The organism is Micromonospora sp. NPDC053740, from assembly GCF_040677775.1.
In the GTDB taxonomy this organism is placed as follows: Bacteria; Actinomycetota; Actinomycetes; order Mycobacteriales; family Micromonosporaceae; genus Micromonospora; species Micromonospora alfalfae.
Window position 1 is genome coordinate 284,926 of record NZ_JBFASO010000010.1, and the last position, 46,256, is coordinate 331,181.

48 protein-coding genes, 1 tRNA gene and 1 riboswitch (1 of these 50 running past the window's edge) are annotated in these 46,256 nt (G+C 71.6%); of the genes, 9 read left to right on the plus strand and 40 right to left on the minus strand.

The window, feature by feature from the left end:
• The 3 genes from AB0K35_RS25800 to AB0K35_RS25810 all read right to left on the minus strand — a co-directional run.
• Positions 1 to 60, minus strand: the 5' portion of a protein-coding gene (locus AB0K35_RS25800) for a hypothetical protein (RefSeq protein ID WP_363888258.1). The gene continues 3,540 nt to the left of window position 1, outside the view; only the first 60 of its 3,600 coding nucleotides appear in the window; the start codon lies at positions 58 to 60; the stop codon falls past the left edge of the window.
• Between the two features lie 426 nt (positions 61 to 486).
• The gene (locus AB0K35_RS25805; protein ID WP_363888260.1) at positions 487 to 1,248 is read right to left on the minus strand and encodes a hypothetical protein; all 762 of its coding nucleotides are present in this window, start codon (positions 1,246 to 1,248) and stop codon (positions 487 to 489) included.
• Positions 1,245 to 1,796, minus strand: a complete 552-nt coding sequence (locus AB0K35_RS25810) for an AAA family ATPase (RefSeq protein ID WP_363888263.1) — start codon at positions 1,794 to 1,796, stop codon at positions 1,245 to 1,247. The genes AB0K35_RS25805 and AB0K35_RS25810 overlap by 4 nt, the downstream gene beginning before the upstream one ends.
• Before the next feature lie 58 nt (positions 1,797 to 1,854).
• Between AB0K35_RS25810 and AB0K35_RS25815 the strand changes: the two genes are divergently transcribed.
• A complete protein-coding gene (locus AB0K35_RS25815; RefSeq protein ID WP_238669795.1) occupies positions 1,855 to 2,850 on the plus strand; it encodes a tyrosine-type recombinase/integrase in 996 nt (331 codons plus the stop codon).
• Positions 2,851 to 2,856: 6 nt separating this feature from the next.
• Here AB0K35_RS25815 and AB0K35_RS25820 read toward each other — a convergent pair whose 3' ends face one another.
• From AB0K35_RS25820 to AB0K35_RS25835, 4 genes are all read right to left on the minus strand, one after another.
• On the minus strand, positions 2,857 to 3,558 hold the full coding sequence (locus AB0K35_RS25820) for a fasciclin domain-containing protein (protein ID WP_363888267.1): 702 nt from the start codon (positions 3,556 to 3,558) through the stop codon (positions 2,857 to 2,859).
• A gap of 81 nt (positions 3,559 to 3,639) precedes the next feature.
• Positions 3,640 to 5,748, minus strand: a complete 2,109-nt coding sequence (locus AB0K35_RS25825; protein ID WP_363888270.1) for a M14 family zinc carboxypeptidase — start codon at positions 5,746 to 5,748, stop codon at positions 3,640 to 3,642.
• Between the two features lie 216 nt (positions 5,749 to 5,964).
• Positions 5,965 to 6,765 (minus strand): alpha/beta fold hydrolase, encoded by an 801-nt coding sequence (locus AB0K35_RS25830; protein WP_238669792.1) that lies wholly within the window; start codon positions 6,763 to 6,765, stop codon positions 5,965 to 5,967.
• A 108-nt stretch (positions 6,766 to 6,873) separates the two neighbouring features.
• Positions 6,874 to 7,653 (minus strand): endonuclease/exonuclease/phosphatase family protein, encoded by a 780-nt coding sequence (locus AB0K35_RS25835; RefSeq protein ID WP_238669791.1) that lies wholly within the window; start codon positions 7,651 to 7,653, stop codon positions 6,874 to 6,876.
• Between the two features lie 184 nt (positions 7,654 to 7,837).
• Here AB0K35_RS25835 and AB0K35_RS25840 point away from each other — a divergent pair, with 184 nt between their 5' ends.
• Positions 7,838 to 8,608 carry a TSUP family transporter gene (locus AB0K35_RS25840; protein WP_308193508.1) on the plus strand — a complete coding sequence of 257 codons (771 nt, stop codon included), beginning with the start codon at positions 7,838 to 7,840 and terminating at the stop codon, positions 8,606 to 8,608.
• Here AB0K35_RS25840 and AB0K35_RS25845 read toward each other — a convergent pair.
• Positions 8,605 to 9,114, minus strand: coding sequence for a peptide deformylase (locus AB0K35_RS25845; RefSeq protein ID WP_091398002.1), 510 nt, complete (start codon positions 9,112 to 9,114; stop codon positions 8,605 to 8,607). The genes AB0K35_RS25840 and AB0K35_RS25845 overlap by 4 nt on opposite strands.
• A 32-nt stretch (positions 9,115 to 9,146) precedes the next feature.
• Entirely contained in the window at positions 9,147 to 10,394 is a 1,248-nt protein-coding gene (locus AB0K35_RS25850; protein ID WP_363888318.1) for a chorismate-binding protein, read from the minus strand.
• A 96-nt stretch (positions 10,395 to 10,490) separates the two neighbouring features.
• Here AB0K35_RS25850 and AB0K35_RS25855 point away from each other — a divergent pair, with 96 nt between their 5' ends.
• Entirely contained in the window at positions 10,491 to 10,691 is a 201-nt protein-coding gene (locus tag AB0K35_RS25855) for a DUF5999 family protein (protein WP_007460326.1), read from the plus strand.
• Positions 10,692 to 10,840: 149 nt separating this feature from the next.
• Here the strand turns inward: AB0K35_RS25855 and gcvP are convergent, their stop codons facing one another.
• The 3 genes from gcvP to AB0K35_RS25870 form a co-directional block, all read right to left on the minus strand.
• Positions 10,841 to 13,663 carry an aminomethyl-transferring glycine dehydrogenase gene (gene gcvP, locus AB0K35_RS25860; protein WP_363888274.1) on the minus strand — a complete coding sequence of 941 codons (2,823 nt, stop codon included), beginning with the start codon at positions 13,661 to 13,663 and terminating at the stop codon, positions 10,841 to 10,843.
• A gap of 73 nt (positions 13,664 to 13,736) precedes the next feature.
• A riboswitch (glycine riboswitch) is annotated at positions 13,737 to 13,835 on the minus strand.
• 84 nt (positions 13,836 to 13,919) lie between these two features.
• A complete protein-coding gene (locus tag AB0K35_RS25865; RefSeq protein ID WP_363888276.1) occupies positions 13,920 to 14,762 on the minus strand; it encodes an NAD-dependent protein deacetylase in 843 nt (280 codons plus the stop codon).
• 100 nt (positions 14,763 to 14,862) lie between these two features.
• Positions 14,863 to 15,930: a MerR family transcriptional regulator gene (locus AB0K35_RS25870; RefSeq protein ID WP_238669788.1), complete on the minus strand. Its 1,068-nt coding sequence runs from the start codon at positions 15,928 to 15,930 to the stop codon at positions 14,863 to 14,865.
• Between the two features lie 100 nt (positions 15,931 to 16,030).
• On the opposite strand from AB0K35_RS25870, the gene AB0K35_RS25875 reads away from it, so the two are divergent.
• The gene (locus tag AB0K35_RS25875) at positions 16,031 to 16,687 is read left to right on the plus strand and encodes an NAD(P)-binding oxidoreductase (protein WP_238669787.1); all 657 of its coding nucleotides are present in this window, start codon (positions 16,031 to 16,033) and stop codon (positions 16,685 to 16,687) included.
• Positions 16,688 to 16,707: 20 nt separating this feature from the next.
• On the opposite strand, the gene AB0K35_RS25880 is transcribed toward AB0K35_RS25875, so the two are convergent.
• The 16 genes from AB0K35_RS25880 to AB0K35_RS25955 form a co-directional block, all read right to left on the minus strand.
• Positions 16,708 to 17,667 (minus strand): class I SAM-dependent methyltransferase, encoded by a 960-nt coding sequence (locus AB0K35_RS25880; protein ID WP_363888278.1) that lies wholly within the window; start codon positions 17,665 to 17,667, stop codon positions 16,708 to 16,710.
• Positions 17,668 to 17,782: 115 nt separating this feature from the next.
• The gene (locus tag AB0K35_RS25885; RefSeq protein WP_357363349.1) at positions 17,783 to 18,478 is read right to left on the minus strand and encodes a cell division protein DivIVA; all 696 of its coding nucleotides are present in this window, start codon (positions 18,476 to 18,478) and stop codon (positions 17,783 to 17,785) included.
• Positions 18,479 to 18,530: 52 nt separating this feature from the next.
• Positions 18,531 to 19,712, minus strand: a complete 1,182-nt coding sequence (locus AB0K35_RS25890) for a globin domain-containing protein (protein ID WP_238669784.1) — start codon at positions 19,710 to 19,712, stop codon at positions 18,531 to 18,533.
• A gap of 2 nt (positions 19,713 to 19,714) precedes the next feature.
• Positions 19,715 to 20,113, minus strand: a complete 399-nt coding sequence (locus tag AB0K35_RS25895; RefSeq protein WP_091397976.1) for a group 1 truncated hemoglobin — start codon at positions 20,111 to 20,113, stop codon at positions 19,715 to 19,717.
• 258 nt (positions 20,114 to 20,371) lie between these two features.
• Positions 20,372 to 20,968, minus strand: coding sequence for a MerR family transcriptional regulator (locus AB0K35_RS25900; RefSeq protein ID WP_196923083.1), 597 nt, complete (start codon positions 20,966 to 20,968; stop codon positions 20,372 to 20,374).
• 160 nt (positions 20,969 to 21,128) lie between these two features.
• The gene (locus tag AB0K35_RS25905; protein ID WP_030327706.1) at positions 21,129 to 21,593 is read right to left on the minus strand and encodes a bifunctional nuclease family protein; all 465 of its coding nucleotides are present in this window, start codon (positions 21,591 to 21,593) and stop codon (positions 21,129 to 21,131) included.
• 185 nt (positions 21,594 to 21,778) lie between these two features.
• A complete protein-coding gene (locus AB0K35_RS25910; protein WP_363888282.1) occupies positions 21,779 to 22,480 on the minus strand; it encodes a MerR family transcriptional regulator in 702 nt (233 codons plus the stop codon).
• Positions 22,481 to 22,530: 50 nt separating this feature from the next.
• The gene (locus tag AB0K35_RS25915) at positions 22,531 to 22,983 is read right to left on the minus strand and encodes an FHA domain-containing protein (RefSeq protein ID WP_007071101.1); all 453 of its coding nucleotides are present in this window, start codon (positions 22,981 to 22,983) and stop codon (positions 22,531 to 22,533) included.
• Positions 22,984 to 23,197: 214 nt separating this feature from the next.
• Positions 23,198 to 23,578, minus strand: coding sequence for a glycine cleavage system protein GcvH (gene gcvH / locus AB0K35_RS25920; protein WP_091397961.1), 381 nt, complete (start codon positions 23,576 to 23,578; stop codon positions 23,198 to 23,200).
• Between the two features lie 60 nt (positions 23,579 to 23,638).
• Positions 23,639 to 24,667, minus strand: a complete 1,029-nt coding sequence (locus tag AB0K35_RS25925; protein ID WP_238669782.1) for a DUF881 domain-containing protein — start codon at positions 24,665 to 24,667, stop codon at positions 23,639 to 23,641.
• An 11-nt stretch (positions 24,668 to 24,678) separates the two neighbouring features.
• A complete protein-coding gene (locus tag AB0K35_RS25930) occupies positions 24,679 to 25,011 on the minus strand; it encodes a small basic family protein (RefSeq protein WP_030327710.1) in 333 nt (110 codons plus the stop codon).
• Complete coding sequence (locus AB0K35_RS25935) at positions 25,008 to 25,952, minus strand: DUF881 domain-containing protein (protein ID WP_238669781.1); 945 nt, start codon at positions 25,950 to 25,952, stop codon at positions 25,008 to 25,010. The genes AB0K35_RS25930 and AB0K35_RS25935 overlap by 4 nt, the downstream gene beginning before the upstream one ends.
• Positions 25,949 to 26,581, minus strand: coding sequence for a CDP-alcohol phosphatidyltransferase family protein (locus AB0K35_RS25940; RefSeq protein ID WP_238669780.1), 633 nt, complete (start codon positions 26,579 to 26,581; stop codon positions 25,949 to 25,951). The genes AB0K35_RS25935 and AB0K35_RS25940 overlap by 4 nt, the downstream gene beginning before the upstream one ends.
• 312 nt (positions 26,582 to 26,893) lie before the next feature.
• The gene (locus AB0K35_RS25945) at positions 26,894 to 27,355 is read right to left on the minus strand and encodes a MarR family transcriptional regulator (protein WP_238669779.1); all 462 of its coding nucleotides are present in this window, start codon (positions 27,353 to 27,355) and stop codon (positions 26,894 to 26,896) included.
• Between the two features lie 56 nt (positions 27,356 to 27,411).
• Positions 27,412 to 28,584 (minus strand): PP2C family protein-serine/threonine phosphatase, encoded by a 1,173-nt coding sequence (locus tag AB0K35_RS25950; RefSeq protein ID WP_238669778.1) that lies wholly within the window; start codon positions 28,582 to 28,584, stop codon positions 27,412 to 27,414.
• A gap of 71 nt (positions 28,585 to 28,655) precedes the next feature.
• The gene (locus AB0K35_RS25955; RefSeq protein ID WP_363888288.1) at positions 28,656 to 29,402 is read right to left on the minus strand and encodes an SAM-dependent methyltransferase; all 747 of its coding nucleotides are present in this window, start codon (positions 29,400 to 29,402) and stop codon (positions 28,656 to 28,658) included.
• A 112-nt stretch (positions 29,403 to 29,514) separates the two neighbouring features.
• Here AB0K35_RS25955 and AB0K35_RS25960 point away from each other — a divergent pair, with 112 nt between their 5' ends.
• The 3 genes from AB0K35_RS25960 to AB0K35_RS25970 all read left to right on the plus strand — a co-directional run bounded on the left by AB0K35_RS25960 (position 29,515) and on the right by AB0K35_RS25970 (position 31,181).
• Positions 29,515 to 30,396: a universal stress protein gene (locus AB0K35_RS25960; protein WP_238669776.1), complete on the plus strand. Its 882-nt coding sequence runs from the start codon at positions 29,515 to 29,517 to the stop codon at positions 30,394 to 30,396.
• A 99-nt stretch (positions 30,397 to 30,495) separates the two neighbouring features.
• On the plus strand, positions 30,496 to 30,708 hold the full coding sequence (locus AB0K35_RS25965; RefSeq protein ID WP_088948250.1) for a phosphatidylethanolamine-binding protein: 213 nt from the start codon (positions 30,496 to 30,498) through the stop codon (positions 30,706 to 30,708).
• Positions 30,705 to 31,181, plus strand: a complete 477-nt coding sequence (locus AB0K35_RS25970; RefSeq protein ID WP_238669775.1) for a hypothetical protein — start codon at positions 30,705 to 30,707, stop codon at positions 31,179 to 31,181. The genes AB0K35_RS25965 and AB0K35_RS25970 overlap by 4 nt, the downstream gene beginning before the upstream one ends.
• An 8-nt stretch (positions 31,182 to 31,189) precedes the next feature.
• On the opposite strand, the gene AB0K35_RS25975 is transcribed toward AB0K35_RS25970, so the two are convergent.
• Positions 31,190 to 31,393 (minus strand): hypothetical protein, encoded by a 204-nt coding sequence (locus AB0K35_RS25975; protein ID WP_238669774.1) that lies wholly within the window; start codon positions 31,391 to 31,393, stop codon positions 31,190 to 31,192.
• A 133-nt stretch (positions 31,394 to 31,526) separates the two neighbouring features.
• On the opposite strand from AB0K35_RS25975, the gene AB0K35_RS25980 reads away from it, so the two are divergent.
• Positions 31,527 to 32,177: a hypothetical protein gene (locus AB0K35_RS25980; RefSeq protein WP_363888292.1), complete on the plus strand. Its 651-nt coding sequence runs from the start codon at positions 31,527 to 31,529 to the stop codon at positions 32,175 to 32,177.
• Positions 32,178 to 32,182: 5 nt separating this feature from the next.
• Here the strand turns inward: AB0K35_RS25980 and AB0K35_RS25985 are convergent, their stop codons facing one another.
• From AB0K35_RS25985 to AB0K35_RS26005, 5 genes are all read right to left on the minus strand, one after another.
• Entirely contained in the window at positions 32,183 to 32,368 is a 186-nt protein-coding gene (locus AB0K35_RS25985) for a hypothetical protein (RefSeq protein WP_238669772.1), read from the minus strand.
• 73 nt (positions 32,369 to 32,441) lie between these two features.
• Complete coding sequence (locus AB0K35_RS25990; RefSeq protein ID WP_363888295.1) at positions 32,442 to 33,719, minus strand: hemolysin family protein; 1,278 nt, start codon at positions 33,717 to 33,719, stop codon at positions 32,442 to 32,444.
• A 79-nt stretch (positions 33,720 to 33,798) separates the two neighbouring features.
• Positions 33,799 to 33,996: a hypothetical protein gene (locus tag AB0K35_RS25995; protein WP_238669770.1), complete on the minus strand. Its 198-nt coding sequence runs from the start codon at positions 33,994 to 33,996 to the stop codon at positions 33,799 to 33,801.
• 58 nt (positions 33,997 to 34,054) lie between these two features.
• Entirely contained in the window at positions 34,055 to 34,795 is a 741-nt protein-coding gene (locus tag AB0K35_RS26000) for a hypothetical protein (protein ID WP_238669769.1), read from the minus strand.
• A gap of 55 nt (positions 34,796 to 34,850) precedes the next feature.
• Complete coding sequence (locus AB0K35_RS26005) at positions 34,851 to 35,459, minus strand: TetR/AcrR family transcriptional regulator (protein WP_238669768.1); 609 nt, start codon at positions 35,457 to 35,459, stop codon at positions 34,851 to 34,853.
• A gap of 96 nt (positions 35,460 to 35,555) precedes the next feature.
• Here AB0K35_RS26005 and AB0K35_RS26010 point away from each other — a divergent pair, with 96 nt between their 5' ends.
• Complete coding sequence (locus AB0K35_RS26010) at positions 35,556 to 36,596, plus strand: NAD(P)-dependent alcohol dehydrogenase (protein WP_238669767.1); 1,041 nt, start codon at positions 35,556 to 35,558, stop codon at positions 36,594 to 36,596.
• A gap of 24 nt (positions 36,597 to 36,620) precedes the next feature.
• On the opposite strand, the gene selB is transcribed toward AB0K35_RS26010, so the two are convergent.
• The 6 genes from selB to fdh all read right to left on the minus strand — a co-directional run bounded on the left by selB (position 36,621) and on the right by fdh (position 45,364).
• The gene (selB, locus tag AB0K35_RS26015; RefSeq protein ID WP_363888299.1) at positions 36,621 to 38,405 is read right to left on the minus strand and encodes a selenocysteine-specific translation elongation factor; all 1,785 of its coding nucleotides are present in this window, start codon (positions 38,403 to 38,405) and stop codon (positions 36,621 to 36,623) included.
• Between the two features lie 2 nt (positions 38,406 to 38,407).
• Positions 38,408 to 39,712 carry an L-seryl-tRNA(Sec) selenium transferase gene (gene selA / locus AB0K35_RS26020; RefSeq protein ID WP_363888301.1) on the minus strand — a complete coding sequence of 435 codons (1,305 nt, stop codon included), beginning with the start codon at positions 39,710 to 39,712 and terminating at the stop codon, positions 38,408 to 38,410.
• Positions 39,713 to 39,735: 23 nt separating this feature from the next.
• A tRNA-Sec gene (locus tag AB0K35_RS26025) sits at positions 39,736 to 39,831 on the minus strand.
• Positions 39,832 to 39,844: 13 nt separating this feature from the next.
• Complete coding sequence (nrfD, locus tag AB0K35_RS26030) at positions 39,845 to 41,137, minus strand: NrfD/PsrC family molybdoenzyme membrane anchor subunit (RefSeq protein ID WP_238669764.1); 1,293 nt, start codon at positions 41,135 to 41,137, stop codon at positions 39,845 to 39,847.
• Complete coding sequence (locus AB0K35_RS26035) at positions 41,134 to 42,102, minus strand: 4Fe-4S dicluster domain-containing protein (RefSeq protein WP_238669763.1); 969 nt, start codon at positions 42,100 to 42,102, stop codon at positions 41,134 to 41,136. The genes nrfD and AB0K35_RS26035 overlap by 4 nt, the downstream gene beginning before the upstream one ends.
• Complete coding sequence (gene fdh, locus AB0K35_RS26040) at positions 42,092 to 45,364, minus strand: formate dehydrogenase (protein WP_363888321.1); 3,273 nt, start codon at positions 45,362 to 45,364, stop codon at positions 42,092 to 42,094. The genes AB0K35_RS26035 and fdh overlap by 11 nt, the downstream gene beginning before the upstream one ends.
• Positions 45,365 to 46,256 lie beyond the last annotated feature (892 nt).

Below are 46,256 nucleotides of genomic sequence, written 5' to 3' on the forward strand. Positions count from 1 at the left end.
CAGAGCCTGGATGAGTTGCTGGAACTCCCGATCTCCCAGGTCCTCATATCGATAGCGCATGCGCGCGATCTTCGCACATATGTGCCGACAGGCGGTGCCTGCCGCGCCGCCCCAGCCACACACTGGCCCGGGCTGCAGCGCAGCCCAGGGGAGAGGCCCAGCCTCTTACAAAGCATCAAATCGAAGCCGATAGCCCACCCGCACGACCACTACGCAAGCAGACAGCCCAAGCGAACACCGCGTCGACGAACTGCGACGGGGACTGGAGCTACACCAGATCACTTAGGCCCACGCTGGCTCAACTCTGTGAGAACGCTCGGGGAACGGCTCAGGTTATTGAGAATGGCTCAGGTCAGATGAGAAATGACAGCCGTCGAAGAGATCTGATCGGTTGCCCTCTCCACCCGCAGCCGAACCGCGATTCGATAATGCACATTATGTAAAGTAGCGGGTTCTGGGGGTCCCCTCAGCGTCGTCGGACGGAGGTCAGTCGCGCGTCAGGCCGGGCGGACACGCGTCCTCGTCCGGCCCGACGAGGCGCGCGTTGACCAGCGGGTTGCGTCGCAGGGCGGCGAGTACCGCACCGCTGGCGCCGATGTCGGTCCAGGTGTCGTCCCACAGGGCGGAGACGAGCCAGGAGCGATCCTCGGGAAAGAACAGGTCGGGCAGCGCCCCGTCGCCGCGCAGGTGGCCGGCCCGCCAGGTGAGGGCCTGTTCCGGCCCGGCCTGGACCAACACGTAGGGCCAGGCCCAGTAGAGGGACACCTTCGGGGCGTGTGGGAAGACGACGTCGTGGGCGCCGGTGTCGAGAAAGCCCAGCCACCAGGGCTGATCCGGCGTGCACGTCACCAGTTCGTCGATCACCGCGCGTTCGTGGGCGTCGAAGCCGACCCCGGCGGGCGGGTGGAAGGTGCCGTACGCCTCGAACACCGGCGGGATCGCGGTGGTGACCGAGAGGCCCTGCGTGGTGCGCCCGGTGAGCCAGGCGACGTCGCTGGCGGTGCCGATGCGCCAGGTCCGCCCGTCCTTGTCGACAGTGACGGGGCCGGTCCGGGTCGGGGTGTCACTGGGGTCGTGGGGTGCGGTGACGGCGCTGGGCGTCGCCCATGGGTTCCACCCGGGCCGGTCGGTCGCCCGCCACCGGTGCCCCTCGGGACAGACCCAGCTCATGGGATCGTCTGGATCCCGGTACACGGTGGGTGTGCCGGGTTGACCGCACTCGGGGCAGGTGGCACCGGGTGACGTCATGTCGCGAACGATACGTGTTCCTCGATCAGGGTCAGCCGTGTCCGCACCGGTCCGGCTGGCACCTCGACCAGCTGGTGCCCGTGCTCGTCGTACACCTCCCGGTGCAGGCGGGCGAAGGCCAGCGCGTCGGCGTAGCTGATCTGGCGCGCTGCGGTGTGGCGGATGAAGCCCAGCGGGCTGATCAGGAACACCAGGCGTTGGTAGGTGCGCTCGCGCATGATGCGATCCACTTCGGCGGTCAGCGCCGGGCCGACCGGTCTGCCCAGGTGGCGGGCCAGCGCCACTGTGCACAGGGGCGACCGGTCGTAGAACTGGACCGGCTGACGCGCGTCGGCGCCGACCTGCCGGTGGTGTTGCAGCGCGGCGACGGCGTCGACGAAGTCGGTGTCGTGCCACGGCGTGGCGTACCCCTGGGCCTGTCTCTCGGCGATGAGGTCGGTGGCGGCCTCTCGGACGGTGACGTGTCCCCTGCGCCGCAACGCCTCGATCATGGTTGTCTTGCCGGCGCCGGGCGCTCCCGTGAGGACGTACCGCCGGGGTTCTGGCATCTCCTCCCCCTCTCTCGGCCCCTACCCGGAAACCCGAAAATGCTGCATAATATCCCTTATGCATGACAAACAGGACGAATCGCTCGCGGTGCTGATCGAGGAGTTCCTGACCGCGCGGGCCACCCGCAAGCCCTCCCCGCACACCCTTGCCGCGTACCGCAGGGATCTGCACACGGTCGCGGCGCTGGTCGCGGAAGATGCCACCCCTCCCCTGTCCCTGGACGCGCTGTCGATCACCGACCTCTCCCCCCGGGTGATGCGGGCGGCCTTCGCCCGGTTCGCCGCTCCCCGGGCGGCCGCGTCGGTGCACCGGGCCTGGTCCACCTGGAACAACTTCTTCACCTTCCTGGTCGCTGACGGGTTCGTGGCGGGCAACCCGATGCCGGCGGTCGGGCGACCTCGGGCGCTACTCCCCCAGCCGAAGCCGTTGCGCGGCGCGGACACCCCCGAGGTGTTGCTCGCGTCCGCCGCGCGCGACGACGGTCGGCAACGCGACCCGTGGCCGGAGCGGGATGTGGCGGTGTTGGCGGTGGCGCTCTGCGCCGGGCTGCGGTTGTCGGAGCTGCTGGCGTTGCGGGTCGACTCGCTCGGCGGTCGGCCCGGTGAGCGGCGGGTCGAGGTGGCGGGCAAGGGTGGGCGGCCTCGGGTGGTGCCGATCGAGGCGGATCTGGACCGGGTGCTGCGGGACTACCTGGACAGTCGGGTGCGGCGCTTCGGTTCGCGGTCGGTACGCCCCGACTCGCCGTTTCTGGTGGATCGGCGTGGTGAGCCGTTGCGCCGTGGTGGCCTGCAGTATCTCGTCGAGTCGTGTTACCGGCGGGCCGGCATCGGTGACCGGGTGCCGCGTGGTGCGCGGCTGCACGCGCTGCGGCACACCTTCGCGACCCGGTTGGCGGAGGACGGTGCGAGCGCGGCGGAGATCATGCGGTTGTTGGGGCATGCGTCGTTGGCGTCGTCGCAGACGTACATCGAGGTGACGGCCGGGCAGCAGCGTGACGCGGTCCGGGCCAACCGGACCAACCGTGCGCTGGCGGGTCTGGTGCCGCCCGGGTGAGCGTGGTCAGTGTGCGCGGTGGCCGGTGCCGTCGGCGGTGACGGGCAGTGCGCCGAGGACGGCGTTGATGATGTGGATGCGGGCGTTGGTGGCCTGGTAGTCGGCGCAGACCGTGTCGGCGCGGTCGTCGAGTCGGGCGGTGGGCCCGCTGCGGGTGACGGTGACGGTGACGCCGTCGAGGGTGGTGGCGGTGCCGGCGGTGGTGAGGTCGGTGATCGGGTGGCTTCCGGTGATGAGGTGGGCTTTCAGCAGGGCGCGGAGCTGGTCGGTGTGGTGGGTCATGAGGTCGTCCCAGTTGTCCTCGGAGAACGTGGCGGCGAAGGCGTCGTCGGAGGGCGCCAGGACGGTGACGCCGTCGCCGGTGGGCAGGTCGGTGAGGACGCCGCTGGTACGCACTGCCGCTTCGAACGTGGTGAGGGTGGGGATCCAGCGCAGCGCCTGGTCGACGGGTTGCCCGGCGAGGAAGCTCGGGTTGCCGGGGTCGGTGCCGGTGGGCAGGGCGGCGCAGAGTGGCCCGGTGGGCTGGGGTCCGGTGCTCGCTGGCGCGGCGTTCGTGTGGGGAGTTGCGGGGCTGCCGGTGCAGGCGGCCAGCAGCAGGGTCGGCAGGAGCAGGTTGAGCGTCAGTCGATTCCGCCGAGCGCGGTGCGGTCTGCGGAGTCGTCGGGGGTGTCGCGGTGGGGTGGCGGGGTGCGACACGGCGGCCTCCACGGGTGCGGGGGTAGGTGGTGAGGTGCCGGCGGCGCGGGTGTCGGGCCCGCGCCGCCGGCGTGATGGTTCGCTAGTTGTCGGTCAGAGTGCCGCGCACTGGGTGGTGCGGGGGCCGTGGACGGTGTTGGCGATGCCGAGGTTGGTCGGTGCGGGGTTGTTGCCGGTGCAGCTGAGTGGGCCGCGGATGGTGGTGCCGGCCAGCACTGGCGCGTCGGTGCCGGTGGTGTTGCCGGACAGGTCGACGGGGCCGGCGATGGTGGCGTCGATGATGGAGATCGTGTCGGTGGTGGCGATGCGGACCGGGCCGTTGATGGTGCTGTCGGCGAGGAGGATGCCGGCGGCGCGGGTGGCGGTGAGTGGGCCGCTGATGGTCGTTGCTGTCGTGACGAGCGCCGCGCCGGCCCGGACGGTGACCGGGCCGTTGATGGTGGCGTCGTCGGCGCAGGTGAAGCCGGTGACGGTCAGGGGTCCGTTGCGGCGGCCGGTGAGGGTGGGATAGACGCGTTCGCCGTCGGTCAGCTTCTCCACGCCTTTGCCGTCGAGGAGCAGGGGGATGAGGCCGCGTTCGGGTTGGTTGAGGGGGACGTAGTGGTCGTCGCCGATGGTGATGACCTTCCAGCCGTGGGCGGCGATGCGCTGGGCGACGGTGGTGCCGACGCCGCCGGGTCCGTCGGTGCGGGGGCCGTTGTACTGCGCGTCGGTGAGTTTGTAGGCGCAGGGTGGGTTGTCGAGGATCAGGTCGGCGGGGGGCGCGTCGAGTGGTGGTGGGCTGTCGCCGGGGTGCGGTGCGGGGTGGGCGGGGATGGGGCGGGAGCCGCGGAAGACCAGCCGGCCGGTGTTGGCGGCCTGGGTTTGGATGGCTTCGCTGCGGGCTTTCAGGATGTCGGCGCGGTCGGCGCGGTGGTAGTCGAGGAACTGGTGGAACGTCCACAGGGCGGAGTAGGTCTTGCGGCGTCGGTTGTTTGTGGTGTTGCCCTCGTCGGGGCGGGTCTGGCCGCCGGAGCTGCGCAGTTCCAGCAGGGAGTTGGTGACGTTCTTGAGTCCGAGGGTGTTGCGCAGGATGGTTTCTTCGCTGAGGCCGACGTTGCCGCCGCCTTCGCAGCCGTAGGGGCAGGCCCACCAGCCGGCTTCGGCGCCCTTGGCGTACATGTGGCCTTCGATCATGTCCTGGGACTGGTCGAAGATGGGTTGGGCGACGTTCTGGTGCCGTGGGGGCAGCATCGGCAGGTCACCGGCGCGGGAGTTGCCGAACTCGTGGCCGTCGTAGCCGGCGACGGGTCGGTAGTCGCGGACCATTGTGATGTACGCGGTGGTCTCGGGTTGGCGGATCAGGGAGTAGTCGCGGTTGAGGTCCTGGCCGGTGGAGTTGCCGCGGGTGTTGTTGGCGCGGCCGTCTCCGTTGATGGTGGGGACGATCAGGACGGTGGTGTGGCTGAGCAGGTCGGTGATGCGGGGGTCGGTGCTGAAGGCGAGTTGGCGGGCCATGATGAGGCAGGCTTCGCGGTCGCCGGGTTCGTTGCCGTGCACGTTGCAGTTGATGGCCACGGGTGCGGTGGCGGCGACGGCTTCCGGGGTGGCCGCCGGGGTGGGGTAACCGATGACGAGCATGTTGATGGGTCGGTTCTGTACGGTGCGGCCGAGTTCGACGACGCGTACGCGGTCGCTGAGGGCGTCGATGGCGGCGGTGTAGGCGTACTCGTCGGTGTCGCTGGTGTACTGGGCGGCGTGGGTGGTCTCCCAGCCGGTGCGCAGTTGTTCGCCGGGGGTGGTGGGGTTGCCCCAGGGTGCGGTGGTGGTGGCGGTGACCGGGTCGGAGTAGGGCTGTTCGGTGGTGCCGGTGCGGGCGCGTACCCGCCATTGGAAGGTGTCGCCGGGGTTGTAGCCGGCGTCGGCGAAGGTGGGTGCCTGTTGGTTGATCTGGCGGTTGGGTCGCCAGATGCCGACGATGGTGGGTGTGCCGGTGGGGGTGTTGTCGGTGTCGACGGGGGTGCGTTCGATCTGGTAGTCGGTGGCGCCGTTGACGGGTTGCCAGGCGAGTGTGGTGTATCCGTCGGCCTGGTGGGCGGTGAGGGCGGTGACCTGGTCCGGTGGTGCGGCGCGTTGGGCGTTGGCGGGGGTGGGTGCTGCGGTGGTGAGGGTGACGGTGATGAGGGTGGACACGGCGATGAGGGTGGGTCGCTGGCGTCTCATGTGGCCTCCGACGAGGTGATCGTGGCACGTGTCGACCAGCATGATCGTCGAAGTCCGTCGATGCAATGATCTTGAGGGAATCTTGCGGCTCGGTGGTCCGCTCCCCCGCCGACCCTTGTTCGTTCCGGTCTTCCGCAAGGCGCGGTGTCCGGGGCACGTTGTTGCCCCGGATTTCAGTAAGGCGAGGGCCGAACGGTCGGCGCGGTGGGCCCGCGGTCAGCGGGCGTGGCGCAGGGCCCAGTCGAGGGCGACGTCGGCGATGCGCTGCCAGCCCTGCTGTGCGGGCAGCAGGTGGGCGTACCCCTCGAAGAGCTCGACCTCGGTGAGGGTGTCGCTCTTGTAGTGGGCGGCGTTGGCGCGTTGCACGCTGGGCGGCATGATGTGGTCTTCCGAGCCGGAGATGAACAGCAGCGGCGCGCGCTGGTCGTTGTGGTAGTTCACGGCGATGTCCTGGGGGCCGGGCAGCAGGTTGGCCAGGACGCTGTCCCAGAGGATGCCGCCGGCGGCGGGGATGGCATAGCGCTCGTACAGGGCGCGGGCGGTCTGCTCGTCGAAGGTGTTGGTGAACGCGTAGTTCCACTGCTCGAAGGTGAACCCGACGGCGCGGTGGCGGTTGGCGGGGTTGCGCAGCACCGGGAAGGTGGAGCGCAGCTGCGAGAAGGGGGTCACCTTGACGCCTTCGGTGGGTGCCGAGTTGAGCACGACAGCCGAGGCGCCGTAGCCGCGGTCGAGCAGCACCTGGGTGAACGCCCCACCGGCGGAGTGGCCCATGAGGATGGGTGGCGTGGGTAGCGCGTCGACCACCGCGGACAGGTGCGCGATGATCTGTGGCGCGGTCAGCGTCTCCAGTGGGCTGGGGTCGGCGTTGATTGCCTCGACCTCGCCTTCCAGCCCGGGGTACGTGGGGGTGAGCACCCGGAAGCCCTTGTCCTGGTAGTGGGTGACCCAGTGTTCCCAGCTGCGGGGGGTGACCCAGAACCCGTGGATGAGGACGATCGTGTCCGGCGTGTCGCTCACTGTCAGCTCCCTGTGGTGTCGGCTGTGGCGATGGCGCGACACGTGGTGCCGGCGAGCCCAACCCTAGACATTCGTGAGCCGCGATGTCCGGGTTTCGATCGTGGATCTTCAGCCGAGGTCGACCAGCAGGGGGCGGTGGTCGGAGATGGTGGACGAGGGTGCGGTGACAGCGCGCACGGGTGGGAGCTGGTCGAGGGCGTGCCGGTCGGCGAGGATGTGGTCGAGTTGGACGCGGGGCTGCCCGGACGGGTAGGTGGGGCGTCGGCCCAGGGGGTGCCAGCCGGAGATGAGCCGGGCCGCGCCGGCGGGCAGGTTGAGGTCGCCGAGCAGGACGCGGGGCCCCGGTAGCGCGCGCAGGGCGCGGACGGTCTGCCGTAGTTGGCGGGCGTTCCAGCCGGGCACGAAGGACAGGTGGGTGGCGGCGACGGTGAGGGGGCCGTGCGGGGTGTCCAGGACGGCGGCGAGGACCACGCGGGGTTCGTCGTGCAGCAGGATGAGGCCGCCGCGGGGGCCGGGAACGTAGACCGGTGAGCGCACCGGCGCCGGCTTGAGTCGGGTGACCTGCCAGCTGCGGACGGGGTGTCGGCTGATCAGTCCGATGCCGTAGCAGGGTTCCCCGTGGCCGTCGTCGTCGTGGCGCAGAGGGCGGAACTGTTCGCCGGGGGTGCCGACGACGGCGGCGGCGAAGCGGTGGTGGGGTGCGTCGAGGGCGCGGGCGGCGATGGCGGTGAGGTCGAGGTTGCCGCTGCGGCGTTGGTCGCGGTCGACCTCCTGGAGGGCGAGGACGTCGGCGTCGAGGGCGCCGATGGCGGCGGTGAGTCGGTCGGAGTCGACGAGCCCGTCGGTGAGGGACCGTCCGTGCAGCAGGTTGAAGGTGGCCAGGCGCACTCCTGCACCTTACGTGCCCGTGGCATGGTTGCCGGGTGGTGAAGGTCTTGCTGTGTTCGGTGCTGGTGTTCGTGGCGGTTGGAGCGTTGGGGGTGTGGTTGCGGCGTACGCGGGGTCGGTGAGCGGGTGAGGCTGGCCACTCGGGTGCCCGTTGCGGCGTGTCGGGTGGGAAGAATTGCCGCCCGTGGACGCCGTGACGCTGAGTACTCTGCTGGCTGCCGCCGCGATGGCCGGGTGGGTTGATGCAGTGGTCGGTGGTGGCGGGTTGTTGCTGCTGCCGGCGCTGTTGGTGGCTGCCCCGGGGTTGCCGGTGGCCACCGCGTTGGGCACCAACAAGTTGGCTGCGATCTTCGGGACGGCCACGGCGGCGGCGACGTACGCCCGCAGGACCAAGGTCGACTGGCGGGTGGCGGCTCCGGCGGCGGGGGTCGCGGTGCTCAGCGCGGGGGTGGGTGCGGCGTTGGCCGGGGCGGTGCCGGCGTCGGCGTACCGGCCGGTCGTGCTGGTGGTGCTGGTGTCGGTGGCGGTGTTCGTGCTGCTGCGTCCCCGGATGGGGGTGGTGGCGGTGCCGGCGAGGCGGACCCCGGTGCGGGTGGGCGTGGTGATCGCGGTGGCCGGTGTGGGGATCGCCCTGTACGACGGGTTGATCGGTCCCGGGACCGGCACGTTCCTGGTGTTGGCGTTCACCGCTGTGGTGGGCGCGGACTTCGTGCACGGTTCGGCGATGGCGAAGGTCGTCAACGCGGGGACGAACCTGGGCGCGCTGGTGGTGTTCGGGGTGACCGGGCACGTGTGGTGGCTGTTGGGCGCGGGCATGGCGGTGTGCAACATCGCCGGCGCGGTGCTGGGGGCGCGGATGGCGTTGCGCCGCGGCTCCGGGTTCGTGCGGGTGGTGTTGCTGGTGGTGGTGGTGGCGTTGGTCGCGAAGCTGGGCCACGACCAGTGGGTGAGTTAGCCGCGGCGGCTGGGTGAGTCGAAGCGCCCGGCGCGGATCTCGCGCAGGGCCCGGCGGCGGGTGTCGCCGCGCAGGGTGTCGACGTAGAGCTTCCCGCCCAGGTGGTCGGTCTCGTGTTGCAGGGCGCGGGCCAGGAACCCGCTGCCGGCGATGGTCAGCGGCTCGCCGTGCTGGTCGACGCCGTGGGCGGTGGCGTGCAGGGCCCGCACGGTCGGGAAGTACAGCCCGGGGATGGACAGGCAGCCCTCCTCGTCGTCCTGGAGTTCGTCGGACAGCTCCAGGGTGGGGTTGATGAGGTGGCCGCGGTGCCCGTCGGCGTCGTAGACGAACACCTGGGCGCTGACGCCGATCTGCGGTGCGGCGACGCCGGCGCGGCCGGGGGCGCCGAGCAGGGTGTCCATCAGGTCGGTGACGAGGGCGCGTAGCTCCGCGTCGAAGGTGGTGACCGGTTCGCATCCGGTGCGCAGGACAGGGTCGCCGATGATCCGGATGGGCCGCATGGTCATGAGGTTCAGCGTATCGCTGTGCGGTGCCGCGGTCAGTGCCCGGCCAGTGTGGCGCGGATCGGGCTGGTTTTCGCGGCGGCCTCGGCGACCTCGGCGTGTGCGTCGCTGTCCCAGGTGATGCCGCCGCCGGCCCAGGTGTGCAGCCGCTGACCGTCGGCGGCGGCGGTGCGGATGGTCAGGCCGAGGTCGACGTGGCCCGGGGCGACCCAGCCCAGCGCGCCCATGCTGGCGCCCCGGCCGACGGGTTCGAGGGCGCTGATCTGGGCGAGGGCGGCGAGTTTCGGCGCGCCGGTGACGGAGCCGCCGGGGCAGGTGGCGCGCAGCAGGTCGGCGAGGCCGAGGCCGTCGTCGGCGGTGGCGCGGACTGTCGACTCGGCCTGCCACAGGTCGCACCAGCGGCGGACGGCGAACAGTTCGTCGACGGTGACCGTGCCGGTGCGGGCGATGCGGGCGAGGTCGTTGCGTTCCAGGTCGACGATCATGATGTGTTCGGCGCGTTCCTTGGCGCTGGCGAGCAGTTCGGCGCGGCCGGTGGCGGTGGCCGGGCGGGTGCCCTTGATCGGTCGGGTGATCACCTGCCCGTCGGTGACCTCGACGAGGGTTTCCGGGGAGGCGCAGCCGATGGCCCAGCCGTCGCCGGTGAGGATGCCGCCGTAGCGGGCGCCGGGGAGCGCGCCGAGGCGGCTCAGGGCGGGCAGCGGGTCGCCGGTGTAGGGGGCTGCGGCGTGGCCGACGAGGTTGCTCTGGTAGACGTCGCCGCGGCCGATGGCGGCGCGGACCGCGTCGACGGCGCCGGCGTGCTGGGCGGGGGTCCAGCTCTCGACCCAGTCGCCGAGGCGCCACTGCGGCGGTGGGCCGGGTCGGGTGACCCGGGGGGTGCCGTGCTGGTAGACGACGACGGCGAGGTCGGGCAGGGCCGGTGCGGGTTCGGGTGCCCCGCTGGGTGCGCCGGCCAGCAGCGCCCCGGCGGCGGCGGACAGGTACAGCGCCGCGCCGCAGACCCCGGTGCCGTGCTGGGTGGTGGCGGGTCGGGTCAGGTCGTGCAGGGGCAGGCCGTGCGCGGCGAGGAACTCCTCGGCGAGGGTCGCGGGGTCGCCGCCGTCGCCGCGGGACCAGTGCAGGCGGGCGCGTTCGGTCAGCGCACCTCGGCAGGCGGCCGGCGCGGCGGGTACATCGATCGACGCAGCGGGCCCGCTGTCCGCGGCCCACACGTGTGGGAGCGTTTCCACGCCGTACGGTCCAACCTTCCTCATCCGTTCAGTGGATTTCCCGTGCACCAGGCGGGCACCTGCTCGATGCTGGACACTTTCGCTTGGTACTGTGCGTCACTGGTCATGTGAACCATGACACAGTGCCCCCACAGTCCGGAGAACCCGATGTGCCAGCACCAACCGACCTGCCCCTCCGCTGAAGCCACCGACCGGGAAGCCGCGCGGGTCCTCGCCTGCTTCCGTGAGCAGGGCTGGAGCCTGCTCTGCAACGGTGTCATCGTCTTCGAGGACACCGGCGAGCTGCTTCCCGACGGCAGCAGCATCGCACCGCACCGCGGCCCCGCCCGCCACGCTCTCGTGGCCTAATCGACCACTCAGCGTCACCGTTTAGCCGCCGTCGACTCAGGCTAGTCCCCCGGTAAGGGACGTCCCCGCCCAGGTCGCAGCGGCTGCCGGGGCAGGCCGTACCGCCCGCCCCGGCGCGCCGTCGTCAGTCTCGACCGGCTGCGGCGCCGTCAGTCCTCGAACGCCTCCGGCGACGGGCACGAGCAGACCAGGTTCCGGTCGCCGTACGCGCCGTCGATGCGCCGCACCGGCGGCCAGTACTTCCCGGCCCGGTCCACCCCGGCCGGGTACGCGCCCACCGACCGCGGGTACGCGTGCGACCACTCGTCACCGCTGACCATCGCCGCGGTGTGCGGCGCGTTCGCCAGGGGGTTGTCCCCCGCCGGCCACGCCCCGGAACCCACCTGCTCGATCTCCGCGCGGATCGCGATCATCGCGTCGCAGAACCGGTCCAGCTCAGCCAGGTCCTCGCTCTCGGTCGGCTCCACCATCAGCGTCCCCGCCACCGGGAACGACATCGTGGGCGCGTGGAAGCCGTAGTCGATCAGCCGCTTCGCCACGTCGTCGACGCTCACCCCGGTCGCCTTCGTCAACGGCCGCAGGTCGAGGATGCACTCGTGGGCCACCAGGCCCTTGTTGCCGGCGTACAGCACCGGGAAGTGCCCCCGCAGCCGCGCCGCCACGTAGTTCGCCGCGAGGACCGCCACGCCGGTGGCCCGGGTCAGCCCCTCGGCGCCCATCATCCGCAGGTACGCCCACGGGATCGGCAGGATCCCCGCCGACCCGTACTTCGCCGCCGAGATCGCCGGCGTGGCGTCCACGTGCGCGCCCAGCGGGTCACCGGGCAGGAACGGCGCCAGGTGCGCGCGCACCGCCACCGGGCCCACCCCGGGGCCACCGCCGCCGTGCGGGATGCAGAACGTCTTGTGCAGGTTCAGGTGCGACACGTCGGCGCCGAACTTGCCGGGCTTGGCGAACCCGACCAGGGCGTTGAGGTTCGCCCCGTCGACGTACACCTGCCCACCGGCGTCGTGGACCTTCGCGCACAGCGACGCGATGCCCGTCTCGTACACACCGTGCGTGGACGGGTACGTCACCATGATCGCGGCGAGCGCGTCACGGTGCTTGTCGATCTTCGCGTCCAGGTCCACGAGGTCGACGTTGCCGTTGTCGTCGCAGGCCACCACGACGACCCGCATGCCGGCCATCACCGCCGACGCCGCGTTCGTGCCGTGCGCCGACGACGGGATCAGGCACACGTCGCGGTGCGTCTCACCCCGCGACGCGTGGTACGAGCGGATGGCGAGCAACCCGGCCAGCTCGCCCTGCGAACCGGCGTTGGGTTGCACGCTCACCGCGTCGTAGCCGGTCACCTCGGCCAGCCACGACTCCAACTGACCGATCATCTCCCGGTACCCGACGGTCTGCGCGTCCGGCGCGAACGGGTGGATGTTCGCGAACTCCGCCCAGCTGACCGGCTCCATCTCGGTGGTCGCGTTCAGCTTCATCGTGCACGACCCGAGCGGGATCATGCCCCGGTCCAGGGCGTAGTCGAAGTCCGACAGCCGCCGCAGGTAGCGCAGCATCGCCGTCTCCGAGTGGTGACTGCGGAACACCGGGTGGGTCAGGAAGTCCGAGGTCCGGGTCAGGTCGACCGGCAGAGCCGCCTCCACGTCGCCGTCGAACGCGGGCACCCCGAACGCCGCCCACACCTGCGTCAGGTGCGCGTCGGTGGTGGTCTCGTCGCAGGACACCCCCACCCGGTCGGCGTCGACCAGCCGCAGGTTGACACCGCGGTCCGCGGCGGCGGCCACCACCTCGGCGGCAGCGCCCGGCACCGTCGCGGTGACGGTGTCGAAGAACGCGACGTCCGCGACGTCCACCCCACCGGCGCGCAGACCGGCCGCGAGCCGCGCCGCCATCGCATGGGTACGCGTAGCGATGTCGCGTAGCCCGTCCGGGCCGTGGTAGACGGCGTACATGCCGGCCATCACCGCGAGGAGCACCTGCGCGGTGCAGATGTTGCTGGTCGCCTTCTCCCGCCGGATGTGCTGCTCACGGGTCTGCAACGCCAACCGGTAGGCCGGGTTGCCGTCCGCGTCGCGCGACACCCCGACCAGGCGCCCGGGCAGCATCCGCTCCAGGCCCGAGCGCACCGCCAGGTAACCGGCGTGCGGCCCACCGAAGCCCATCGGTACGCCGAAACGCTGGGTGGTGCCGGCGGCGATGTCCGCGCCGATCTCCCCCGGTGCGCGCAACAGCGTCAACGCCAGCAGGTCCGCCGCGACGGTGACGAGGGCGCCGACGGCGTGTGCGGCCTGCACGAGGCCGGCGTGGTCGCGTACCGCCCCGGACGCCCCCGGGTACTGCAGGTGCAGGCCGAAGAACTCCGCCGGCAACTCGTCGCGTTGCACGTCGAGGACCCGCACGTCGATGCCGAGCGGCACCGCCCGGCTGGTGATCACCGCGATGGTCTGCGGCAGGGCGTCGGCGTCGACGACGTACACGCCGCTCTTGCTCTTGGAGGCCCGCCGCGCCAGGGTCATCGCCTCCGCCGCTGCGGTGCCCTCGTCGAGCATGGAGGCGTTCGCGGTGGCCAACCCGGTCAGGTCGGTGACCATGGTCTGGAAGTTGAGCAGCGCCTCGAGGCGGCCCTGGCTGATCTCCGGCTGGTACGGCGTGTACGCCGTGTACCAGGCCGGGTCTTCGAGGACGTTGCGGCGGATCACCGCCGGGGTGTGCGTGCCGTGGTACCCCAACCCGATCATGGAGACGGCGACGGTGTTACGCGCCGCGAGGGCCCGCAGCTCGGCGATCGTCTCGGCCTCGGTGGCCGGGTCGGGCAGGTCGAGGGTGCCGTGCCAGCGGATCACCTCGGGGATCGCGGCGTCCATCAGCTCGTCGATGGAGCCGTGCCCGACGACCTCCAGCATCCGACGCTCATCGTCGGGACCGGGACCGATGTGACGGGTGGCGAACTGCTCTACGGTCATAGGGGCACTCCCGGGGCGAGGTCGACGTGTCGGCCTCCCCCTCTGTCGCACCCACGCAGGGCACTCCACAGTGCCTGCCCACGAGGTCCTTTTGCCTGAGAGGTTCCGGGGAGGATTTGCCCCTTCGGCGCCGCCCTGCGTGCTGTCGGGCGGTCTCTCCCACGTGGGTGTTACCGGCGTGGTCAACGCTACCAGCGTTGGTGTTTCCGGCGGATGTCCTACCCCCGGGCCGGGTGCCCACCCGGGCTGCGACCCGTCACACCCCCAGCGGCGCCCCGGCGCCGACCCGCCCGGCCAACTGCGGCAGCACCGCGCCCAGCGGCGCGTCGACGCACACTGTGGCGTACCCGTCACCACGTGTCGGCCCCTGGTTGACGATCGCGACCGGGATGCCCCGTTTCGCGGCCCGAATCACGAACCGGCGCCCCGACATCACCGTCAACGACGACCCGAGCACCAGCAACGACCGGGCCTGCTCCACGGCCGCGAAGCACCGCGTCACCCGCTGCGGCGGCACCGTCTCACCGAAGAACACCACGTCCGGTTTCAGCATCCCGGTGCCGCAGATCCCGCAGTCCACCGGCCGAAACGCTGCCACCTGCTCATCAGGGAGATCAACATCACCGTCCGGGTTGACCGCGGCGACGCGGGCCACGAACTCCGGGTTGGCCTCGCGTAACCGCCGGTGAAGCTCCTCCCGGGAGGTCAGGTTGCCGCAGTCCAGGCAGGTCACCTCGTCGAGGCGGCCGTGCAACTCGATCACCGACGGGCTGCCGGCCGCACCGTGCAGACCGTCGACGTTCTGGGTGATCACGGTCTCGACCAGCCCGGCAAGTTGCAGCCCGGCCACCGCCCGGTGCCCGGCGTTGGGCGCCGCGCCCGCGATCAACCGCCAACCCAGGTGGCTCCGCGCCCAGTAACGCCGCCGGGCCAGGGGATCGCCGGTGAACGCCTGGAAGGTCATCGGCGTGTGCCGCCGCGCCACCCCGCTGGGCCCCCGGTAGTCCGGAATTCCCGACTCGGTGGACAGGCCGGCGCCGCTGAGCACCACCACCCCGCCACCGGCCACCAGCGAGGTCAACGCGTCGAAACTCTCCATCACCTCTCCATGCTGCCTCAACCCGTTCACCAACGCCGAGCCCCGCCCCGGGCGGGTGGGCGGCCCCACCCGGCGCAGGGCTCGGCGGCGCAGGCGACGGCTACACCGCGACGACGTCGGCGACGACGCAGGCGATGTTGTCCGGCGCCCCCTCGGCCCGCGCCAACTCGATCAGGCCCCGCACCGTGTCCTCGGGATCGTCAGTCGCGGCCAACGCCGACCCCAGATCGGCCCGGTCGACGACGGCGGACAGCCCGTCGGAGCACAACAGATACCGGTCACCCGGCAACGCGGTACGCAGCGCCAGATCCGCCTCGACCTGCCGGCCGCCACCGAGGGCGCGCACCAGCACCGCGCGCTGCGGATGCGCCGCGGCCTGGTCCCGGTCGAGTCGGCCCTGATCAACCTGGGCCTGCACCCAGGTGTGATCCTGCGTGAGCAGCGACAGCTCACCGCCGCGCAGCAGGTAGGCCCGGGTGTCACCGACGTGCGCCAGCGCCAGCCGGGAACCGCTGAGCAGCAACGCGGTCAGTGTGGTGACCGGCTGGTCGGTGTCGGTGGCCAACGCGTGCACGGCGCTGTCGGCGTCGCTCACCGCACCGGCCAGCAACGTCAGCAGGTCGGCGGCCGGCACGTCGGCGGACGCCAACGGCTTCAGGGCGTCGACGGCGGCGGCGCTGGCGGCCGCCCCGCCGGGCCCCCGCATACCGTCGGCCACGGCGAGCAACCGCCCGCTGGCGTACGCGGTGTCCTCGTTGCTGTCGCGCACCAGCCCGCTGTCACAACCGGCGGCGCAGCGGACGGCAACTGTGGGACTCGGGTCAGACATGGTGGTGCCCCCTTCAGACAGGTGGTCCACGAGGAGGGTCGCCAGCCGGGCGCGCGCCGCGGTGTCGGCGCTGACCTGCCGCCAGTACGCGGTGACCGCCTCAGCCGCCGCCGCGGGCTCCAGGCCGCACACCACCCGGATCGTCGCCAACGGCATACCGAGCCGACGCAACTGGGCGACCAGCCGAGCCACCGGCAGCTGACCCGGGTCGTAGAGCCGGTAACCGGACTCCGGATCGACAGCGGCCGGCACCAGCAGCCCCACCTGGTCGTACAGGCGCAACGCCTTCGGTGTCAGCATCGCCGCCCGGGCGAACGCCCCGATGGTCATCAGCCCCACGTCGGCATCCTCCTCGCACCGGTCACGGCGACCGGCACCCACCAGGCTCAGGGTTACCCGAAGGTCAAGGTCAAGCCGGTGACGCCGGTAGGTTGGGCGCATGCGCGTCGTCATCGCCGGAGGCCACGGCAAGATCGCCCTACTGTTGCAACGCCACCTCGTCGGGCGCGGCGACACCGCCGTCGGCCTCATCCGCAACCCCGAGCAGACCGCGACGCTACGCGCCGCCGGCGCCACCCCCGTCGTCTGCGACCTGGAACACACAGCACTCGAACAGGTTGCCGAGCACCTGCACGGCGCCGACGCGGTCGTCTTCGCCGCTGGTGCGGGCCCCGGCAGCGGCGCCGCCCGCAAGGACACCGTCGACCGGGCCGCCGCCGCGCTGCTCGCCGACGCCGCCACCCGCGCCGGTGTCCACCGCTACCTGCTCGTCTCCTCCATGGGGGTGGACACACCACCCGCTCCCGGCACCGACGACGTGTGGGCGGCGTACCTGCGCGCCAAACGCGCCGCCGAGGACGACCTGCGCCGCCGCGACCTGGCCTGGACGGTGCTGCGACCCGGCCAGCTCACCGACGACCCACCCACCGGGCGGGTCACCCTCACCCCCCACGCCGGCCGTGGCGCGATCAGCCGCACCGACGTCGCGCACGTCCTCGCCGCGCTGCTCGACGAACCGCGCACCACCGGCGCGACACTGGAACTCGTCGACGGGCCCACCCCGATCGCCGAGGCCGTCCGCGCCGCCGCCAGCTGACCACCCGCCGGGGGTCGCCCTCAGCCGCCCGGGCGGTGCGCGGCGACCAACACCGGCCCGCCGGGGACCGTCGGAAAACGCCGAACGTCACCCAACCCGGCCCCCGCCAGCACCTCCGCCATCCGGTCGGCGTCGAACGCGTTGCCGCCGTTGCGCACGGCGTTCCACCGGTTGACGGCCGCCCGCAACGGGTCCCCGGCCGGCGGATTGGTGCCGGCCACCAGCCAGCCACCGGGCCGCAGCGCCTGCACCAGCCGCGGCAACGCGACCGTCAACGTCTGCTGGGGAAGAAACGGCGCCGGCACCCACACCAGGTCGTACCCGCCCGGCTCGGCCACCTCCGCGACGTCCTGACGGCGCAGACTGATCCGGTCCGCGACATCGCCCGCCTCGGCCAGCTCCCCGCCGGCCAGGTCCAACGCCCGTTGCAGCACGTCGATGCCCACCACCGACACCCGGGGCAACGCGCGCGCCAGGGCAACAGCCAACGCCGCCACACCGGTGCCCACGTCCAGCACCCGGGCGTCCGCCGAGTCCAGACGCTCCGCCAGCCCCGCCAGCTCGGGCACCACCCGGTTCGCCAACGCCCGGCCGGTCGCCGCCGACGCCCGACCCTGATGCAGCAACACCTCGTCGTCCACCTGCGCCCAGCCGGCCCCACCACCGCGGGAAGGCTCCTGCGCCGCCGCGGCGACCGCCTGCCGCAGCGAACTCAACCGCGCCTGCACCGCGCTGCGCCCGGTCTGCCCGTCGGCGGGCACCAGCGACGGGTGCGCGACCGGCGCCCCGCCGTCCCAGGACAGCAGACCGGCGGCCTCCAGCACCGCGCTGCGGTGCGGCGACGCCGCGAGGACCTCGGCGAGCGGAGCCGACAGGGCGTCACTCATGGTGCCGACCGCAGCCGCCAACGCCCACGCCGACGCCTCCAACGTGGCCAGCGGGTCCGCTGACCCGCCGGATGGGGACGGTGATACTGACACGACGGCGCCTCTCCCAAGGGGCGGGCCACGGGTCAGCCCCGACTGACCCCTCCGACTATGCCACCGCCGCCAGCGCGTCGGGTGGGGTCCCCGTCAGCGCACCCCACCCGGCCACTCAGCGCTGCTGGTGCCGCGGCAACGCCGACTGACCCACCACGCCACCCGTGAACGGCGCACCCGGGGTCTCCGCCGCGATCCGATCCATCGTGCGCGCCAACTGCTCACTGCCGTCGTCGAGATGCCGCGCCGCCGCCTGCATGTGCGACACCATCATCTCGCCGAAGATCCGCAACGCCTCCCGGGTCGCCACCGTGTCGTCGAAGCTCGGCCCCGCCGCGCTGCGGTACTCCGCCACCGCCCGCTCCGCCTCCTGCTTCGCCTCCGCCTCCGCCGCGTGCAGGTAACTCTCGTACTGCACCCGGGCGTACTCGGCGACCCGACGCGCGTAGTCATGCGCCTGCGCGATGATCTGCTCGGCCTCCCGCTGCGCCGCCGACAGCAGATTCACCTCCCGCGCCGCCGGGACCTTCGCCGCCGCCCCCGTACTCGGAATCACCCCGTGCCGGTGCAACTCCACCCGGTCGTTCAGCCGCTCGTTCTCCGCCCGCAACGTCGCGATCTGCGTCGCCAACAGGTCCAGCTCGTCAGCGACCTGCACCCGGAACCGGTCCACGTCAGCGTTGTCGTAACCACGCCGAGCGAACGACGCCGCGCCGAACTCCCACCGCCGAACCCGATCGGCGGTCATCCGCACCTGCACACCACCGGAAACCTGCACCCCGTCATACCGACTGATCGGCGTCGCACTCACCTGTGCAGACCTCCGTTCGCGACCGCCGGGCTCGCAAGCTCACTCGTCGCGCTCACCTGTGCCCACCTCCCGAAGTGTCACCCGCAGCCGACTGCTGCACCGCCGTCCGCCACGCCGGCCCGTACCACTGCGCGCCCAGGCCCTCGTGGTGCACCTGACCCGCGTGGTAACCCGCCTGCACCAACGTCCGCACCGCGTACGACACCATCTCGTCCGACCCACACACGAACACATGCCGGGACCGCCAGTCACCGTCGGCCAACGCCCGGTCCACCGCCTGCACGAACTCCCCCGGCCGGTGCACGTCGGCACCGACCACGTACGTCACCGTCAACCACGAATACGACGACGCCAACTTGTCGATCGCGTCGCTGTCGTAGAACTCGCTGCGGGACCGGGCCCCCACGTACAGGTCCACCCGCCGACGGGAACCCTCCGCGGCCACCTGCTCCACCAACGCCTTCACCGGCGCCCAGCCGGTACCCGACACCAACAGCAACAGGTCACTGGAGCCCGCCGACCACAACCCCAGCCGATCCCCCACCGGCGCCGCCAGATGGATCCGATCCCCCACCGCCGACCCGTACACCAGCCGCGACGACACCGCGCCACCCGGCGCGGCCCGCACATGCAACTCCAACGTGCCGTCCGCCCGCGGCGCGTTCGCCGGCGAGTAGTACCGCCACGACCGCACCGACGGGTGCGACACACCAATCGACTGACCCGGCGTGAACGGCAACAGGTACTGCGGACGCACCGTCAACACCGCCACGTCGAACGCCCGCCGCTCATGCGCCACGATCTCCGCCACCCACCACGGCGGATTGACCGCCTCAGCGGCCTGCGCGGCCTCCATCATCACCTGGGCGACCAACCCGTACGCGGCAGTCCAGTCCGCAGCCAACTCGTCGGTCCACTGCTCGGCGAGGAAATGCTGCAACGTCGCGACGAGGGCCTCACCGACCGCCGGATAGTGCTCCGCGCGGACCGCGAACTTGCGGTGATCCGCGCCGAGATCCTGCAGGAAACCCACCAGCCGGTCCACCTGGTCCACGTTGGACACGATGTGACCCAACGCGGTCACGAGACGGTCCCGCTGACCGGCCATGTTCGTGGGGAACATCTGCCGCGTCTCGGGATGAGCGAGGAACAACGTCGAGTAGAAGTAGAGCGGCACCTGGTCGCCGTGACCGGCGACCACCGACCAGCTCTGCTTGAGGCGAGCCGCGTCCACGCTCAGGCGCCCGACCTGTTCCCGGCAGCCACCACCTGGCCCTGCACCTGCCCCAGCACTGTCTGCACATCGGCGAGGATGTCCGCCGGCACCCCCAGCTCGGTCAGCGTCACCGTCAGGTGCTCGCCCACCTTCGCGTAGTGCCCCACCGTGATGTTCAACGGCTGGTGCGCCTCGGCCAACCCGCGACCCGTGTACTCGTTCGGGCCACCCAGCACCACAGTCAACATCAACGCCAGATGCCGCCGCTGACCCGCCATGTCCACGTCAGCGAAATAGCCCGCCAACTCCGGGTCCGCGAGCACCTTGTCGTAGAACAGCTCAACCGCTGCCTTGACCGAACTGGCACCGCCAATACGGTCGTAGTGCGAGGCGGGAGCAGTCTCTTCCGTAACCGTCACGGTCGTTCCTTCCGGGGATGAAGGGTCCAGAACCGTGAGGGACCATAGCGTGTCGACCGCCTCCGGTCAGCGCCCCCATATCGGATACCCGACAACACGCCGACACGTTGCGTCACCACTACCGTTGGGTATCTCCACAATGGGCCACCAACACGACACCCACGGTATCCACAGTGGACCGACAAGCCCGACAGAACCCCGCCACCGTCACCGACGGTCGCGAGAAAACAACCGGAAAAAAACCGAAAGACCGAACGGTCAGCCGGCGCGCCGCCGCGCCCGCCGCGCCGCCAACTCGTCACCCACCGGATCCGAGCCCGACGCCACCGCCGGCTCCACGGGACCACTCGTCGCCGGCTCCGCCGGCAGATGCGACAACGACCCCTGGATCTCCTTGAAAGCCCCACCGATCGCGATGCCGAAGACCCCCTGGCCACCCTGCAACAGGTCCACCACCTCCTCCGGAGACCGGCACTCGTACACCGTCGTCCCATCAGAGATGAGCGTGATCCCCGCCAGATCCTCCACACCACGCGACCGCAACGCCTCGATCGCCTTACGGATGTTCTGCAGGGACACCCCCGCATCCAACAACCGCTTCACGACCTTCAACACCACCAGGTCCCGGAACGAATACAACCGCTGCGTCCCCGAACCCGAGGCGTCACGAACGCTCGGCACCACCAGCGTCGTCCGCGCCCAGTAATCCAACTGCCGGTAACTGATGCCCACCGCGTGGCAGGCCGTCACACCCCGGTAGCCAACCGAACCGTCACCCTCAGCCGCCACACCTGGCGACGAGGCACCCGACTCGTCGAACTCTGCACCCGGATCGGAATCCCGCGGCTCGTGCATCCGGACAACCTCCCCGTCAGTGTGGCGACGCATCGTTTCCTCCGACGCGCACCCCTCGACATGGAAACCCTATCGCCACCGTCAGGGGTTACCACGGAGGAGCCGACGCGACACGCCGCGCAGCCACCGAGAAAGATCACCAACCGAGCCCAGGCACACCTCAGCCCGCGAAATCCTCCGGACGCACCTGCTCCAGGAACTCGCGGAACTTCTCCACCTCGTCCTCCTGCTCATCAGGGATAACGATCCCCGCCTCGCTGAGGACCTGCTCCGCACAACGAATCGGCGCACCAACCCGCAACGCCAACGCGATCGAATCGCTCGGCCGCGCCGACACCCGCACCCCATCGCCGATCAACAGATCCGCGTAGAAGACGTTCTCCTTCAGCTCGGTGATCTCCACCGCCTGCAAGGGCGCCTTCAACGCCGCCAACACATCCCGCAGAAGATCATGCGTCAACGGCCGGGCCGGCTTGACCCCCTGCTGCTCATAAGCGATAGCCGTGGCCTCGACCGCGCCGATCCAGATCGGCAAATAGCGGTCCCCCTCGACCTCCCTGAGCAGGACGATCGGCTGGTTGCTGGGCAGCTCCACCCGAACTCCGACCACGCTCAGCTCGCGCACCGCCGCCTCCGTGTCGTTGTCACCTACGCCGCACCGCGCCCTTCCCTGCACCGTACACGGACCGCAACACGGCCGTCCCACGCGCTACAGCACCACGCCCGCGCCGAAAAGGGGTTACCCCGGCAAGCCTACGGCACGCTTCCCGGAAGAGATCTTTCCGCTCAGCCGCCACCCACCGGGCACCCTCACCGACCCAACGTCGACCGCAGCCCCACCCGCACCAACGCGGCGTGCAACTGCTCCGACAACGCCACCAACTCCCGCGCCGTCTCCGCCGCCCGCGCCCGCGCCGCCGGATCACTCTGCCGTGCCAACGGCGCCACCAACTGCTCGAACAAACCGACCTCCCGGTCCGCCGCCGTCCGATAACCCCGCAGGTGCCGCGGCTCCAACCCGTACGCCGCCAACCCCGCCACCGCCGACGCGATGATCAGCGCATCCGCGTCATACCAACCCGGCGGATCCGACACCAGCACACCGAGCCGCTCCAACTCCACCAACGTCGACTCGTCGATTCCACTGCGCGCCACCAGATCCGACCGGCCGAGCCGCACCTGCGACGACTCGGCCGGCTCCGCCAACTCACGACCCGGCACCGCACCATCAGGACCAACCGCCACCAACGCCGGCCGCGAACGCCCCGGCTGCTCACCGGACGAATCCCACTGGGCCAACTGCTCCCGGATCACCCGCAACGGCAGGTACTTGTCCCGCTGCGCGGTCAACACGAACCGCAACCGCGCCACATCGTCCCAGCTGTACTTCCGGTAACCCGCCGCCGTCCGCTGCGGCTCGACCAAACCCTCGGCCTCAAGAAACCGCAGCTTCGAAATCGTGGTATCCGGAAAATCCACCCGCAACTGCCCAAGCACCTCACCGATGCTCATCAGCGGCTCAGACCGAGCCGCCCCGGGTGACATGGAGGCCGCAGGCTCGTTCACCCCCGGCCGGCCTCCTCCTCCGGGCGCGGACCGGCGATGAACACCACCCGGAACTTACCGATCTGGACCTCGTCACCATTACTCAACGTGGCCGCCTCAACCCGCTCACGATTGACGTACGTGCCATTCAGGCTGCCCACGTCCCGCACCGTGAACGTCCCACCATCACGGTGGAACTCCGCGTGCCGACGCGACACCGTCACGTCATCCAGGAAGATGTCACTGTCCGGGTGCCGGCCACTGGTCGTCACATCGTGGTCCAACAAGAACCGGGCACCCGCATTCGGACCTCGACGAACCACCAGCAGCGCCATACCCGGCGGCAACGAACCGGACATCCGGCTCGGCACCACATCGGTATCCGGCCCCTCCAGCACTTCGTCGAGCGAACCGAGATTGAGCGTCGAAGTGACGTCGAGTGGGGGGAACTCGTCGTCTGGCCGCGTCATGGGACCACCTCACGGATCTGTTCGGTCGGCGTCGGGTAATGGCGGGTCTGGCCGCCGGGCACTTGAACACCCGGCGGCTGGCTCCCCGTGCCCGGGAAGGCAATTCCGCAACGCTCAACTATTGGGTTCTCGGTCGACTGGGCGAGCCTAGCCAGCGCCGAAATGCAGGGCAACCGGACGCGCGCAGACATCCCACGCACCGGATCAAGCACACTCAGCCTTCGGTGATCTTCTGATACGCGGCCGCCGTCAGCAACCCATCCGTCGCAGTCGGATCATTCGGCGTGATCTCCACCAACCAACCCTCACCGTACGGATCAGTGTTGATCAGCTCAGGCGTGTCAGCCAACGCGTCGTTGCGCGCCGCCACCGTACCGGCCACCGGCGCGTAGATCTCCGACACACTCTTGGTCGACTCGATCTCACCCAAAGAGTCACCGGCCGCGACCACCGCACCCGCCTCGGGCAACTGCACGTACACGATGTCACCGAGCGCGTCCTGCGCGAAGTGGGTGATGCCGACCCGGACCGAAGCCGTGCCGTCACCCGCCACCCACTCATGTTCGGCGGTGTATCGCAGATCCTCGGGAATCACCAGTCGCGTCCTTCATCCATCGGTGCCCCGGACCACCCGGGTCCGGCGCGGCCGCGCCGGTCAGGAGACCGGACGGGCGTGTTCCAACTTGATCGGCACGTGCAGCGCCGAAACCTCGGCAACCTCACGCTCCCCAAACGTCACGTTACCGCCGTCACCCCGGACCGACGCCACCACCCCACCAGGAATGTTCAACGCCGTACGCATCGTCGCCGGATCACCGATCACCGTGATCGTGTACGGACCCGACAACCGGCGCCCCTCCACCATCAACGACCCGTTGTCATCGAGGAAGTACGTCGACGCGATGATCCGCACCGTCGCCCGATCCCCACCGGAGATCTGCAGCGCCTCAGCGCCCGCACCACGCAACTCCTGCACCGCGTCCAACACCCGGTTCGCCGAGATCGGCTTCAGCCCCGAGTCGAACTGCACAGTCAACCCCGGACCCACCGCCGGCAACGTCCCCGCCAGGATGCCCAACTCGTCCGCCCGCCGCGTCGCCTCATCCAACGCCGCCTGACGACCCTGCTCACCCGACTGCAACTGCCGCTGACTGTCCTCCAGAGCCCTGATGTCCTGCTGCAGGCGGTTCTCCCGCGCATCCAGATCCGACAGGATCCGAACCAGGTCCTCCTGCCGGGTGGCACCCAGCGTCGGGTCCGTCGACGTCGTCTTCAACTGCACGACCAACGTGAACCCCAGCAGCGCCAACAACGCGGCGATCATCACCCCGGCCGCACTCCACCGGGACCGACCAGCCACCACCGGCTCCGCCGACTCGCCCACCGGCTCCGCCGACCCGTCGGAACCCGCGGCCGGCTGCTCACCATCCGCGACCGGCCGCTCCCCCGACCGCGACATCGCGCTCAGATCCACCGTCGCACCATCGTCGACCGGCTCCACACGCGGCTCGGCCGCGGGCTCGCCATCGGCCGGCTCCGCCGGCCCCTGCGGCGCCAACGGGCTCAACTCATCCGGATCCGGCGCATCAGGCCGCGGATCCGGCTCACCCGCCGGCCCACCCGGCCGCACCGGACCCGCCGGCTGCGGCCACCCGGTCCCCGTGTCGGTCTGCTCGTCACTCATCGCAACCCAACCTACGCCCGGAACAGGTGCCGACGGATCGCCGCCACGTTGCCGAAGATACGCACACCCAACACAACGACCACACCGGTGGACAACTGCCCACCCACCCCCAACTGGTCACCCAGATACACGATCAGGCCAGCCACCAGCACGTTCGAAATGAACGACACCACGAACTGCTTGTCGTCGAAGATGCGGTCCAACCGGGCCCGCACCCCACCGAACACCGCGTCCAACGCGGCCACCACCGCGATCGGCAGATACGGCTGCAACGCCGCCGGCACCGTGGGATCAAGCCACACGCCCAGCACCACACCGGCGAGCAACGCCAGCACCGCGATCATCGGCCACCTCCGGAGGGGCTAACAGTCGTCGCCGGACCAGACGACCCGGGACTGCCGGACCGGACACCCGATGCGGAAGGGCTCGGACTGACCGACGGCTTGGCGTAGCGTAGCTGCGGCTCCGGCGCCGCCGGCAGGGTGAGGTCATCCGCCTCCCGCACACCGAACGACAACCCCGTCCCCTGCGCGACCTTCCGCATCAGCGCCGCGTTCCGGCTCTCCTCGAACTCGCGCCGCATCGAACCCGGCCCGATCGCCGACACCTCGTACGGTCCGGTCACCGGCCGGAAATCCACCAGCATCGCCTCACCCGCCGACCGGATCGTCGACGTCGCCGTCAACCGCTGCCCGTTGATGGCGATCGCCTCCGCCCCAGCACTCCACAGCGCGTTCGCCACACCCTGCAGGTCGCTGTAGAGCACCCGCGGCGGCCCAGCGCCGGCACCGGTGACCGCGTCCGCCTTGTCCGGCGCATCCGCCAACCGCACCACGACACCATCACCGCGCACCCGACCCAGCCCGGTGCTCGCCTCCAGGTTGCGCAACCGGGCGGCGGCCGACCCGCTCAACGCCGCGTCCCGCTGCCGACTGACCTCCTCGCGCAGCTGGTCCGCCTGCGTGGACAACCGGTCGGTCTGGCTCTCCCGCTCCTTGATCTGCGCCACCAGACCCGAACGGGCCTGGCTCCGCCCCGGCTCGTCCGCCATCGTCTGTCGGTACGCGACAGCGAACAGGAAACCGAGCATCACCACCACGACCAGGCTCACCGACCGCGCCGGCAAGGCCCGCCAACCGCGCGCCGGAGCGGTCTCCGCCGAGCGCCGACGCGCGGCAGCGGCGTCCGCATACCCCGGATCCAGCGGGTTGCGGAACAACTCGGTGAGGAAATCCGGCGCGTACACCCGGTCCTGGCCGGGTTTTCCCAGCCGCGGCGCGCTCACGCCGCCGCTCCCGGACCGCGCGCCGCGCGCACCAACCGGGCCGCCTGCACGACGTACATCCCGCCGGCCACCCAGTAGAGCACCAGCCCCCACCAGGCCAACGCCCAACCGATGGCGCTCGCCGCCGTCGCCACGTCGGTCGCCGCGCTGGCCAACAGCAGCACCGGGAACGCCGCGAGCAGCAGGAACGTGGCGGTCTTGCCCACGTAGTGCACCGGCGGCGGCCCGTACCCGTAGCGGCGCAGCACGGCCAGCGAGGCCAGCAGGAGCACCTCACGGGCCAGCAGCGCGGCGGTGAACTGCCACGGCACCACCTCCCGCGCGGTGAAGGCGACCAGGGTGGCGAGGATGTAGAGCCGGTCGGCGAGCGGGTCGAGCAGCTCGCCCAGGCGGCTGACCTGGTGCAGGCGGCGGGCGATCCAGCCGTCGACCCAGTCGGTGGTGCCGCCGATGGCCAGCACCACCACCGCAGCAACGTCGGCCCGCGCCACCAGGAACAGGTAGAGGAAGAGTGGCACGCCCAGCAGCCGCCCGAAGCTGATCAGGTTGGGCACTGTGAGGACCTGGTTGCCGGGAGTCTCGGCACCGGTGTCCCGCGGTTGCTCTGCCCGAGCCGGCCGACGCGACACCGATCCTCCTCCACGGCACGCGGGCCCCCCGCCGACGCCGGGCGCGGCTGAGGGTCGTACGCGCTGTCGGGCCGACCAGCGCCGGCTCTCCCCTGCGGCCCCGGTCGGGGCCCCTTCCCCTGATGCGGCCCGCGATCTCGATGATCGCGGGCCGGGTAGGTGCGCTGCCACTATATCGGGCTCCCTCTCCCTGGCCGGGCGCCGCCGCGTGCTGTCGGCGCGGCTGTGCCGCACTGTGGCGTGGATCACCACGCCTAAAGCGTCCTAGGATACTAGTGAAAGGGGGGCGGCGTTCAGGCCGTCTGCACGCGTTCAGGCCGTCTGCACGGCGGGATCGGTCTGCTGCTCGGGCGTCGACGTCGCCGCCCGAGCGAACCCGACCAGCGCCAGCAACAGCTCGTGCTGCATCCGCGCCGGCATCCGGTCCAACACCGCCTGCACCGCGCGCTGCCGCCGCTCGGCCAACTCCCCCAACAGGGTCAGCGCCGCAGCGGTCGGCACCAACCGCACCTCACGCCGGTCACGCGGGTCGGCCACCCGACGCAACAGCCCGGTCGCCTCCAGCCGGTCGCACAGGCGGCTCGCCGACGAGGGCACCACGTCCAGCAACTCCGCCAACCCGTTGACGTTGGTCTCCGGACGACCACTGATCAGCGTGAGCACTCTCAGCTGGGTGGGCGGCACCTGATGCCGGGCCGCGGCCGACTCCAGCACGGCGATCAGCGTCCCGGCGGCCGCGTCGATCGCCGCGGCGAGATCCGCAGGTCGCTCCACCTGATGTCCCCTGCCGTCGTCGCGCTGGTGCCCGCCCGGCAACGCGGCGGCGAATCTCACCCCGTGCCCCGTTCGCGCGGACCGCGCCAGTCCAGACAGACCACGACGGCGTCGTCGCGCAGATCGGAATCCGCGTGATAGGCGTGCAGTTCGCGCATCACCGTACCAACCGCCTCGGCTGGTGGCTGCAGCCGCGTGGCGCGCAGGGAGCGAGCCATCACCCGCTGCCCGTACGGCTCCTGACCGGGCGGCTCGGCGGCCCACACCCCGTCACTGACCACGAAGAGCCGGTCACCCGGTTCGAGTTGCACCTCCTGAAGCTCGTAGCGGGTCTCGGCGAACATGCCCAGCGGCAGTTGCTGATCCAGCTTCATCGGCTCGACAGTGGACCCCCGCATCCGCAACAGATGGGGGGAGCCCGCGTCGACAGCCCGCACCCGGCCGAGGCGAGTGTCCACCTCCAGCAGCAGGGTGGCCACGTACCGGGCGCCCCGGTGTTGGTAGAAGACCGTGTCCGAGGCCAGCTCGGCCTGTTCCACCAGGCCGCCACCGGAGCGACGCGCGTTGCGCATCGCGTTGACGGTGACGGCGGTCAACAGGGACGCCGCAAGCCCACTGCCCTCGCCGTTGAGCACCGTCACTGTGAGACGGTCGCCGTCCAACGACCAGTCAAAGTGGTCGCCGCCGACGGTGTACGCCGGTTCGAGCTGGCCGGCCAGCTCGAACGCGTGGTGGGACACGCCACGACCGGGCAGCAGGTCCCACTGCATCTCGGCGGCCATCGTCAGTCGCTCCCGACGGCGGGCCCGCCGGTAACGGTCCGTCTCCCGGTCCGCCGCGCGCATCGCCACGGCCAGGGCGCCCGCGATGTCCGTGGCCCGACCGGTGACCGTCGCGTTCGGAACTGTCGGAAGCTCGATCAGCAGCACACCCAACCGCTCCCCCCACACAGTCAACGGCAGGTAGAGCCGGCAGGCGCCTTCACCGTCGCGTACCGGCTGCTGGCTGCTGAAGCAGCGCTGCGCCATTGTGTGACAGGCCAGGAAGCCGCCCGCCGGCAGGTCCGGGTCCAGCACCGGCCAGAGGCCGCTGATCCGGTAGTCGGCGACGAACACGTCGGTGCGCAGCGCGCCCATCGAGGACCGGATCGCCCGGTCCGCCGCCTCCGCCAACTGGTCGGGGGGAGCCTCGCGCAACGCGCGCGACACCACGTCCGGCGCGTCTACCATCGTCGTCCTCCCCAGAAGCTTGCTACAGGGCAAGCATCATACGGACGCCGCCGGACGGATGATCGGCGCGGTCAGTCACCCGCGCGGGTCGCGAGCACACCGTGGAACGCGTCGGGCACCCGTGCCGGCGGGCCTTCCGGCCGCCACTCGGCGACCGGGACGATCCCGTCCGTCGTCGGCGCCCACCGACCCAGCAGGGGCGCGAACGCCGCCGGTGGACGCATCCGGAACTGCGGCCCCATCATGGCCAGCGCCTGCGGGTGGCCGGCCAGTTCCTCGGTGTCGAAGTCCACCGCGAGCAGGCTACCCGGGGCCGCGGCAGCGTACAGCTCGTCGAGGGTGCGGGTCAGCGTGGCGTCGTCGAGGAACGCGGCCAGGCCGAGGAAGATCACCCCGACCGGTCGCCGGCCCCAGCCCGGCACGAAACGGTGCAGCTGCGCCGGGTCGACGGTGCCGATGTCCGTCGCGTCGCCGAAGCCGTAGCCGGCCCGGTCGCTGCCGGCGAGGATGCTCTGTCCCAGTCGGATGGTGACCGGGTCGACGTCGGTGTAGAGCACAGTCGCGTCGGTGGCGACCTCGTGCACGTTGCCCATCGTCGGCACCCCGGCGCCGAACACCAGGAACCCGTCCACGCCCTGGGCGGCCATCTCCCGCACCGCCCGGCCCAGGAACGCCCGCAGCTCACGGAACACCGGCGCGCACGGTCCGTACGCCTGCTCGAAGGCGTTCGCGGCGGCCACGTCCACGGGGAAGTGATGCTGCCCGCCGAGCCAAAAGTCGATCATGCGAGCGGTGCTCGGCTGGTCTGGTTCACCCATCGGCGGCGCTCCCTCCCCGGTCGTCGCCAGCGTACCGACCGGGACGCGCTCAGCGGTATCGCGGCGCGAGGCCGCCCCGGCCCGCGATACTGGCCGCGAGCGGAGGTGGGCGGTGAACTCGGCGAACAACGCGGCGGTGGTGGTCGGCGTCGACGGCTCGGAGTCGGCGCTGCGCGCCGTGCGTCTCGCCGCGACCGAGGCGGCACGCCGGCACCGACCGCTGCGGGTCGTGCACGGCTTCATCTGGCCGCTGCTGCACGTACCGGTCTCCCCCGCCCCGGACGCGCCGCCCGGCGGTGGGCTGCGCCACCGGGCCGAGGAACTCGTCGAGGCCGCGGTGCGCGAGGCCGAGGCGACAGTGCCCGGGTTGTCGATCTCCGGCGAGATCATCGACGGTGAGGCCGCCGCGGTGCTGGTGGGCGAGTCCCCCACCGCCGCACTCATCGTGCTCGGCGATCGCGGGTTGGGTGGGTTCTCCGCGCTGCTCGTCGGCTCGGTCGCGGTGCAGGTCGCCGCGTACGCCGACTGCCCGGTGCTGGTCGCGCGCGGCACGCAACGACCCGACGAGCCGGTCCTGGTCGCTGTGGACGGCTCGGACGCCTCCCGCCGGGCGGCGGACTTCGCCGCCGAGACCGCCGTGTCGCTCGGCGTGCCGCTGGTGGCGGTGCACGCCTACCGACACCCCGGCAGCAGCGGTCCGGGCGACATGCAACCCCTGGTCTACGACGAGGCGACGCTGCGCGGCGAGCAGGAGCGGATGCTCGCCGGGTGGCTGACCGGGCTCACCGAGGAGCACAAGGGTCTGCGGTTGACCTGCCAGGTGGTGCACGGCCGACCCGGCACCGTGCTCGCCGAGGCGTCCCGCTCCGCCCAACTGGCGGTCGTCGGTGGGCGTGGGCGCGGCGAGGTGACCGGGTTGCTGCTGGGGTCGGTGAGCCAGTCGATGCTGCACCACGCGCAGTGCCCGGTGGTCGTGGTCCGCGCGCCCCGGTAGCGCCCAGGGGTTGGTCCGCCACCAGACGGGTAGACGGCCGCGGTACGCCCAGCGGACGGTGGGCAGCACCAGGTGCCCAGACCGACGAAGGAGGCAGAGATGCCAGGACCACGGCCGGGCAGTAACGCGTACGACAAGCAGCGCGCGCGGTTGCGCAACGCGATTGACGACTCGGGGCGTCGGGTACCCGACGGCAAGGCCAACCAGGTCGCGAACCGGATCCTCCAGGAGGATCGCGGTCAACGGGGCGTGGTGCGCGGTGAGCGGACGTACGGCCCGAAGAGCGAGCGCGAACCGGGCGACCCGAAGTGAGGACTGTCGACGTGGCCGACGGGGCGATCGCGGGCGCCGTCGGCAGCACAGCGCTGAACGTGGTCAGCTACCTCGACATGGCGCTACGGGGACGGCCGGAGAGCGACGTCCCCGAGGAGACCGTCGACCGGCTGGCCGGGATCGCGCACGTGGACCTGGGGAACGGGGCCCGGGCGGCCAACCGCCGCTCGGGCCTCGGGCCGTTGATCGGTTACGGGCTGGGCGTCGCCGCGGGCGTCGGGTTCGCGCTCTACGCCGGTGGTCGACGTCAGCCGTTGCCGGTGGCCACCGGTCTGCTCGGCGCGGGCGTGATGACAATGACCGACGGGTCGATCACGGTGCTCGGGATCAGCGACCCGCGTACGTGGCGGCGCTCCGACTGGATCTCCGACATCATCCCGCACCTCGCGTACGGACTGGCGGCCGCCGCCACCTGGAACAGGTTGCGGCGGCCGCCAGCCCGCGGTCGCTAGCCCATCGGTCAGCGGGTGTCGCTGTCGTCCTCGGCCACCGTCTCACCGGCCGGGCCGTACGGCGACACCTGCCCCTTGGGCACCGGTCGACCCTGGTCGCCGCGCGACGTGCCACGGTTGCCCGGATGCCCGCCCGGGGCGGGGCCCTTGTTGTCCTGGCTGGTCGCGCCCAGCGCGTTGCGGCGCAACTCTGGCTGCTGCGGGTTCGTCACGGGGTGTCTCCCTCCGGTACGGCAGGCGGCATCGACCGCCTCCACGGTCGGCATACCCGCCTGCCCCGGTGGCATTCCGGCAGCGGTCGGCGGTGCGACGGCTAGCGGGGCATCAAGTGGGTAACCCGACGGCGTGGGCAATGATCGAAGTGTGGTGCGGGTGCTGCTCGACCGGCGTGGCCGCACATACGCGGAGGAGGCCGGCATCCGGCTCTCCGACCGGCCGGGGCCGCTGTATCAGTTGCTGGTGCTGGCCACGCTGCTGAGCACCCGGATCCGCGCGTGCGTGGCGGTGGACGCCGCGCGGGAGCTGTTCGCCGCCGGGTACCGCACCCCGCAGGCCATGGAGGCGGCCAGGTGGCAGGAGCGTGTCGACGCGCTGGGCCGGGGCCACTACCGCCGGTACGACGAGCGGACGGCCACCATGCTCGGCACCGGCGCCCGGCTGTGCCTGGACCGTTGGCACGGCGACCTGCGACGCCTGCACCGGGAGGCCCAGGGCGACCCGGCCGGGCTGCGGCGGCGGCTCACCGAGTTCCCCGGCATCGGCCCCACCGGCGCTGACATCTACCTGCGCGAGGCGCAGACGGTCTGGTCGGACGTGCGCCCGTACGCCGACCGTCGGGCCCTGGCCGGGGCGAAGCGGCTGGGCCTGCCGGGGTCCCCGGACCGCCTCGCCGGCCTCGTCGACGAACCGGACTTCGGCCGGCTCGCGTCAGCGCTGGTACGGGTGGCGCTGGGTGAGGAGTCCGCCGGTGAGGTCGCCCGCGTCGCCGCCCGCTGAGGCGCTCACTTGACCGTCTTGTCCCCCGGGCGGGTCAGGTGCCACACCAGCAGCGCGGCGAGCAACGCCAGGACCACCACCCCGCCGGAGATGCCACTGCCCTCCTCGGGGCTGCGGCCGGCGCTGCCGAAGTAGATCACCGCGAGGCCGGCCAGCACCGTGACGAACGTACGTAACCCTCGGTCCTTCACGTCTGGCACCGTAGGCGGACCGTGTTCCCCGCCTTGTCGATTTGGACCTTTCGTCAGCCTTCTGGGTGACTGCTCAGCGCTCGGTGACGAACCCGCAGAGCCGCACCCGGCGCACCGCCCGGTCGGCGACCTCCACCACCTGCAGGGTCAGCCCGGGCAGCCGCACCGTCTCACCCGCGGAGTCCGGCAGGTGCCGCAGTCGGGCCAGCACCAGACCAGCCACCGTCGTGTAGTCCCGGGACAACGGAAAGCTCAGCCGCACCCCCAGATCGGGCAGGTCGTGCAGCGGGAAGTCGCCGGGCACCAGCAGCGACCCGTCCGGTTCCCGGACGACCCCGCGCACGTCCCGGTCGGTCTCGTCGTACAACTCGCCGACCACCTCGGCCAGCAGGTCCTCCATGGTGACCATGCCGTCGACGCCCCCGTGCTCGTCGACCACCAGGGCCAGTTGCTGATGCTCCTGCCGCAGCTGACGCATGGCGTCGGCGACCGGCAGGGTCACCGGCAGCAGCAGCGGCGCCCGGACCCGCTCACCCACCGGGGCGGTGCCGGCCCGCACCAGGTCGCGGATGTGCACCACCCCGAGCACCTCGTCCAGGCCGCCGGGGCCGGTGACGGGAGCGCGGGACCGCCCGGCGGCGGCGAGCCGCCGGACCCCCTCGTCGGCGGCCAGATCGGCCGGCAGCGTGGTGACCTCCCGCCGGGCCACCAGGATCTCCCGCAGCGTCCGGCCGGCGATGTCGAACGCGCCGGTCAGGATCTCCCGCTGCTGGGCCGACAGGCCGCGCTGGCTGGCCAGCATCTCCCGCAGCTCCTCCTCGGTCATCTCCTCCCGGTTGGCCCGGGGGTCACCGCCGGCGAGCCGCACGACCGCGTCGGTGGCCCGGCTGAGCAGCCACACCGCCGGCCGGGACACCCGAGCCAGCAGATCCAACGGGCCGGCGCTCAGCAGCGCCCAACGCTCGGCCCGCTGCATGGCCAGCCGCTTCGGGGCCAACTCCCCGAGCACCAGCGTGACGAACGTCAGCAGCACTGTCACCAACAGCACCGCGGCGGGACGCGCCGCGCCGCCGAGGAAACCCAACGGACCGACCAGCGGAGAGGCCAACGACACCGCGGCCGCCGCCGAGGCCAGGAACCCCGCCAGGGTGATGCCGAGCTGAATCGTGGCCAGGTAGCGGTTCGGGTCGCGGGACAGCCGCACCAACCGGTCGCCGGCACTGCTGCGCCGGCCCAGCCGCCGCAACTGCCCCTCCCGCAGGGTCACCAGCGCCATCTCACTGCCGGAGAGCGCTGCGTTGACCAGCACCAGCACGGCCACCAACGCCAACTGCCCGAGCTGACCGCCCATCGCGTACCCCCGTCCGCCGCCTGAGGTCACTCAACCGCAGCGGGACACCGCGCGGGCCCGGTTTGCGGGCGCGCCCCGCTCAGTCGACCTCCAGGTCGTCCAGCGAGATGGCGTGGGTCATCAGCCACCGGGCCAGCGCCGACATCCCGAACAGCCACAGCGGCACCGACTCGGTGGGGCCGTTTGTGGCGTAGATGGCGAACCGCAGGTCCGGCGCGCGGTACGCCTCGATCCGCCACTTGTGCTGCCGGTCCCGCCAGACCGCCGAAGGGTCCATGGCGTCACCGTAGGTGACCGTCGCCGACCTCGGGGCCGGTTGGCCGGGCATCGCCGGCTCAGCCCGGCACCACCGTCGTTCCGAACATGATTCGCGCAACGGACACCAGCAGACCAATCCCGACCCCGGCGAGGATCAACCAGCCGACGCCACGCCAGCCCGAGCCCCGGTCGGGGACCGGTGCCGCCGGTGGCCGCCAGAGCTCCCGGTACGTCCAGGCGAGCACTCCCGTACCGAAGGGCAGCAGCCCGATCCAGAACCAGAACCATCGGGTTCCGGCCAACGGTGGCGCTCCGCCGATCAACCGGCCCAGCCAGAGCAGAGGCAACACACCGGCGAGCAGCCCAGCGGTGGTCGTGATCCGGCGCGCCACGTCGCCGCCGGCGTGCCACGGGCCGACGACGGCGGCCAGCCGCGCATCCGGCCCGGCCTGCGCCGACCGGTCCGGCCCATCGGGGTACGACTGCGGGTTGGGCGGTTGGACGGAGGCGTACCGGGTCTGACCGTTGGGCAGCGTCCACGCGATCATCCAGCCCTGCTCTGCGGGCCGCAGATCAGGTCGGCTGCCCCAGTAGGCGTCGTCGTCAGCCCAGCCATTCGCCCGTTGGTAGGTCACCACCCGGCCCGCCGTGAGATCCCGATCGAGCTGGGCTTCGGTCGACTCGCGGGGCTCGACCCACCACGCCAGAGCGGCCCACAGCACCCACAGCACCGGCAGCCCCCACCGCAGCGCCACCGAGACGACGACGCGCCACCGACCACCGAACGGTCGCGACCGGGACGGGGACACCTCGACCATCAGCCCACCGTCGCATCTCGGCGCAAACGTGCCAGCACCGGATCGGTCGCGGCGGTCAACGGTCGGGTTGATCCGGGTCCGTCGGCACTGTGGCGCGTTGGACGCACTCGCGAAGCAGAACACGGCGTCGGGAATGCACGTCGTCGGGTTCCTGGCTGCTGGCCGCATAGACGTTGCTCACGGGTGACCAGGCCATGGACATCGCGATGACCAGGGCCATGATGTCGAACGGGTCACCGCCGCGGATCCGCCCGGCGGCCTGGGCCTCGGCGATCGCCGTGAGCTTGCGATCGTCGTAGTGCTGGTGGGTCTCGACGAGGTGTCCGGCAGGCCGGCGTTCCAGCCGCGTCCAGGTCGCGAGGCGGATGAGGTCGGGACGGCGCAGGTACTCGTCGTAGAGGCGAACGGCCCAGTCCGCGAGATCGTCGGCGTCGATGGGCACGACGTTGGTGATGCGCTCCAGCGAGCTGAGGAAGATCGCGTCGAAGAGTCGTTCCTTGTCCCCGAAGTAGGCGTAGAGCTGGGCCTTGTTGGTGCGGGCGGCCGTCACGATGCGCTCGACGCGTGCCCCGGCGATGCCGTGTTGGGCGAACTCCTCGGTGGCGGCCTCCAGGATGCGCTGGTAGGTCGCGGCGCCTCGCGAGGTCAGGGGCTGCTCCGGCATGCTCCCACCATAACAAAACAGAACGGTTGGTTTGCTTCGGCCCGCCGCCCGACCTAAGCTGCGACAGACCGAACAGTCTGTTTGGAGGAGTCGATCATGCGAAGGACCATTGGCTGGCGAGCGACCGGCCCGACGGCGCTACGCCGTACTCCGATCGAACGCCGTGACCTACGCCCCGACGACATCGCGGTACGGGTCGACTACTGCGGGGTCTGCCACAGCGACCTGCACGCCCTGCAGGACTACGACCAGCACACCGACGCGCCCCTGGTGCCGGGGCACGAATTCACCGGCGTGGTGACCGGCACCGGCCCCGAGGTGACCAGCTTCTCGATCGGCGACAGCGTCGCGGTGGGCAACATCGTCGACTCCTGCGGTGACTGCGCCATGTGCGCGGCCGGACAGGAGAACTTCTGCCACTCCTTCCCCACTCTGACCTACGGCGGCACGGATCGGCAGGACGGCTCGACGACAGTGGGTGGCTTCTCCCGCGAATACGTCGTGCGGAACACGTTCGCCCACCCGCTCCCCGCCGGCCTCGACCCGGCCGCAGCCGCCCCGCTGCTGTGCGCCGGCGTCACCGTCTGGGAGCCCCTGCGTTCCCATCGCGTCGGCCCCGGCAGCCGCGTCGCCGTGGCCGGGCTCGGCGGCCTGGGCCACCTCGCGGTCAAGATGGCCGTGGCACTCGGCGCCACCACGACCGTGATCAGCCGTACCCAGGACAAACGGGACGACGCCCGCCGGCTCGGCGCACACGACTTCGTCGACTCCACCGATCCCCAGCAGATGGCTGCGGCCCGCGACACCTTCGACCTCGTCATCGACACCATCTCCGCACCGCACGACCTCGCCCCGTATCTGAAGCTGGTGGCGATGGACGGCACCCTCAGCCTGCTCGGATACCTGGGTCCGGTGACCGTCGAGACCACCGACCTGCTCGTCGGCCGCAAGAAACTCAGCTCCGCCGGGAGCGGTGGCCGCCGCTCGACAGCTGAGATGCTCCAGTTCTGCGCCGACCACGGCGTCGCCGCCGACATCGAGGTACTCGCGTCGGCGCAGGTGGGCACGGCATTCGACCGCCTCCGGCGAAACGACGTCCGCTACCGCTTCGTGCTGGACATGTCCGACCTGGACTGAAAGCGGCCGGTCAGGTCGCGGCGCTCAGCTGACGACGATGCGTGCGTCGTCGGGCAGCCGGCGGGTAGCGCCCCGCCGGTCCAGCAGCTCCAGCAGGGGCACCGCCACCCGGCGGGTGGTGTCCAACGCCTGCCGGGCCGCGGAAAGGGTGAACGGCTGCGGCAACCCGGCCAACACCCGCACCGCGCCGTCGAGCGCGTCGGGCAGCAGCACCACGTTGTCGGCCAACCGCAGCAGGGCGCCGGCCCGCACCGCGGCGCCGATCTCCCGGGGGCCCAGGCCGAGGTCGACGAGGCGGTCCGCCTCGGGGGCGCGAAACGGCCGGTCGCCGTACTCGGCGCGGACCCGTTGCACGGCCAGGGCCACCGGTGCGGGCAGCGCGTCGGCGCTCGCCGCGCCGACCCGGCCGGAGTGGATCCGCAGCGGCGGCCGGACCAGCGCCTCGACCAGCACCCGGTCGGGCAGGGCAAGACGCTGCCGCAGCGCGTCCACCGGCATCCCGGGTTCCAACGGGTGTTCCCGCGCGTGCCGGGCGACCTCCTCGGTCAGCCGCTCGCCGAGCCACCGCCAGTGCGCGGGGTCGGCCAGCCAGTCGCCGGCCACCGGCTCGGCGAACGCCGGCCGGTCCCGCCCCGGCTCGGCGGGCACCGCGACCCCCATCCGGATCAACGTGCCGGCCCGGATCAGCCGGCGACGACGCAGCTCCCCCGCCAGGTCGGGTCGACCGTCCAACTCGGCGAGGACCTGGGCGCGGGCGGCGGCCGCACCTCGTCGGGCCAGCGGTGGGGGTGCCACGTCCAGCACCCGCACGCCGCCGTTGACGTGGTGGCGGCCCGGGTCCCGTAGCAGCGCCCTGTCACCCACCAGCAACGGCAACGGGCGGGCCAGCCGCAGCCGGACCGTGTCCGGGCCGAGCGGACGCACCCGTACCGGCACCGCCGCCGACCCGACGTGCAGGGTGAGGGTGGCCGGCAGGTCGGCCGCCGCGTCGCCGGCGAGCCGGACGTCGACCAGGTCGGTGTGGTGAAATCGGCCCGGGGTGAGCAACGCGTCGCCCCGGCCGAGCCGGTCGCGGGGCGTACCGCGCAGGTTGACCGCCACCCGGGCGACCGCCGCCGCCTGCGGTCGGGCCTCGCCGAGGGAGTGCAGGCCACGGACGCGGACCGGTTCGTCGGCGCCGGCCAGCTCCAGTTCGTCGCCCACCCGCAGCCGGCCGGCGCCGAGGGTGCCGGTGACGACGGTGCCGCTGCCCCGCACCGTGAAGCTGCGGTCCACCCACAGCCGGACCGGGTCGTCCAGCACCGGCGCGGGCAGTTGGGCGGCGAGCCGGTCCAGGGCCGCCCGCAGCTGCGGCAGGCCGGCGCCGGTCAGACCACTGACCGCCACCGCCGGCACCGCGCCGAGGCTGGTCTCGGCGATCTCGGCGCGGGCACGGGCCGTCGCCGGCCCCGGATCGGCCAGGTCCGCGCGGGTCACCGCCAGCAGGCCGTACGCGACGCCGAGCGCGTCGAGCGCGGCCAGGTGCTCGGCGGACTGCGGCATCCAGCCCTCGTCGGCGGCCACCACGATCAGCGCCGCCGGGACCGGGCCGACCCCGGCGAGCATGTTTGGCACGAACCGCTCGTGCCCGGGTACGTCGACGAAGGCGACGGTGCCGCCGGACGGCAGCGTCGTCCAGGCGAAACCCAGGTCGATGGTCATCCCTCGGCGGCGTTCCTCGGCCCACCGGTCGGGTTCCATCCCGGTCAACGCCCGCACCAGTGTCGACTTGCCGTGGTCGACGTGCCCGGCCGTCGCGACGACGAACACGCTCAGTCCTCCCCGGGTACGCGCAGCACGGCCTCGCGGATCGCCTCATCCGCGTCGGTGGGCACACAGCGCAGGTCGAGCAGGAGCCGGCCGCGCACCACCCGGCCCAAGACCGGCGGGTCTCCCGTGCGCAACGGCGACGCGTACCGCTCGGGCAGGCTCAACGCCCACGAGTCCAACTCCACCCCGGGGGCGCCGCCCCCACCGACCACAGCGACGGCCGGCACCACCTCCGCCTTGCGGCCGTCCGCGCCGAGCCGGTCCCGCAGCCGCTCCACCCGTTCACGCAGGGCACCCGGGTCGGCGTGCAGCGCCGCCCGGGTCGGGGTGTCCGGTTGGTGCACTGTGGCGGCCAGCGCCGCCAGGGTGAGCTTGTCCACCCGCAGCGCCCGCGCCAGTGGGTGGCGACGCAACCGTTCGATCACCTCGACGTCACCCAGCAGCAGCCCCGCCTGCGGCCCACCGAGCAGCTTGTCGCCGCTGGCGGTGACCAGCGCCGCGCCCGCGCGCAGGGTGCTGGCAGCGTCCGGTTCGTCGGACAGCAGCGGGTCCGCGCCGAGCAACCCGGAGCCGATGTCCGCGACCACCGGCACCCCGAGCGTGGCCAGTTGCCGTACCCCGACGGCCGACGTGAAGCCGGTGACCCGGAAGTTCGACGGGTGCACCTTGAGCACGAAGCCGGTCTGCGGGCCGAGCACGGCGGCGTAGTCCGCGACTGTGGTGCGGTTGGTGGTGCCCACCTCGCGCAGCCGCGCGCCGGTGCTCTCCAGCAGGTCGGGCAGGCGGAACCCGTCGCCGATCTCGACCAGCTCACCCCGACTGACCACGATCTCCCGGCCGGCGGCCAACGCGGTGGCGGCCAGCACCAGCGCGGCGGCGCCGTTGTTGACGACGTGCACGGCGCCCGCGTCGGGCACCGCGGCGGCCAGCGCGTCGAGCGCGCCCCGCCCACGACGGGCCCGCCGGCCGGTGACCAGGTCCAACTCGACGTCGGTGTGCCCGGCGGCGGCCACCACAGCGGCGACAGCGGCGGACGACAACGGCGCCCGACCCAGGTTGGTGTGCAGCACGACACCGGTGGCGTTGAGCACCACACGGGGGCCGGGCGTGGGCAACGCCGCGACCGCCGCGTCGCGTACCTCGTCGGGGTTGAGCTCGCCCCGACGGGCGCGGCCCTGCGCGTGGGAGACGATCGCCTTGACCTGCTCCCGGCCGAGAGTCACCGTGGCGGCGGCCAGCACCGGGTCGGCGAGCAGCGTGTCCGTACGGGGCACCCGACGTCGCGGGTCCACCGGGCCGTCGCCCATCACGTCATCTCCTGCAAGCGGTGTGGCGGAGACGGACGGGAATCGAACCCGCCTGGCCCGGGTCCCGGACCACTCCGGTTTTGAAGACCGGGAGGGGCACCAGCCGCCTGAACGCCTCCACCGGACATTCGATCACACCGCGGGCGGCACCGCCCGATCAGCTGGAAGATCCATGGCGGTTCGCCGCGCCTCGACCCGTTCGCGCTGCGGCACCACCGTGTACCGCGGATCGCGGGCCGAGGCGACGCCGCCGTAGAAGATGCCGAACCGGGTCAGCACCGACGCGGCCAGCAGCGCGGTCCCCGAGAGCGCCCCGACCACCCGGCTGCGCCGGCCCAGCAGAGCACCCGCCACTCCGCCGGCGGTCAGCAACCGCCCGGCGCGCAGCAACCGACCCGGCCGACCCAACCGGTAGGGCTCGCTGAGCAGACCGAGTCGGGTCTCCACCCGATGCGCGCCGTACAGCTCCAGGGCCGCGCCGGCCACCGCCATCCGGCGGGCCGGCCCGGCCTGGGCAGGCGGCGCGGCGAGCAGACCCACGCCGGCGCCGCTGGCCAACGCGCTGCCCGCGAAGATCACCGGCAGCTCGGGGTACGCCTCATGCCACGACGGCACCGCAGTGTCGGCCAGCAACACCCCGGTGTACGTGGCCAGCGCCGGCGCGGTGCCGGCGGCGAGCAGCCCAGCGGCGTGCCCGATCGGCGGCAACGCCCGGCCGGCCAGCCCGAGCAGACCGTGCCGGGGCAGCACACCGGCCGCCTCGGCGATCGCGGCGACGCCCGCCGCCGGCCCGTACGCGGTGAGGATCCAGGTCCCCATCGACATCGGCGACGTCGGCTTGGCCACCCGCAGCATGTGGTGGAACCGCGCCGGCCGGCCCAGATCCTTCACCAGGAAGACGGCGCTGGCGCTGACGGCGGCCAACGCGGTGACCCGACCGGCGCGCCGCAACGCGGGCCGCCCGGTGAGCTGCCCGCCCGCGGCCAGCAGCGACGAGCCGGCGGCCAGCCCGCCGGTGAACAGGTACGCGGCGATGTCCCACTTCCAGACCGGCCCCTTCAGAACGGGCCGCCCGTAGTAGGAGGTGAACTCGGCCTCCGGCACCCGGAGTTCCTCGCCGCCGCCGCGCCGCCTGCCCCGCCGGCCCCCGGCTTCGGTGCTCCGCCGCGCCGTCAGGTCGCCCCGGCGGCTACTGGCGGCGGTGCCGCTGCCGTTCGGGTGGTCGCCACCGCTCGTGGCCGCCGCACCGCTCGCGACCTGCGGGCCCCTCGTGGCCGCTGCGCCGCTCGCGGCGTTGCTGCGGTCGTCGCTCAGGGGCGGTTGGTCGGCGCTCAGCGGCGGTCGGTCGGGGCGGTCGGCGCCCTCGGCGGCGAGCCGCTCCCGGAAGCGACGGAACCGGTCGCCCACGGGGCCCGGTGGGGTCATGAGGAACCTCCGACGAACGCGGCGACTGTCGCCGCCGCCATGGCGAGAGCCGCGAGGCCGGCGCGCTTCCACATCTTCGGCAGGTCACGGGTGGTCACGACCGGGTCGGGAGGCAGCCCGTACACCTCGGGTTCGTCCAGGAGCAGGAAGAACGCCCCGTCACCACCCACGCCGTCGTTCGGGTCGTGCCCGTACAGGCGGGCCTCGGGGACCCCCCGCTCGTGCAGCGTCTCCACCCGGGCGGCGGCGCGTTCGCGCAGCTCGTCCAGGGGCCCGTACTGGATCGACTCGGTCGGGCACGCCTGCGCACACGCCGGAGTCATCCCCGCGCCCAACCGGTCGTAGCACAGCGTGCACTTCCAAGCCCGACCGTCGTCCTTACGCTGGTCGATCACCCCGTACGGGCACGCCGAGATGCAGTACCCACACCCGTTGCAGATGTCCTCCTGCACCACCACCGTGCCGAACTCCGTGCGGAACAACGAACCCGTCGGACACACGTCCAGGCAGGCCGCATGGGTGCAGTGCTTGCAGACGTCCGACATCATCAACCACCGGAAATCGGTGCGCTCCTCGACGCCAGTGCCCCGGCCCGGTGGCTGGGCCCCCGGCATCCCCAGGAACTGGGGGCCCGCGTCGACCGGCCGGGCCGCGTCGGCGTCGACCGGCGCACCGAGGACGTCCACCGGCGCGGCGCCATGACCGGCCGGGCGGGGCTGCTCGATGAACGCGACGTGTCGCCACGAGTTCGCTGTCAGGGCTCCGGTGTTGTCGTACGACATGCCGAGCAGGTCCAGGCCACTCTCCGGAACGCCGTTCCACTCCTTGCAGGCGACCTCACAGGCCTTGCAACCGATGCAGACGCTGGTGTCGGTGAAGAAACCCATCCGCGGCGGCGCATTCTCATAGCCCGCCTCGGGTGCCGGATCCAACGGGCCGTACAGGCTGTTCGGGTCAGGAAGCACCGTGCACCGTCCCCTCATCGTCGGTGGTCACGGCCGGAGCGTGCTGGCCCGGGATGATCCCGGCGCGCCGCTGGTAGTCGGCCACCAGCCCGAGCAACGCCGGGCCGGTGGGACGGCGGCCCGGCCGCACGTCGCAGGTGCCGACCTTGCTCTCCTGGATCAGCACGTTCGGGTCCAGGCTGATGCCGAACAGGTCGTTCGCCGAGTCACCGGTGACCAGACCCTCGAAACCGAAGTGGTACGGCAACCACACCTGGTGGATGATCCGACCGTCCACCCGCAACGGGGTGAGCCGGTCGGTCACCAGCACCTTCGCCTCGATCACCGCGCGGCCGCTGACCAGGTGCGCCCAACCCAGATGCGTCAGCCCGACCTCGCCGGCCAGGGCCGGGGACACCTCGACGAACATCTCCGGTTGCAGCTCCGCGAGGGGTGACACCGTCCGGCTCATCGCACCGGCGGTGTGGTGCTCGGTGAGCCGGCTGACGGTGAACACGTACGGGAACACCTGGGCGTGCTCCTGCGGCGGGCTCGGGTTCACCGAGTTCACCGGGTGCGCGTACATCTTGCGGGTCGGGTTGGCCTGCTGACCGTAGAGCGGGTTACGCACCGGCGACTCCACCGGCTCGTAGTGCGTCGGCAGCGGCCCGTCGAGCACACCGCTGGGCGCGTACAGCCAGCCCTTGCCGTCGCCCTGCATGACGAACGGGTCGTCGCCCGCGATGCCCTCCGGCCCGGACGCGCCGGCTGGCGGCCGGTACGACGGTGGTTTGGTCTTCTCGAAGTCCGGCACGTCGTAGCCTGTCCACTCGGACCTCTCCGCGTCCCACCACACGTAACGCTTGCGCTCAGACCACGGGTTGCCGTCCGGGTCGGCGGAGGCACGGTTGTAGAGGATGCGCCGGTTCGCCGGCCACGCCCAACCCCACTCGGCGGCAACCCAGTCCTGTTCGTGCCGGGACTTGCGCCGGGCCGCCTGGTTGACCCCGTCCGCGTACACCCCGCTGTAGATCCAACAACCGATCGCGGTGGAGCCGTCCGCGCGGGCCTCGGCGAAACCGGACAGCGGGCGGCCGGTCGCCACGTCGTACCCGTTGATCTCGCGCAGCACCGCCTCGGCACTCGGCTCCGCGTGCGGGCCGTGCGTGGGGTAGTCCCAGGTGAGGTCGAGCAGCGCCCGGTCGCGCGGCAGCGGCGAGTCGGCCAGCTTCTCCCGCAGTTTGCGGCCCAGGTGATAGAAGAACCACAGCTCGGAGCGGGCGTCGCCCGGCGGCTCGACCGCCTTCTCCCGCCACTGCAACAACCGCTGCGTCTGGGTGAACGTGCCCTCCTTCTCCACATGCGACGCGGCGGGCAGGAAGAACACCTCGGTGCGGCACTCCTGCGGCACGATCTCCCCGGTGGCGACCTCGGGGCCGTTCTGCCAGAACGTCGCGCTCTCGATCATGAACAGGTCCCGGACCACCAGCCAGTCGAGGTTAGCCATGCCGAGACGCTGCGCGCGACCGTGCGCCGAACCGACAGCCGGGTTCTGCCCGAGTAGGAAGTAGCCCTTGATCTTCCCGTCGATCATGTTGAGCACCTGCTGGTACGTGCCGTGATCACCGGTCAGCCTGGGCAGGTAGCCGTAGCAGAAGTCGTTCTCCGGCGTCGCCGCGTCACCCCAGTACGCCTTGAGCAGGCTGGCGGCGAACGACCGCGCGTTACCCCAGAACCCCTTCTGCCCCGGGTGGCGAATGCTGTCCACCCACTCGTCGAAGCTCGGGTGCTCGGCGTGGTGCGGCATCGGCAGATAACCAGGCAACAGGTTGAACAACGTCGGAATGTCGGTCGAGCCCTGGATGCTGGCGTGGCCACGAAGCGCCATCACCCCGCCACCCGGCCGGCCCATGTTGCCCAGCAACAGCTGGATGATCGCGCCGGTGCGGATGTACTGCACACCCACACTGTGCTGCGTCCAACCCACGGAGTAGATCAGCATTCCGGTGCGGTCCCGGCCGGAGTTCGCCGTCCACGCTCGCGCCAACTCCAGGAACTGCGCCTGCGAAATGCCGCAGACCCGCTCCACCATCTCCGGGGTGTAACGGGCGAAGTGTCGCTTGAGGATCTGATAGACGCAGCGCGGGTGCTGCAACGTCTCATCGCGCCGGGTCTGCCCACCCACCGGCGCGCCGTGCGACTCGTGCGCCAAACCCGCGGCGCTGTCCCGCTCCTGGGCGGTGTGCCCACTGCCCGACGAACCCTCGTGCCCCTCGTACTGCCAACTGTCCTGCACGTAGGTGCCGGTCTCCGGATCGAAGCCGGAGAAGAAGCCGTCGCCGTCCTCGGTGTCGCTGAACTCCTCGCTCACGATCGTCGCCGCGTTGGTGTACGCCAGCACGTACTCCCGGAAATCCAACTCGTTGTCCAGGATGTAGCGCACCACCCCACCAAGCAACGCGATGTCAGTGCCCGCCCGGATCGGCAGGTACTCATCCGCGACAGCGCTCGTCCTGGTGAACCGCGGGTCGACGTGGAAGACCTTCGCGCCCTTGCGCTTGGCCTCCATCACCCACTGGAAACCCACCGGGTGTGCCTCAGCCATGTTCGAACCCTGGATGACGATCACGTCAGCGTTGGCGATGTCCTGCTGGAAATCCGTCGCACCGCCACGACCGAAGCTGGCCCCCAGACCGGGGACGGTGGCGGAGTGTCAAATACGGGCCTGGTTCTCGATCTGGAGCGCCCCCATCGCGGTGAACAACTTCTTGATGAGGTAGTTCTCCTCGTTGTCCAGCGTCGCCCCACCCAGACTGGAGATACCCAGCGTCCGGTTGAGCGGTCGACCCTGCGTGTCGACGTCCTCCCAGGTCTGCTCGCGGGCCGCGAGGATCCGGTCGGCGATCATGTCGAGCGCGGTGTCGAGCTCCAGATCCTCCCACTGCGTCGAGTAAGGACGGCGGTAGCGGACAGTGGTCTGCCGCAGCGGACTGGTGACCAGGCTCTTGCTCGCCGAACCCTTCGGGCAGAGCCGACCCCGCGAGATCGGGCTGTCCGGATCACCCTCGATCTGACTGGCCTGCCCGTCCTTCACGAACACCCGCTGACCACAACCCACAGCGCAGTACGGGCAGACGGAGCGCGCCATCGAATCGGCGGTATCGGTGCGGGCGGTGAGCGCGCGGGACCCGTCGGACTTCGCCGCGGCACCCCGGCCCAGCGGGTCCGTGCCGGTGAGCTGGCGATAGACCGGCCAACCCTCGATAAAGGTACGCAGACCCAACCCCGACACCCCCTCCCACGCGAGCGACCCTCTGAAGATAGGTCAACTGAGACAGGTTCGCGAACCCAGGATGCAAGACAGCGCCGCCCCCGGCTGGTGGGCCGGGGGCGGCGCTGGTGTCGGTGTGCAGGTCGCCTCTCGGCGAGTGGCACGACGCGGCTCCAGCCGAACGGTATTCCGCGAAGGCGATATTAGGTGAGGCCCGGGGACACTGAGTCACACCGACACCCTCCACAACCAGCCCGCCCCCGCCATTGTTCCCGCACCCCGCCTTGCCCACCCACCCGATCACCGCCCCACCGTCCGGCTGCCCCGCCACAGCGCCGCCCCGCCGTCGTGCCACACCGCCGCCCGGCCGCCCCCGCCGCCCGGCCGCAACACCGCACCGCCGCACCGCCGTGGTGCCGTGGTGCCGTGGTGCCGTGGTGCCGTGGTGCCGTGGTGCCGTGGTGCCGCGCCGATTGGCCGCAGCCGCTCCACTCCCGCAGCACCGCTGGCTGGCCTCGCCCGGTTGGTAGGTGGCTGGCGTCGGTCGGTGAGTGGGTGGCTGGCATCGGTCGGTGAGTGGGTGGCTGGCATCGGTCGGCGCACCGCCGGCTGGCGTCAGCGGGCGGTGGCATCAACGCCCCGCCGCACCACCAGCGGCGGTCGGCGGCCTCAACACACCGCCGCTCCGCCGGACCGTTCCGCCTCCGGGTCCCATCGCTGCACTCCCGCTCGCCTCACGACCACGAACACTCGCCCTCGCACCGCGCTGCGGCCACAACCCACGAGATCTTGGACAGTTTCCGTTCCGTGGGCGGGCTCAACCGGTGGTTGCAACACCGAGAAGTTGGGTCATCTTCTCACCTGGGGTTGCCCAGCCCAGGGTCATGCGGGGGCGGTCGTTGAG

What these genes read in the sequence shown, in the direction of transcription:
- AB0K35_RS25875 (WP_238669787.1), top strand. Translation starts at nt 16,031, where the DNA reads ATGCGCGTCGTCATCGCCGGAGGCCACGGCAAGATCGCCCTACTGTTG.
- AB0K35_RS25855 (WP_007460326.1), top strand. Translation starts at nt 10,491, where the DNA reads ATGTGCCAGCACCAACCGACCTGCCCCTCCGCTGAAGCCACCGACCGG.
- AB0K35_RS25990 (WP_363888295.1), bottom strand. Translation starts at nt 33,719, where the DNA reads ATGGGCGGTCAGCTCGGGCAGTTGGCGTTGGTGGCCGTGCTGGTGCTG.
- AB0K35_RS25815 (WP_238669795.1), top strand. Translation starts at nt 1,855, where the DNA reads ATGCATGACAAACAGGACGAATCGCTCGCGGTGCTGATCGAGGAGTTC.
- AB0K35_RS25910 (WP_363888282.1), bottom strand. Translation starts at nt 22,480, where the DNA reads ATGAGCATCGGTGAGGTGCTTGGGCAGTTGCGGGTGGATTTTCCGGAT.
- AB0K35_RS26000 (WP_238669769.1), bottom strand. Translation starts at nt 34,795, where the DNA reads ATGGTCGAGGTGTCCCCGTCCCGGTCGCGACCGTTCGGTGGTCGGTGG.
- AB0K35_RS25995 (WP_238669770.1), bottom strand. Translation starts at nt 33,996, where the DNA reads ATGGACCCTTCGGCGGTCTGGCGGGACCGGCAGCACAAGTGGCGGATC.
- AB0K35_RS25950 (WP_238669778.1), bottom strand. Translation starts at nt 28,584, where the DNA reads ATGGTAGACGCGCCGGACGTGGTGTCGCGCGCGTTGCGCGAGGCTCCC.
- AB0K35_RS25805 (WP_363888260.1), bottom strand. Translation starts at nt 1,248, where the DNA reads ATGACGTCACCCGGTGCCACCTGCCCCGAGTGCGGTCAACCCGGCACA.
- AB0K35_RS25915 (WP_007071101.1), bottom strand. Translation starts at nt 22,983, where the DNA reads ATGACGCGGCCAGACGACGAGTTCCCCCCACTCGACGTCACTTCGACG.
- AB0K35_RS25930 (WP_030327710.1), bottom strand. Translation starts at nt 25,011, where the DNA reads ATGATCGCGGTGCTGGCGTTGCTCGCCGGTGTGGTGCTGGGCGTGTGG.
- nrfD (WP_238669764.1), bottom strand. Translation starts at nt 41,137, where the DNA reads ATGACCCCACCGGGCCCCGTGGGCGACCGGTTCCGTCGCTTCCGGGAG.
- AB0K35_RS25900 (WP_196923083.1), bottom strand. Translation starts at nt 20,968, where the DNA reads ATGCACGAGCCGCGGGATTCCGATCCGGGTGCAGAGTTCGACGAGTCG.
- AB0K35_RS25865 (WP_363888276.1), bottom strand. Translation starts at nt 14,762, where the DNA reads ATGGAGAGTTTCGACGCGTTGACCTCGCTGGTGGCCGGTGGCGGGGTG.
- AB0K35_RS25955 (WP_363888288.1), bottom strand. Translation starts at nt 29,402, where the DNA reads ATGGGTGAACCAGACCAGCCGAGCACCGCTCGCATGATCGACTTTTGG.
- AB0K35_RS26005 (WP_238669768.1), bottom strand. Translation starts at nt 35,459, where the DNA reads ATGCCGGAGCAGCCCCTGACCTCGCGAGGCGCCGCGACCTACCAGCGC.
- selA (WP_363888301.1), bottom strand. Translation starts at nt 39,712, where the DNA reads ATGGGCGACGGCCCGGTGGACCCGCGACGTCGGGTGCCCCGTACGGAC.
- AB0K35_RS25925 (WP_238669782.1), bottom strand. Translation starts at nt 24,667, where the DNA reads ATGAGTGACGAGCAGACCGACACGGGGACCGGGTGGCCGCAGCCGGCG.
- AB0K35_RS25965 (WP_088948250.1), top strand. Translation starts at nt 30,496, where the DNA reads ATGCCAGGACCACGGCCGGGCAGTAACGCGTACGACAAGCAGCGCGCG.
- AB0K35_RS25845 (WP_091398002.1), bottom strand. Translation starts at nt 9,114, where the DNA reads ATGACCATGCGGCCCATCCGGATCATCGGCGACCCTGTCCTGCGCACC.
- AB0K35_RS25810 (WP_363888263.1), bottom strand. Translation starts at nt 1,796, where the DNA reads ATGCCAGAACCCCGGCGGTACGTCCTCACGGGAGCGCCCGGCGCCGGC.
- gcvP (WP_363888274.1), bottom strand. Translation starts at nt 13,663, where the DNA reads ATGACCGTAGAGCAGTTCGCCACCCGTCACATCGGTCCCGGTCCCGAC.
- AB0K35_RS26010 (WP_238669767.1), top strand. Translation starts at nt 35,556, where the DNA reads ATGCGAAGGACCATTGGCTGGCGAGCGACCGGCCCGACGGCGCTACGC.
- AB0K35_RS25825 (WP_363888270.1), bottom strand. Translation starts at nt 5,748, where the DNA reads ATGAGACGCCAGCGACCCACCCTCATCGCCGTGTCCACCCTCATCACC.